The sequence below is a fragment of the Candidatus Rokuibacteriota bacterium genome (assembly GCA_030647435.1).
GTDB lineage: Bacteria > Methylomirabilota > Methylomirabilia > Rokubacteriales > CSP1-6 > AR37.
The window spans coordinates 1-55,661 of the sequence record JAUSJX010000022.1 but is presented as its reverse complement, the minus strand read 5'-3'; the positions used below and the strand labels follow the sequence as shown (position 1 = coordinate 55,661).

Annotated in this window: 56 protein-coding genes and 1 pseudogene (1 of these 57 running past the window's edge); 17 read left to right on the top strand and 40 right to left on the bottom strand. The window is 67.8% G+C overall.

Features of this window, described 5'->3' with window-relative positions; all coding sequences use genetic code 11:
* The 28 genes and pseudogenes from nrfD to Q7W02_04095 all read right to left on the bottom strand — a co-directional run.
* Window positions 1–238 carry the start of an NrfD/PsrC family molybdoenzyme membrane anchor subunit gene (gene nrfD, locus Q7W02_04230; protein ID MDO8475399.1) on the bottom strand. 578 nt of this gene lie to the left of the window's left edge, so only the first 238 of its 816 coding nucleotides appear in the window; its start codon is at window positions 236–238; its stop codon lies off the left edge, out of view.
* Complete coding sequence (locus Q7W02_04225) at window positions 231–1,016, bottom strand: 4Fe-4S dicluster domain-containing protein (protein MDO8475398.1); 786 nt, start codon at window positions 1,014–1,016, stop codon at window positions 231–233. The genes nrfD and Q7W02_04225 overlap by 8 nt, the downstream gene beginning before the upstream one ends.
* A gap of 2 nt (window positions 1,017–1,018) precedes the next feature.
* The gene (gene fdnG, locus Q7W02_04220; GenBank protein MDO8475397.1) at window positions 1,019–4,144 is read right to left on the bottom strand and encodes a formate dehydrogenase-N subunit alpha; all 3,126 of its coding nucleotides are present in this window, start codon (window positions 4,142–4,144) and stop codon (window positions 1,019–1,021) included.
* A gap of 176 nt (window positions 4,145–4,320) precedes the next feature.
* A complete protein-coding gene (locus Q7W02_04215; protein ID MDO8475396.1) occupies window positions 4,321–4,647 on the bottom strand; it encodes a hypothetical protein in 327 nt (108 codons plus the stop codon).
* Window positions 4,640–5,392: a tRNA pseudouridine(38-40) synthase TruA gene (gene truA, locus Q7W02_04210; GenBank protein MDO8475395.1), complete on the bottom strand. Its 753-nt coding sequence runs from the start codon at window positions 5,390–5,392 to the stop codon at window positions 4,640–4,642. The genes Q7W02_04215 and truA overlap by 8 nt, the downstream gene beginning before the upstream one ends.
* A 9-nt stretch (window positions 5,393–5,401) precedes the next feature.
* Complete coding sequence (locus Q7W02_04205) at window positions 5,402–6,406, bottom strand: aspartate-semialdehyde dehydrogenase (protein ID MDO8475394.1); 1,005 nt, start codon at window positions 6,404–6,406, stop codon at window positions 5,402–5,404.
* A gap of 21 nt (window positions 6,407–6,427) precedes the next feature.
* Window positions 6,428–7,516, bottom strand: a complete 1,089-nt coding sequence (gene leuB / locus Q7W02_04200; protein ID MDO8475393.1) for a 3-isopropylmalate dehydrogenase — start codon at window positions 7,514–7,516, stop codon at window positions 6,428–6,430.
* Window positions 7,517–7,625: 109 nt separating this feature from the next.
* The gene (locus tag Q7W02_04195) at window positions 7,626–9,188 is read right to left on the bottom strand and encodes a 2-isopropylmalate synthase (protein MDO8475392.1); all 1,563 of its coding nucleotides are present in this window, start codon (window positions 9,186–9,188) and stop codon (window positions 7,626–7,628) included.
* Window positions 9,189–9,192: 4 nt separating this feature from the next.
* A complete protein-coding gene (gene pssA / locus Q7W02_04190; GenBank protein MDO8475391.1) occupies window positions 9,193–10,005 on the bottom strand; it encodes a CDP-diacylglycerol--serine O-phosphatidyltransferase in 813 nt (270 codons plus the stop codon).
* Window positions 10,002–10,640: a phosphatidylserine decarboxylase family protein gene (locus tag Q7W02_04185; protein ID MDO8475390.1), complete on the bottom strand. Its 639-nt coding sequence runs from the start codon at window positions 10,638–10,640 to the stop codon at window positions 10,002–10,004. Before Q7W02_04185 ends, pssA begins: the two co-directional genes overlap by 4 nt.
* Before the next feature lie 5 nt (window positions 10,641–10,645).
* On the bottom strand, window positions 10,646–11,650 hold the full coding sequence (gene ilvC, locus Q7W02_04180) for a ketol-acid reductoisomerase (protein MDO8475389.1): 1,005 nt from the start codon (window positions 11,648–11,650) through the stop codon (window positions 10,646–10,648).
* A 125-nt stretch (window positions 11,651–11,775) separates the two neighbouring features.
* Window positions 11,776–12,246 (bottom strand): annotated as a pseudogene (gene ilvN, locus Q7W02_04175) (acetolactate synthase small subunit).
* Between the two features lie 20 nt (window positions 12,247–12,266).
* On the bottom strand, window positions 12,267–14,021 hold the full coding sequence (ilvB, locus tag Q7W02_04170) for a biosynthetic-type acetolactate synthase large subunit (GenBank protein ID MDO8475388.1): 1,755 nt from the start codon (window positions 14,019–14,021) through the stop codon (window positions 12,267–12,269).
* Window positions 14,022–14,048: 27 nt separating this feature from the next.
* Window positions 14,049–14,264: a hypothetical protein gene (locus Q7W02_04165; GenBank protein MDO8475387.1), complete on the bottom strand. Its 216-nt coding sequence runs from the start codon at window positions 14,262–14,264 to the stop codon at window positions 14,049–14,051.
* Window positions 14,261–16,999, bottom strand: coding sequence for a pyruvate, phosphate dikinase (ppdK, locus tag Q7W02_04160; GenBank protein ID MDO8475386.1), 2,739 nt, complete (start codon window positions 16,997–16,999; stop codon window positions 14,261–14,263). Before ppdK ends, Q7W02_04165 begins: the two co-directional genes overlap by 4 nt.
* 159 nt (window positions 17,000–17,158) lie before the next feature.
* Window positions 17,159–17,914, bottom strand: a complete 756-nt coding sequence (locus tag Q7W02_04155) for an FCD domain-containing protein (GenBank protein ID MDO8475385.1) — start codon at window positions 17,912–17,914, stop codon at window positions 17,159–17,161.
* 1 nt (window position 17,915) lies between these two features.
* The gene (locus Q7W02_04150) at window positions 17,916–18,626 is read right to left on the bottom strand and encodes a TerC family protein (GenBank protein ID MDO8475384.1); all 711 of its coding nucleotides are present in this window, start codon (window positions 18,624–18,626) and stop codon (window positions 17,916–17,918) included.
* 13 nt (window positions 18,627–18,639) lie between these two features.
* Complete coding sequence (locus Q7W02_04145) at window positions 18,640–20,160, bottom strand: tripartite tricarboxylate transporter permease (GenBank protein MDO8475383.1); 1,521 nt, start codon at window positions 20,158–20,160, stop codon at window positions 18,640–18,642.
* A gap of 3 nt (window positions 20,161–20,163) precedes the next feature.
* On the bottom strand, window positions 20,164–20,625 hold the full coding sequence (locus Q7W02_04140) for a tripartite tricarboxylate transporter TctB family protein (protein ID MDO8475382.1): 462 nt from the start codon (window positions 20,623–20,625) through the stop codon (window positions 20,164–20,166).
* Between the two features lie 11 nt (window positions 20,626–20,636).
* On the bottom strand, window positions 20,637–21,632 hold the full coding sequence (locus Q7W02_04135) for a tripartite tricarboxylate transporter substrate-binding protein (protein ID MDO8475381.1): 996 nt from the start codon (window positions 21,630–21,632) through the stop codon (window positions 20,637–20,639).
* 145 nt (window positions 21,633–21,777) lie between these two features.
* The gene (locus Q7W02_04130) at window positions 21,778–22,785 is read right to left on the bottom strand and encodes a thiamine pyrophosphate-dependent enzyme (GenBank protein MDO8475380.1); all 1,008 of its coding nucleotides are present in this window, start codon (window positions 22,783–22,785) and stop codon (window positions 21,778–21,780) included.
* Window positions 22,786–22,920: 135 nt separating this feature from the next.
* Entirely contained in the window at window positions 22,921–24,159 is a 1,239-nt protein-coding gene (locus Q7W02_04125) for a pyruvate ferredoxin oxidoreductase (protein MDO8475379.1), read from the bottom strand.
* Window positions 24,160–24,177: 18 nt separating this feature from the next.
* Complete coding sequence (locus Q7W02_04120; GenBank protein ID MDO8475378.1) at window positions 24,178–25,386, bottom strand: (4Fe-4S)-binding protein; 1,209 nt, start codon at window positions 25,384–25,386, stop codon at window positions 24,178–24,180.
* Window positions 25,387–25,529: 143 nt separating this feature from the next.
* Window positions 25,530–26,111, bottom strand: coding sequence for a pyridoxal 5'-phosphate synthase glutaminase subunit PdxT (gene pdxT, locus Q7W02_04115; protein ID MDO8475377.1), 582 nt, complete (start codon window positions 26,109–26,111; stop codon window positions 25,530–25,532).
* Window positions 26,112–26,164: 53 nt separating this feature from the next.
* Window positions 26,165–27,046, bottom strand: coding sequence for a pyridoxal 5'-phosphate synthase lyase subunit PdxS (pdxS, locus tag Q7W02_04110; GenBank protein MDO8475376.1), 882 nt, complete (start codon window positions 27,044–27,046; stop codon window positions 26,165–26,167).
* Between the two features lie 14 nt (window positions 27,047–27,060).
* Window positions 27,061–27,708 carry a GNAT family protein gene (locus Q7W02_04105; GenBank protein MDO8475375.1) on the bottom strand — a complete coding sequence of 216 codons (648 nt, stop codon included), beginning with the start codon at window positions 27,706–27,708 and terminating at the stop codon, window positions 27,061–27,063.
* Window positions 27,708–28,871 carry a PLP-dependent aspartate aminotransferase family protein gene (locus tag Q7W02_04100; GenBank protein ID MDO8475374.1) on the bottom strand — a complete coding sequence of 388 codons (1,164 nt, stop codon included), beginning with the start codon at window positions 28,869–28,871 and terminating at the stop codon, window positions 27,708–27,710. The genes Q7W02_04105 and Q7W02_04100 overlap by 1 nt, the downstream gene beginning before the upstream one ends.
* Before the next feature lie 13 nt (window positions 28,872–28,884).
* A complete protein-coding gene (locus tag Q7W02_04095) occupies window positions 28,885–30,417 on the bottom strand; it encodes a PLP-dependent aminotransferase family protein (GenBank protein MDO8475373.1) in 1,533 nt (510 codons plus the stop codon).
* Window positions 30,418–30,520: 103 nt separating this feature from the next.
* On the opposite strand from Q7W02_04095, the gene Q7W02_04090 reads away from it, so the two are divergent.
* From Q7W02_04090 to Q7W02_04080, 3 genes are read left to right on the top strand one after another with little or no spacing between them, the layout of a single operon-like run.
* A complete protein-coding gene (locus Q7W02_04090) occupies window positions 30,521–31,267 on the top strand; it encodes a hypothetical protein (GenBank protein ID MDO8475372.1) in 747 nt (248 codons plus the stop codon).
* A complete protein-coding gene (locus tag Q7W02_04085) occupies window positions 31,264–31,452 on the top strand; it encodes a hypothetical protein (GenBank protein MDO8475371.1) in 189 nt (62 codons plus the stop codon). Before Q7W02_04090 ends, Q7W02_04085 begins: the two co-directional genes overlap by 4 nt.
* Window positions 31,449–32,225 (top strand): class I SAM-dependent methyltransferase, encoded by a 777-nt coding sequence (locus tag Q7W02_04080; GenBank protein MDO8475370.1) that lies wholly within the window; start codon window positions 31,449–31,451, stop codon window positions 32,223–32,225. The genes Q7W02_04085 and Q7W02_04080 overlap by 4 nt, the downstream gene beginning before the upstream one ends.
* 88 nt (window positions 32,226–32,313) lie before the next feature.
* On the opposite strand, the gene Q7W02_04075 is transcribed toward Q7W02_04080, so the two are convergent.
* The 4 genes from Q7W02_04075 to Q7W02_04060 are packed head-to-tail and all read right to left on the bottom strand — an operon-like array spanning window position 32,314 to window position 34,507.
* Window positions 32,314–32,589, bottom strand: coding sequence for a Smr/MutS family protein (locus Q7W02_04075; protein ID MDO8475369.1), 276 nt, complete (start codon window positions 32,587–32,589; stop codon window positions 32,314–32,316).
* Window positions 32,590–32,601: 12 nt separating this feature from the next.
* Window positions 32,602–32,898: a hypothetical protein gene (locus Q7W02_04070; GenBank protein MDO8475368.1), complete on the bottom strand. Its 297-nt coding sequence runs from the start codon at window positions 32,896–32,898 to the stop codon at window positions 32,602–32,604.
* Window positions 32,895–34,313 (bottom strand): amidase, encoded by a 1,419-nt coding sequence (locus Q7W02_04065; protein MDO8475367.1) that lies wholly within the window; start codon window positions 34,311–34,313, stop codon window positions 32,895–32,897. The genes Q7W02_04070 and Q7W02_04065 overlap by 4 nt, the downstream gene beginning before the upstream one ends.
* A 17-nt stretch (window positions 34,314–34,330) precedes the next feature.
* Window positions 34,331–34,507: a hypothetical protein gene (locus Q7W02_04060; protein ID MDO8475366.1), complete on the bottom strand. Its 177-nt coding sequence runs from the start codon at window positions 34,505–34,507 to the stop codon at window positions 34,331–34,333.
* Between the two features lie 42 nt (window positions 34,508–34,549).
* Between Q7W02_04060 and Q7W02_04055 the strand changes: the two genes are divergently transcribed.
* A complete protein-coding gene (locus Q7W02_04055; protein ID MDO8475365.1) occupies window positions 34,550–34,969 on the top strand; it encodes a nuclear transport factor 2 family protein in 420 nt (139 codons plus the stop codon).
* 200 nt (window positions 34,970–35,169) lie between these two features.
* On the opposite strand, the gene Q7W02_04050 is transcribed toward Q7W02_04055, so the two are convergent.
* Window positions 35,170–36,453 (bottom strand): TRAP transporter large permease, encoded by a 1,284-nt coding sequence (locus Q7W02_04050; GenBank protein MDO8475364.1) that lies wholly within the window; start codon window positions 36,451–36,453, stop codon window positions 35,170–35,172.
* 1 nt (window position 36,454) lies between these two features.
* Window positions 36,455–37,015 (bottom strand): TRAP transporter small permease, encoded by a 561-nt coding sequence (locus Q7W02_04045; GenBank protein ID MDO8475363.1) that lies wholly within the window; start codon window positions 37,013–37,015, stop codon window positions 36,455–36,457.
* A gap of 167 nt (window positions 37,016–37,182) precedes the next feature.
* Between Q7W02_04045 and Q7W02_04040 the strand changes: the two genes are divergently transcribed.
* From Q7W02_04040 to Q7W02_04025, 4 genes are read left to right on the top strand one after another with little or no spacing between them, the layout of a single operon-like run.
* Window positions 37,183–38,190 carry a TRAP transporter substrate-binding protein gene (locus Q7W02_04040; protein ID MDO8475362.1) on the top strand — a complete coding sequence of 336 codons (1,008 nt, stop codon included), beginning with the start codon at window positions 37,183–37,185 and terminating at the stop codon, window positions 38,188–38,190.
* Between the two features lie 35 nt (window positions 38,191–38,225).
* Entirely contained in the window at window positions 38,226–39,836 is a 1,611-nt protein-coding gene (locus tag Q7W02_04035) for an ABC transporter substrate-binding protein (GenBank protein ID MDO8475361.1), read from the top strand.
* Window positions 39,833–40,777 carry an ABC transporter permease gene (locus Q7W02_04030; GenBank protein ID MDO8475360.1) on the top strand — a complete coding sequence of 315 codons (945 nt, stop codon included), beginning with the start codon at window positions 39,833–39,835 and terminating at the stop codon, window positions 40,775–40,777. Before Q7W02_04035 ends, Q7W02_04030 begins: the two co-directional genes overlap by 4 nt.
* The gene (locus tag Q7W02_04025) at window positions 40,746–41,789 is read left to right on the top strand and encodes an ABC transporter permease (protein ID MDO8475359.1); all 1,044 of its coding nucleotides are present in this window, start codon (window positions 40,746–40,748) and stop codon (window positions 41,787–41,789) included. Before Q7W02_04030 ends, Q7W02_04025 begins: the two co-directional genes overlap by 32 nt.
* On the opposite strand, the gene Q7W02_04020 is transcribed toward Q7W02_04025, so the two are convergent.
* Genes Q7W02_04020 through Q7W02_04010 form a run of 3 tightly spaced genes read right to left on the bottom strand, consistent with a single transcriptional unit; the run spans window position 41,773 to window position 45,326 of the window.
* Window positions 41,773–43,503 (bottom strand): ABC transporter substrate-binding protein, encoded by a 1,731-nt coding sequence (locus tag Q7W02_04020; GenBank protein MDO8475358.1) that lies wholly within the window; start codon window positions 43,501–43,503, stop codon window positions 41,773–41,775. The genes Q7W02_04025 and Q7W02_04020 overlap by 17 nt on opposite strands.
* Before the next feature lie 13 nt (window positions 43,504–43,516).
* The gene (locus tag Q7W02_04015; GenBank protein ID MDO8475357.1) at window positions 43,517–44,431 is read right to left on the bottom strand and encodes an ABC transporter permease; all 915 of its coding nucleotides are present in this window, start codon (window positions 44,429–44,431) and stop codon (window positions 43,517–43,519) included.
* Window positions 44,400–45,326, bottom strand: coding sequence for an ABC transporter permease (locus Q7W02_04010; protein MDO8475356.1), 927 nt, complete (start codon window positions 45,324–45,326; stop codon window positions 44,400–44,402). Before Q7W02_04010 ends, Q7W02_04015 begins: the two co-directional genes overlap by 32 nt.
* Before the next feature lie 110 nt (window positions 45,327–45,436).
* Here Q7W02_04010 and Q7W02_04005 point away from each other — a divergent pair, with 110 nt between their 5' ends.
* From Q7W02_04005 to Q7W02_03985, 5 genes are read left to right on the top strand one after another with little or no spacing between them, the layout of a single operon-like run.
* Complete coding sequence (locus Q7W02_04005; GenBank protein ID MDO8475355.1) at window positions 45,437–47,290, top strand: ASKHA domain-containing protein; 1,854 nt, start codon at window positions 45,437–45,439, stop codon at window positions 47,288–47,290.
* A gap of 12 nt (window positions 47,291–47,302) precedes the next feature.
* Entirely contained in the window at window positions 47,303–48,310 is a 1,008-nt protein-coding gene (locus Q7W02_04000) for a uroporphyrinogen decarboxylase family protein (protein MDO8475354.1), read from the top strand.
* Window position 48,311: 1 nt separating this feature from the next.
* Window positions 48,312–48,893 (top strand): M23 family metallopeptidase, encoded by a 582-nt coding sequence (locus Q7W02_03995; GenBank protein ID MDO8475353.1) that lies wholly within the window; start codon window positions 48,312–48,314, stop codon window positions 48,891–48,893.
* A gap of 3 nt (window positions 48,894–48,896) precedes the next feature.
* Window positions 48,897–49,586: a class I SAM-dependent methyltransferase gene (locus Q7W02_03990; protein ID MDO8475352.1), complete on the top strand. Its 690-nt coding sequence runs from the start codon at window positions 48,897–48,899 to the stop codon at window positions 49,584–49,586.
* On the top strand, window positions 49,583–49,735 hold the full coding sequence (locus Q7W02_03985) for a hypothetical protein (protein ID MDO8475351.1): 153 nt from the start codon (window positions 49,583–49,585) through the stop codon (window positions 49,733–49,735). Before Q7W02_03990 ends, Q7W02_03985 begins: the two co-directional genes overlap by 4 nt.
* A gap of 180 nt (window positions 49,736–49,915) precedes the next feature.
* Here the strand turns inward: Q7W02_03985 and Q7W02_03980 are convergent, their stop codons facing one another.
* Entirely contained in the window at window positions 49,916–50,995 is a 1,080-nt protein-coding gene (locus Q7W02_03980) for a DUF933 domain-containing protein (GenBank protein ID MDO8475350.1), read from the bottom strand.
* A 28-nt stretch (window positions 50,996–51,023) separates the two neighbouring features.
* Between Q7W02_03980 and Q7W02_03975 the strand changes: the two genes are divergently transcribed.
* From Q7W02_03975 to Q7W02_03960, 4 genes are all read left to right on the top strand, one after another.
* Entirely contained in the window at window positions 51,024–51,908 is an 885-nt protein-coding gene (locus tag Q7W02_03975; GenBank protein ID MDO8475349.1) for a DMT family transporter, read from the top strand.
* A gap of 77 nt (window positions 51,909–51,985) precedes the next feature.
* Window positions 51,986–53,311, top strand: a complete 1,326-nt coding sequence (locus tag Q7W02_03970) for a hypothetical protein (GenBank protein ID MDO8475348.1) — start codon at window positions 51,986–51,988, stop codon at window positions 53,309–53,311.
* 9 nt (window positions 53,312–53,320) lie between these two features.
* Complete coding sequence (queF, locus tag Q7W02_03965) at window positions 53,321–53,686, top strand: preQ(1) synthase (GenBank protein ID MDO8475347.1); 366 nt, start codon at window positions 53,321–53,323, stop codon at window positions 53,684–53,686.
* 67 nt (window positions 53,687–53,753) lie between these two features.
* Window positions 53,754–54,464, top strand: a complete 711-nt coding sequence (locus tag Q7W02_03960) for a DUF2071 domain-containing protein (protein ID MDO8475346.1) — start codon at window positions 53,754–53,756, stop codon at window positions 54,462–54,464.
* Here Q7W02_03960 and Q7W02_03955 read toward each other — a convergent pair.
* Both Q7W02_03955 and Q7W02_03950 read right to left on the bottom strand, forming a co-directional pair.
* On the bottom strand, window positions 54,461–54,736 hold the full coding sequence (locus tag Q7W02_03955) for a hypothetical protein (GenBank protein MDO8475345.1): 276 nt from the start codon (window positions 54,734–54,736) through the stop codon (window positions 54,461–54,463). The two genes, Q7W02_03960 and Q7W02_03955, sit on opposite strands and share 4 nt — an antisense overlap.
* A 21-nt stretch (window positions 54,737–54,757) precedes the next feature.
* A partial coding sequence (locus tag Q7W02_03950; protein ID MDO8475344.1) for a DMT family transporter occupies window positions 54,758–55,661 on the bottom strand: 904 nt, incomplete at its 5' end.

Here is a 55,661-nt window from a genome sequence, read left to right as displayed (position 1 = left end):
ACCTGAAGTTCATGACCATCTTGAGAAAGCGGCTCGGCGTGCCGAGGTCGAGGATCAGCAGGACGCCGCACAGGCCGATCAGCAGCAGGGCCAGCACGTAGCCGATGCGGAATACGCTCTTGTCCCTGGGGCTGCCGAAGTTGTCGGCGATCGCGGCCGTGAAGTAGGCGCCGCCGGCGATGCCGCCAAGGAAGAAGTACCAGACGATCAGGAGATGCCAGTCGGGCGCCTTAAGCATCGCCGCCTCCTTTGGTGCTGCCACCGCGCTCGCGGAAGGCCAGAACCGCCCCCACGCCGACCAGCAGCGCCGAGCCCACCGAAAGCAGGGAATCGACCAGCACGTTGCGCTGGGGCAGAAGCGGCTTCTCGGGAAGGGCGTACGTGGACGGCTTGTCGAGCAGCAGGAAGAAGGCGTTGAGCCCTCCCAGCGGCCCGTTGCTGTCGGCGCCGTAGAGCTGCGCCTGCTTGTAGCCCATCTCCTTGAGCGCCGCGACGCGCTTGCCGGCCTTGGTCACCAGCTCGTCCCGGAAGCCGAACTGGATGGACTCCGTGGGGCACGTCTTGGCGCAGGCGGGCCCGAGGCCGTTGTGGATGCGGTCGTTGCAGAAGGTGCACTTGTTGGCCCGCCCCGTGTCGTGGTTGAAGGAGACCACGCCGAAGGGGCAGGAGCTGACGCAGTAGCGGCAGCCGTTGCAGACATCCTGGTTGATGTTGACGGTGCCGTGCTCGGTCCGGTAGATGGCCCCGGTCGGGCACGCGTCCAGGCAGCCGGCCTGAGCGCAGTGCTTGCACACGTCCGACATGAGGAGCCAGGAGAGCTCGCCGTTCGCCTGCGGCTTCTCGATAAACCGCACCAGGCGGTAGGTCTTGTCGGTGAACGTGGAATGGTTCTGGTAGGAGCCCGTCCACTCCGGCTGCTCGCTCGGCAGCTCGTTCCATTGCTTGCAGGCGACCTGGCAGGCGCGACAGCCGATGCACAGCGACGTGTCCGTGAACATCGCCAGCGTGCGGGCCATGGCTACACCTCCCCCTTCTTCACGTTGCACATGAAGGCTTTCGTCTCCTGGATGTACACCGTCGGGTCGGCCACCGTCGCCGAGAGGTCGTTGGTGATGTCGCCCTTGCTGCCCGGAAGCGAATCCACGCCTTTCCACCCCCAGTGCCACGGCACGCCGATCTGGTGCACGGTCTTGCCGTCGATCTTGAAGGGCTTGAGGCGGTGCGTGACCATGGCCTTGACGACGATCTTCCCGCGCGGCGTCGACACGGTGACCTTGTCGCCGTTGGCGATACCGATCTCCTTCGCCAGCTCCAGGCTGATCTCGGCGAAGTGGGACTCGAACATCTCCGCCAGCATCGGCAGGTACCGCGACATGACGCCGGAGAGGTGGTGCTCCGTCAGCCGGTACGTCGTGATGACGTACGGGTAGTCCTTCGAGCCGAGCGGGATCAGGTCGTTCTTGTGGTCCGGCAGACTCCAGATCTTGACGACAGGGTTGTTCTGCTGCTTCGAGAGCAGGTTCCGCGTCGGCGACTCGATCGGCTCGTAGTGCTCGGGGAACGGCCCGTCGTTGAGCGGGCCGAAGAAGGCGCCGACCAGGTCGGCGCGCATGATGAACGGCTTGTCCCCGCCCTTGGCGTCGGGCGCCAGGAAGGCGTTGAAATCCGGCACGTCGAGCCCGACCCACTTGCCCTTCTTGTCCGGGGTCTGGCCCGGCGCCTCGGGGTCCCACCAGATGAGCTTCTTCTTCTCGCTCCAGGGCTTGCCGGCGAGGTCGGCCGAGGCGCGGTTGTAGAGGATCCGCCGATTGGCCGGCCACGCGAAGCCCCAGCCGTGGCCCAGGTAGTCTTTCTCGTCGGCGGGCTTTCGCGAGTTGGCCTTGTTGATGAGCTTGCCGTCCGGACCCTCGACCGTGACGCCGGTGTAGATCCAACAGCCGCCGGCCGTCTTGCCGTCGTCCGTCATGTGGGCGAAGGTGTTGAGCGCCTGGTCCTTCTTGTAGACAACCTTGCCGTCCTTGTCCTTCATCTCCTCGGTGGCGTACCCGTTGATCTCCTTGAGGACCAGCTCCATGTTCGGCTCTTTCGGATTGTCGCCGTACTGGAAGTTGGCCGCCAGGAAACCCTTGTCCCTATCCTTCTTGGAGCCCGCGTACATCTTTTGCAGCCGCTTGGCCAGCGACACGAAGAACTCGGCGTCCGACGTGACATCGCCAGGTGGATTGACCGCCTTCTCGTGCCACTGGATCAGCCTCATCGTGTTCGTCAGCGACCCGTCCTTCTCTGCGGCAGGCGCGGCCGGCAGGAAGAACATCTCGGTCTTCACGTCCTTGGGGTTTGTGCCCGGCGTCTTCCACACGTCCGCCGTCTCCGTGACGAAGATATCCTTGACCACCATCCAGTCGAGCTTCTGCATGGCAGCCCGCGCGAGCTTCGCATTGGGCCCGCCCACCGCCGGGTTCTGCCCGTCGGCGAGGAAGCCCTTGATCTTGCCCTTGTACATGTCCACGAAGATGTGCTGGTGGCTGTAGGCGTCGGCCGAGGCGCGCTTGGGCAGCCACTGGTAGCCGAACTCGTTCTCCTTGGTGGCGGCGTCGCCGTAGAAGGCCTTCAGCAGGCTCACGAAGAACTTGGGCTTGTTGACCCAGAAGCCGCCCTTGGGCGTCTCCTTCTCAAGGTAGGTCTTGAGGTCGGGATGCACGTCGCGCAGCGGCATCGCCATGTACCCGGGCAGCTCATGGTAGAGCAGCTCGAGGTCGGTGGCGCCCTGGACGTTGGCGTGGCCGCGCAGCGCGACGACGCCGCCGCCCGGCCGCCCGATGTTGCCGAGCAGGAGCTGCAGCATGCAGAGAGAGCGGATGTTCTGCACGCCGTTGGTGTGCTGGGTCAGGTTCAACGCGTACGTAATGGCGCCGGTCTTCTCACGCCCGGAGGTGCCGCAGTAGAGCTGGGCGACCTCGACGAACTTGGCCTTGGGGATGCCGCAGATCCGCTCGACCATCTCGGGCGTGTAGCGACTGTAGTGGCGCTTGAGGAGCTGGAAGACGGAGTTCGGGTCCTTGAGCGTGAGATCACGCTTGGGGTTGCCCTCGCCGTCCAGCTGGTACTTCCAGGACGACTTGTTGTACGTCTCAGCGACGTGCGGGTCCGTGCCGCCCTTGCCGGTGTGCTCGAAACCTTCGAAGAGCCCGCCGAGGTCGGTCGGCGTCTTGAAAGCGGGGTCGATGAGGAAGGAGGCGTTCGTGTAGTAGACGACGTAGTCCTTGAAGTACAGGTTGTTCTGGATCGCGTAGCTCATCAACCCGCCGAAGAACGCGATGTTCGTGCCGGAGCGCAGCGGAACGTGGATGTCCGACACGGCGCTCGTGCGGGTGAAGCGCGGGTCGACGTGGATGACCTTGGCGCCGCGCTCCTTGGCCTTCATCACCCACTGGAAACCGACCGGGTGGTTCTCGGCCATGTTGTTCGTGCACATGATGACATCCGCGTTCTGGATGTCGATCAGGTTCGTGGTCATCGCCCCCCGCCCGAACGTGGTCCCCAGAGCTGGGACCGTGGCGGAGTGTCAGACTCTGGCCTGGTGTTCGTGGTAGACGATGCCGAAGGCGCGGTTGAGTTTGCTGAGGAGATAGCACTCCTCGTTGTCGATGCAGGCCGAGCCGAGCGAAGCGATGGCGTCGAGCCGATTGACGACCACGGTCTTACCGTCCTTGTCCTTCTCGCTCTCGATGAAGTACTTCTCGCGCGTGTCGTAGTAGCGCTTGGCGATCTGCTCGTACATCCACTCCAGGGGCTTCTCCTCCCACTTGTCCGAGCCCGGCGCGCGGTACATCGGCTTTGTCGGCCTCAGGGGGTTATTGGAGAGCTGAATGGTCGCAGCGCCCTTTGGGCAGAGGCGGCCGAGAGTGTGCGGCGTGTCCGGATGTCCCTCGATATCGATGATCTTGTCGCCCTTGGAATAGATCAGCTGGATACACCCAACCGCGCAGTAAGGACAGACGCCCGAATGGACCTTGGCTTCCTTGAGCTTGAGCGCGGTGGCCGCCGCCGCCACCGGCTTGAGGTCCAGCGTCGCCGTGCCCAGCGCCGCGCCGGCGCCGGCCGATCCCGCATACTTGAAGAAGTCCCTGCGTGAGAGGCTCATGGCCGCGTCTCCTTCTTTGGAGCGTTCAATATTTCGAACGTGTGACAAGGTCCATGATCCACGTCAACTTCTCATCGAATCTGAGCGGGCGAGCGACGGTGCTGCGGAACTGCGCGGATTATCGTGCGGGAACGTCTGGGTGTCAAGCTTCGAGACAGCGATCGTAACGCCTCGCGTCAGGCCTCCCCGCCGCTTCCCCCGCCGTGACCCAAGTGGGCCCTATCCTTTAAATAAAGCTCGTAGCGCTGCTCGACCACGGCGAGCGCGTCGGCCTGCCGGCCCGCCTCGAGCGCCTCGACGATGGCCCGCTGGTGGCGGACCTCCATGATGGCTCCGCCCAGCACTGGGTCGTAGTAGCGTCCGAGCTCTCGAAGGATTCTACGCACTTCAGCCAGGTCCGCGAGATTCTCCTTGAGCCGCTCGATCAGCACGAGCGCGTGGTCTTCCCGCTTGCGGGCCTTGAAGCCCCGGTCGCGGACAGGCTCGCCGGACGCCTCATCCACGACAGGCCTCCCCGTACAGCACCCTCACCAGCATGAGCCCCTGGGGCGGGGCGGTGGGGCCCGACCGGGTGCGATCGCGTCCCGCCAGGAGGCCGGCCATCCAGGAAGCCGGCTGGGCCCCCCGCCCGACCTCGACGAGACTGCCCACGATGTTGCGCACCATGTGATGAAGGAAGCTGTCGGCGGAGAGGACAATTGCGATGCGGTCGCCACGCTCGACCAGGCGCGCCGAGCGCACCGTGCAGGTGGGGGTGCGCCCGCGGCCGGGCGCGGCGCAAAAGGCGGAAAAATCGTGCTTGCCCCTGAGCGCGCCAAGCGCGCTCCGCATCGCCCCAACGTCGAGAGCGAAGCGCGGGTGCCAGGCGTAGCGACGTCCCAATGGGTGGGCGACCCGGCCGCGGTCGATCACGTAGAGGTAGCGCTTCCCCAGGGCCGAGCGCCTGGCGTCGAATCCAGCCGGCACCTCGGATGCCTGGAGCACTCGAATCGAGTCTGGCAGGAGGGCGTTCAGACCCCGGGCGAGCCTGGCCGGATCGAGAGAGGACGCAGTCGCGAGGCTCGCGACCTGGCGGAGGGCGTGGACGCCCGCGTCGGTGCGGCTCGCCCCCGTCAGCTTCACCGGCTCGCCCAGGATTCGCGCGCAGGCATCGCGCACACGGCCTTGCACCGTCGGGCAGTCGGGCTGAACCTGCCAGCCCGCGAAGTCCGTACCGTCGTAGGCCAGCGTCAGGCGCAGGGTGCGCAAGTCGCGCCCTCAGCGGATCAGCAGCTCGGCGACCTGGACCCCGGTCAACGCGGCGCCCTTGCGCAGCTGGTCGCCTACCACCCAGAAGTTGATCGCATTGGGCAGCGAGAGATCCTGGCGGACGCGGCCGACGTAGCAGTCATCCTGCCCCTCCACAGAGATGGGCATCGGGTAGCGGTTCTGGGCGGGATCGTCCCACAGCGTGAGGCCCGGAAACGCGGCGAAGAGCTCACGCGCCCGGTCGGGGCCCACGGCCCTCTCGGTCTCGGCGTTGACCGCCACGGAGTGCGCGGTGAAAACCGGCACGCGCACGGTCGTGGGCGAGATGCGCAGGTCCGGCAGCTCGAGAACTTTCCGGATCTCGTTGACCAGCTTCATTTCCTCCCCCGTGTAGCCGCCCTCGACGAACTTGTCGATGTGGGGGATGACGTTGAACGCGATCTGGTGCGGGAAATACTTCGGCGTCATAGCCTCGCCGCGGGCCCAGGCGAGCGTCTGCTCCCGAAGCTCCTCGACCCCCTTGACACCGGCGCCCGAGACGGCCTGGTAGCTCGTGGCGATCACGCGCGTGAGGCGCCCGGCGTCGTGGAGCGGCTTGAGCGGCATGACGGTGACGATGGTCGTGCAGTTGGGACACGCGACGATGCCCTGGTGTCCCTGGAGGGCGTGGGCATTGATCTCCGGCACGACGAGCGGGACGTTGGGATCCATCCGATATGCGCTCGACTTGTCCACGACGACCGCGCCTGCCTTGACCGCCTGCGGCGCGTACTCCCTGGCCTGGGCTGAGCCGGCCGAGAAAAAGGCGACCTCGACGCCCTTGAAGGCCTCGGGCCCCACCTTCTCGACGCGGATCGTCTCGCCCTTGAAGGTGACGGTCTTGCCCACCGAGCGCTCGGAGGCGAAAGCGCGGAGCGCCTTCACGGGGAACTTGCGCTCCTCGAGGATCCTGAGCGTCGTCTGCCCGACCGCTCCCGTCACGCCAACGATCGCGACCGTCACGCCGGATGCCATGTCTCTAGCGTCTCCTGCCCGTCAAGAGTAGGACTTCTCGACTTCCGTGGAGATCAGGTCGCCCATCTCCTTCGTGCCGCAAATCTTCGCCCCGGCCCCGACGATGTCGCGGGTGCGGTGCCCCTGCTCGAGCACCCGCAGGACGGCCGCGTCGATCCGGTCCGCGTCGGCGCCCTTGTCGAGCGAGTAGCGCAGCAGCATGGCCGTCGAGAGGATGGCCGCGATGGGGTTGGCGACCCCCTGCCCCGCGATGTCGGGCGCGGTGCCGTGCACCGGCTCGTAGAGGCCGACGCGCCCGCCCAGGCTCGCCGAGGGCAGCATGCCCATGGAGCCCGCCAGGATCGCCGCCTCGTCCGACAGGATGTCGCCGAAGGTATTCTCGGTCACGATGGTGTCGAAGTGCGTCGGCTTCTGGACCAGCGCCATGGCGCAGTTGTCCACGAGCACGTGCTCGAGCTCCACCTGTGGATAGTCCTTCGATACGCGGGTCACGACCTCGCGCCAGAGCTGGGACACGACCAGGACGTTGGCCTTGTCCACCGACGCCAGGCGCTTCTTCCGCTTCATGGCGACGTCGAAGGCCGCCCGCGCCACGCGCTCGATCTCGCGGGAGGTGTAGGCCATCGTGTTGATCGCCCGCGCGCCGCCGTCGGCAAACTCCTCCCGGCCGCGCGGCTCGCCGAAGTAGAGACCGCCCGTCAGCTCGCGGATCACCATGATGTCCGTGCCCTCGACGACGGAGCGCTTGAGCGGCGAGGCGTCCACCAGCATGGGGAAGCACCTCGCGGGCCGGAGGTTCGCGAAGAGGTCGAGCTCCTTGCGCAACCCCAGGAGCCCCCGCTCGGGACGCTTTTCCTGCGGCAGGTCGTCCCACTTGGGTCCGCCGACCGCGCCGAAGAGGATGGCGTCGCTCCGCTCGCAGAGGGCCAGCGTGGACGGCGGCAGGGGGTCGCCGGTGGCGTCGATGGCCGAGCCGCCGACGAGCGCCGTCTCGAACTCGAACGAGGCGCCGGTCGCCCGGCCCACCACCTCGAGCACCTTGCGGGCCTCGGGCATGACTTCTTGCCCGATGCCGTCGCCGCCCAGGAGCGCGATCTTGTGTGTCGCCATCAGGGAGCCCTCAGGCCTTTCTTGCGAGCGACGTGCTTCATCAGCCCTCCTGCGGCCAGGATCTTCTCGGTGATCGTCATTGCAATGGAGTCTTCACTTTCTCCGTCGGCTACGGGCCGACTTCCTTGACCTTCTGTCCGCCCGCGGACTGCACCAGGCGGTTGAGCGCGTTGACGTATGCCCGCGCGCTCGCCTCGATCACGTCCGTCGAGCTGCCCTTGCCCGGCACCACGGTGCCGTCGAAGTCCACCCGGACCGACACCTCGCCGAGCGCGTCCTTGCCCGAGGTGACGGATCGGAGCTGGTAGTCCTGCAGCCTGCCCTTGAGCCCCGTGATCGCGTCGATGGCGTTGAGCACGGCGTCCACGGGGCCGTCGCCGACGCCCGAGTCCTGGAAGACCTCCGTGTCTTTCTTGAGCCGCACGGTCGCCGACGGGATGATGCCCGTGCCGCTGATCGTGTGCAGGTAGTCGAGCGCGTACGTCTCCGGCACCTGGGCGATCTCGTCCTTGACGATCGAGATCAGGTCCTCGTCGAAGATCTCCTTCTTCTTGTCGGCGAGGTCCTTGAACCGCTTGAACGCCTTGCCGAGCTCGGCGTCGTCCAGCTCGAACCCGAGCTCCTTCAGGCGCGACGACAGCGCGGCCCGGCCCGAGTGCTTGCCCATGACGAGCTTGTTGGCGGCCCGGCCGATGTCCTCGGGCCGCATGATCTCGTACGTGAGCTTCTCCTTCAGCACACCGTCCTGGTGGATGCCCGCCTCGTGCGCGAAGGCGTTCTCGCCGACGATGGCCTTGTTGGGCTGGACACGCACGCCGGTGATCGACGACAGCAGGCGCGAGGACTTGAAGATCTCCTCCGTCCGCACCTGGGTGTCGGTCTCGAAGAAGTCCCGGCGGGTCTTGAGCGCCATCACGATCTCTTCGAGGGAGGCGTTGCCGGCGCGCTCCCCGATGCCGTTGACGGTGCACTCGATCTGCCGCGCCCCCGCCCGGATCGCCGCCAGCGAGTTGGCGACGGCCTGCCCCAGGTCGTTGTGGCAGTGCACGGAGAGCACGGCCTTGGCGCTGTTCCTGACCCGCTCCCGGATCTTCATGATCCGGTTGAACCACTCCTCGGGGATCGCGTAGCCGACCGTGTCCGGGATGTTGATCGTCCCGGCTCCGGCATCGATGACCGCCTCCAGGACCTCGCACATGTAGTCGAAGTCCGTGCGGGAGGCGTCCTCGGGCGAGAACTCGACGTCCTCGCAGTACCCGCGCGCGTGCTTGACGGCCTCCACCGCGGCCTTCAGCACCTCCGCGCGGCTCTTCCTGAGCTTGTACTTGAGGTGGATGTCGGAGGTCGCCACGAACGTGTGGATGCGCGACCGGCGCGCGTACTTGACCGCTTCCCACGCCCGGTCGATGTCGCCCAGGCCCACGCGGCTGAGACCGCAGATGATAGGCGAACCTTCCAGCGAGCCCACCTGCTTGGCGACCGCGCGCACCGCCTCGAAATCCTCGTCCGAGGAGATGGGGAAGCCGGCCTCGATGACGTCCACGTTGAGCCGCGCGAGCTGCCGCGCCATCTCGAGCTTCTCCTGCGTGTTCATCGAAAACCCGGGCGCCTGCTCGCCGTCCCGGAGCGTCGTGTCGAAGATCATGATGCGATCCATGGCCTGTCTCCTCACCGCGCTAGTGCGCGTCCCTGGTTCCCTTCTCGCTGGCCAGTGCCCGATCCAAGAAGCGGCGCGCCCACACGGGGCGCGTAGGACCGCTCAGCAGATACAGCGAGAAGAGGATGAACAGGAACCACTGCGGGTGTGTCGCGACGATGAGCACCCCCAGGACCACGAGCACGAGCACCTGGGTGGGCTTGCGGCGCGCGAAGTCCACCTCCTTGAAGCTGTAGTAGCGGAACGTTGAGACCATGAGGAGCGCGACCACGACGGTCCCCACGCTGATGGCCGCCGCCTGCCAGCGCGTGATCTCGACGCCCTCGAGCAGGAGCGCGGTCGAGGCGACGACGCCGGCCGCGGCCGGCGTCGGCAATCCCACGAAGTAGCGGCGGTCCGTGACGCCCTGGTGGACGTTGAAGCGGGCGAGCCGAAGGGCGCCGCAGATCACGAAGAGGAAGGCGCCGAGCCAGGCGACGCGGCCGGCCTGCGAGAGGGCCAGCGCGTAGAGCATGAAGGCCGGGGCGACGCAGAACGACACCACGTCGGCCAGCGAGTCGAACTCCACGCCGAACTGGGTCGTGGTCCGGGTCAGCCGCGCGACTTTACCGTCGAGGATGTCCAGCACCATGCCGACGAAGACGGCCACCGCCGCCTCGACGAAGCGGGCCTGGGCGGAAAGCACGATGGCGAGGAAGCCGCAGAAGAGGTTGCCGGTCGTGAGCAGGCTCGGGAGCAGGAAGATGCCGCGGCGCGGATGCTCGCGCAGCTCCTGCCAGCGCCGGCGGCGCGGATGCCGCGCCCCGTCTCCGCTCTGATGTCGGCGTCTCACCTCAGCACCCCCATGATCGTCTCGCCACCCCTGACTCTGTCACCCACCCGCACTCTGATCTCAGTACCCTGCGGTACCACCAGGTCCGTCCGCGAGCCGAACCGGATCAGCCCGTAGCGCTCGCCTGCCTGGAGCTTGTCCCCCTGCCTCGCCCGGCACACGATGCGCCGCGCGAGCACACCCGCGATCTGCTTCACCCCGACCCGCGCGGCCTCGCCCTGGAGCGCGAGCGTGCAGCGCTCGTTCAGCTCCGAGGCCTCGTCACGGTACGCGGCCAGGAAGCGCCCGGCCGCGTGCTGGACACCCTCGACCAGGGCCGCTACCGGCGACCGGTTGATGTGCACGTCGAGCGGCGACAGGAATATGGAAACCCGCACCGCCCGCCCCACCCACGGATCGTCGATCTCCACGACCCGCATCACGCGGCCATCCGCCGGGGCCAGGACCGCGCCTGGGACAGCCGGCGCGGTCCGATCGGGGTCGCGGAAGAAGCCCAGGCAGCACAGCGTCACCGCCCCCAGGGCGGCAGCCGCCGGCCACCAGCCCATCCAACCCAGAATACACGCCGCCGCCGCGGGTGGGAAGATAAAGGGCCACCCCTCGGCGGCGACGGGAATGCGCACGCGCTCCCCCACCGCCGCTACATCCGCGGCGGCTTGATCCAGGACATCATCTTGCGCAGCCGCGCCCCGACTTCCTCGATCTGGTGCTCGGCCTCGCGCTTCCTCATCGCGAGGAACCCGGCGCGGTGGGCCTGGTTCTCCAGGATCCACTCGCGCGCGAACTGGCCGGACTGGATCTCGCCCAGGATGCGCTTCATCTCCGCCTTGGTCTCCGGACTGACGACGCGCGGACCGCGCGTGTAGTCGCCGTACTCGGCCGTGTCGGAGACGGAATACCGCATGTAGGCGAGGCCGCCCTGGTAGAAGAGGTCCACGATCAGCTTCATCTCGTGCATGCACTCGAAGTACGCGACTTCCGGCTGGTAGCCCGCCTCACACAGCGTCTCGAAGGCGGCTGTGATCAGGTGCGAGACGCCGCCGCACAGCGTCGTCTGCTCGCCGAAGAGATCCGTCTCCGTCTCTTCCTTGAACGTGGTCTCAATGACGCCCGCGCGCGTGCAGCCGACGCCCTTGCCGTAGGCCAGCGCGACGTCCCGCGCCTTTCCCGAGACGTCCTGGTACACCGCAACGAGGGCCGGCACGCCCGGGCCCTGGGTGAAGAGGTCGCGCATGACGTGGCCGGGAGCCTTCGGCGCGATCATCGAGACGTCCACGTCGGGCGAGGGCACAACCTGGTTGAAGTGGATGTTGAACCCGTGGGCGAACATGAGCGTCTTGCCCTTGCCGAGCACACCCTTGATCGACTCCTCGTAGACCTGCCGCTGGGTCTGGTCCGGAAGCAGGATCATGATGATGTCGGCCGCGGCGGCGGCGTCGTTGACCGTCATCACCTTGAGCCCATCCTTCTCGGCCTTCGCCCAGCTCTTCGAGCCCTTGTACAACCCCACGACGACGTCCTGCCCCGAGTCCTTCAGGTTCAGCGCGTGCGCGTGCCCCTGGCTGCCGTAACCGATAATGGCGATCTTCCTGCCCTTGATCAGCCCGAGGTCAGCGTCCTGGTCGTAGAAAATCTTCGCCGGCATGACGTGTGCTCTCCTCTGAGTTGTTAGTCCGCGAACCCGACCACGCGCGGGTCCTGGTTGGCCGGGCGCGCCGGGGCGGCCTTGCCGAGCTTCTCCTCCACGCGCCGCAGCCGCGCCTTCGGGCTCCGCGCGATGGCGACCTTGCCCGTGCGCACGACCTCTTGAATGCCGAAGGGCCGGAGCAGCTCGAGGATGGCCTCGATCTTGGACTCCTCGCCCGTGACCTCGAGGGTGTAGCTCGCGGCGGTGACGTCGACGACCTTCGCGCGGAAGATGTCCGCGATCCGGAGGATCTCGGCTCGGGCGGCGGGCTCCGCGTTCACGCGGATCAGCAGCATCTCCCGCTCCACGTGGGTCTCCTCGCTCAGGTCGATCACCTTGATGACGTCGATGAGCTTGTGCAGCTGCTTCATGACCTGCTCGATGACGAAGGCGTCGCCGCTGACGACGAGCGTCATGCGCGAGACGGACGGGTCGAGCGTCTCCCCCACCGACAGGCTCTCGATGTTGTAGCCGCGGGCCGAGAAGAGCCCGGCAACGCGCGAGAGCACGCCGAACTTGTTCTCGACCAGGACCGCGATCGTGTGCTTCGTGATCTCAGGCGCGTCGGCCACGGCTAGAACCCCGTCTGCGACTTGGCCGCGCGGTCGCGGGCTTCGCGGCTCGGCGGCGCCAGGATCATGTCGATGTTGGCGCCGCCCGCGGGCACCATCGGGAAGACGCATTCGTCCTTGTTCACCCAGATGTCCAGCACGACGGGGCCCGGCGTCGAGATCATCTTCTCGAGGGCGGGCACCACTTCGGAGGGCTTGGTGGCGCGGATGCCCGTGCAGCCGTACGCCTCGGCGAGCTTGACGAAATCGGGGCTCGTCCCGAGGTCGATGGCGCAGAAGCGCTCCTTGTAGATGATCCGCTGCCACTGTCGCACCATCCCATGGCCGCCGTTGTTGACGATGACGGTCTTGACGGGCAGGCGCTCTTCGAAGCAGGTCGCCAGCTCCTGGCTGTTCATCGCGAAGGAGCCATCGCCGTCGATGTTGATCACGAGCTTGCCGGGGTTGCCCGCCTGGACGCCCATGGCGGTCGGCAGGCCGTAGCCCATCGTGCCCAGGCCCCCGGACGTGCACCACATGCGTGGGTGCTTGAAACGGTAGTACTGCGCCGCCCACATTTGGTGCTGGCCGACGCCCGTGACTATCAGGGCCTCGCCGTTGGTCAGGTTGGAGATCTCCTCGATCACGTACTGCGGCTTGATGATCTCGTCGCTCCACTCGTAGCGGAGCGGTTCCGCGCGCTTCCACTCCGCGATCTGGTCGGCCCACTGGCGCCGCGCTTCCTTGACGGCGCCCTGCGGGTACGTCTTCATCTCCTCGCGAACCGCCTCCACGAGCTTGGCGAGCACTCGCTTGCAATCCCCCACGATCGGGATGCCCACCTGGATGTTCTTCGAGATCGACGACGGATCGATGTCGATGTGAATGATCTCGGCATTGGGAGCGAAGGCGTCCACGCGTCCGGTGACGCGGTCGTCGAAGCGCGCGCCCACCGCGACGAGGCAGTCCGAATGGTGGACGGCCATGTTGGCGTAGTACGTCCCGTGCATGCCCAGCATGTCGAGCGACAGGGGATGGGCCATCGGAAAGGCGCCCAGGCCCATGAGGGTCTGGGTCACCGGCACCTGCGTCAGCTCGGCCAGCTCGTAGAGCTCCGGCGAAGCGTCCGACGAGATGACGCCGCCTCCCACGTAGAGCACGGGGCGCTTGGCCCGCACGAGGGCGCGCGCGGCCTTCTTGATCTGCCCCGGGTGGCCGTCGTAGGTCGGGTTGTAGGAACGCAGGTGCACGCTCTCCGGGTACTCGAAGGGCCACTCCTTGACCAGGATGTCCTTGGGCAGGTCCACGTGCACCGGGCCCGGGCGGCCGGTGGAGGCGATGTGGAAGGCCTCCTTGATGATCCCGGCAAGGTCCTTGACGTCCTTGACCAGAAAATTGTGCTTGGTCGCGGAGCGAGTGATGCCGACGTTGTCGGCCTCCTGGAAGGCGTCGTTGCCGATCAGGTGCGTCGGCACCTGCCCCGTGAAGGCGACGAGCGGGATCGAGTCCATGAGGGCGTCCTGCAGCGCCGTCACCAGGTTCGTCGCCGCGGGGCCCGAGGTGACCAGGCACACGCCGGTCCGGCCGGTGGTGCGGGAGTAGCCTTCTGCCGCGTGCCCGGCGGCCGCTTCCTGGCGGACCAGGATGTGGCGGATCCCTTCGAAGTCGTACAGGACATCGTAGATCGGCAGCACGGCGCCGCCGGGCAGGCCGAAGATGAGGTCCACGCCCTCGCGCTTCAAACACTCGAGCAGAATGCGCGCACCTGAAAGCTTCACTGCCCTTCCCTCCATCGGTGCATCTGGTTAGAGGAGCCCCGCCGACGCCAGGCTCTCCTTGATCTCTTCGATGCCGTCGCCGTCCGGCGTGCCGAGCGGCGCCCGACACGGGCCGCCGTAGACGTAACCGCTGAGCGGCGTCTCGTTCCACTTGGCGAGGTTCGACTTCAGGCGCTCGACCGCGATCTCGTCGCCGCGGAAGGGCGTGGGCACAGGGACGTAGACGCCGTGGAAATCCCTCACCGCGCCGCCCTCCGGGCCTTCGAGGCCTTCTCCTTGATCCGCGCCTGGGCCGACGCGAGCCACGCGATCGGCACCATGTACGGAGAGCAGGAGACGTAGTCCATGCCCACGCGATGACAGAACTCGACCGAAGACGGCTCGCCACCGTGTTCGCCACAAATGCCCACCTTGAGCTTGGGCTTCGTCTTGCGGCCTCGCCGGATCCCGATCTCGATCATCTCCCCGACACCTTCCTGGTCGAGCACCGCGAAGGGATCATCCGGGAGCAGTTTCTTCTCGAGATAGAAAGGCAGGAACTTGCCGATGTCGTCCCGGCTGTAACCGAATGTCATCTGCGTCAGGTCGTTGGTGCCGAACGAGAAGAAGTCCGCGTGCTCGGCGAGCTTGTCGGCGATCAGGGCGGCGCGCGGCACTTCGATCATCGTGCCGACGGTGTAGGCGACCTTCGCGCCCATCTCGGCCACGGTCTTGTCGGCCATGCGCACGGTCATGTCGCGCGTGACCTTCATCTCGGGGACGGTGCCCGTGAGGGGGATCATGATCTCGGGCTCCACCCGCACGCCCCGCCTCGCCACCTCGCACGCCGCCTCCATGATCGCCCGCACCTGCATCTCGTAGATCTCGGGAAAGGTGATGCCGAGCCGGCAGCCGCGGTGGCCGAGCATGGGGTTGGCTTCCTGGAGGGCCTCGATCCGCGCCTTGACCGCGCCCAGCCCGTCGCGGCGCGCCGGGTTGATGCCGAGCGCGTCGAGCCGCGTGTACTCCTCGAGCACTTCCTTGTACTTGGGCAGGAACTCGTGGAGCGGCGGATCCAGCAGCCGGATCGTCACCGGGTAGCCATCCATCGCCGTGAAGATCCCGATGAAGTCTTCACGCTGGAATGGGAGGAGTCTGTCGACGGCCTTGCGCCGGGCCTGCTCGTCGGGGGCCATGATCATCTCGCGGACGATCGGGATGCGGTCGTCCTTGAAGAACATGTGCTCGGTGCGGACGAGACCGATGCCTTCCGCCTCGAACTCCTCCCGCGCCTTGGCGGCATCGTTCGGCGTATCGGCGTTGGCACGCACCCGTGTCGTGCTCGCCTTCCGGGCCCAGGCCAGGAGCTGCCGGAACTCCGCCGAGAGCTTCGGGTCCACGAGCGGCAGGGCTCCCATGACCACTTCGCCCGTGGCGCCGTTCAGCGTGACGACCTGCCCTTCGCGCACCACCGCTCGGCCGGCACGGAAGAGCCGGTTCTCCTCGTCCACAATCACATCGCCCGCGCCCACCACGCAGCTCTTGCCCCAGCCGCGGGCCACGACGGCCGCGTGAGAAGTCAGGCCGCCCCGGGAGGTCAGGACCCCCTGAGCCGCGTGCATCCCCGCCACGTCCTCCGGCGAGGTCTCCTGCCGGACCAGGATGACGTGCTCCTCGCGGAGCGCCATCTCGACAGCCTTCTCGGGGTCGAACACGACCTTGCCCACCGCCGCCGCGGGCGTGGCGGCCAGTCCACGAGCGATGGCCGTGTACGTGGCCTTCGGGTCGACCGTCTTGACCAGGAGCTGGTTGAGCGAGGCCGGCTCGACGCGCAGCAGGGCCGTGTCCCGGTCGATCAGGCGCTCCCGCACCATCTCGACGGCGATGCGCACGGCCGCGCCCGCGGTGCGCTTGCCGGAACGCGTCTGGAGGATGAAGAGCCGCCCTTCCTGGACGGTGAACTCGATGTCCTGCATGTCGCGGTAGTGGCGCTCGAGGCGGTCCTTGATGGTCACGAGCTCGTCGTAGACCGCCGGCATGCTCTCCTTGAGGGCGGCGATGGGCTGCGGGGTGCGGATGCCCGCGACGACGTCCTCGCCCTGGGCGTTGATGAGGAACTCGCCGAAGAAGCGGCGCTCCCCGCTCGACGGGTCGCGCGTGAAGCAGACGCCCGTGCCGGAGCTCTCCCCGAGGTTGCCGAAGACCATGGCCATCACCGTGACCGCGGTGCCCCAGTCGTCCGGCAGCCGGTGGATGCGCCGGTAGTCCACGGCCTTCTTCGCGAACCACGAGTCGAAGACGGCGTTGACCGCAAGCTTGAGCTGCTCGGGCGGATCCTGAGGGAAGGGCTTGCCCGTACGCGCCTGGACGAGGCTTTTGAACTCGGCCACGAGGGCCTTGAGGGGCTCGGGCTGGAGATCCGCGTCGCTCTTCGCGCGCGCGACGGCCTTCGCGCGGTCGAGCAGCTCATCGAAGGCGCGGCGCTCGATGCCGAGCACGACGTCGCCGAAGATGGTGATGAACCTCCGGTAGCAGTCCCACGCGAAGCGCTCGTTCTTGGTCCAGCGCGCGAGGCCGATCACCGTCCGGTCATTGAGCCCGAGGTTCAGGACGGTATCCATCATGCCGGGCATCGACGCGCGCGCGCCCGAGCGCACCGACACGAGGAGCGGCTTGGCCGGGTCCCCGAGCCGAAGCTCGACCGCGGCCTCGAGGCGCGCCATCCCGCCCTCGACCTGCTCCCAGAGCCCCGCCGGATGCTTGCGGCTCCCGGAGCTGTACGCGGCCCAGGCTTCCGTCGTGATCGTGAAGCCGGGAGGCACCGACACCCCCAGGTTGGTCATCTCCGCCAGCTCGCACCCCTTTCCGCCCAAGAGGTGGCGGAGGGCGCTCGAGCCGTCCGCCTTGCCGTTGGCGAAGGAGTACACGTACTTGGGCCGGCGAGCGGCAGGGCTCGGGGCCTTTGTCCGTGCTCTCCGGCGTGACGTGGCGCGCGCCATACAGAGACCCCCTCGGTCGGGCCGGACATTCTGCAGAGAAACAATGGCTGCAGAGAAACAAAGGCAGGCCCAGAAGAGGCCTGCGTTATCCAAGAATGTTACTCCGAGGGGCAGCTAGGTGTCAATGAATATTCATCCGCAACAGGCACTTACGAGGCTCTAGCGGGGTCTCTCTCTCTGCCGTGGTTTCGCCTTGGAAGCCCGGCGGTCGGGTCGGCGCCCGCCCGGCAAGCCCTCGACGAGCTTCGCCACCGCCGTCAGATGGTCGAGCATCGCCCGCCGCGCCCCGGCCTCGTCGCGGCGGCGGATAGCGCCGAGGATCCGCCTGTGGTCCTGGTGGGAGCGTCTCGGCCGGCCGGGAGTGTGCAGGCTCTCCTCCCGGCTCTGCGCGAGGAGATCCACGAGCGCGTTGACGATGCGAACGATCGCCCGGTTGTGGGCGGCGGCGGCAATGGCCGCGTGGAGCGCCGAGTCCTGGGCCATGCCTGTACGCCCGCGCGCGACCTCGCGCGCCTGCTCGGCGAGGATGCGCTCCATCTCGGCGAGCTCGTCCCGGGTCGCGCGCCGCGCCGCTAGAGCCGCGATCGCGGGCTCGAGGAGGCGGCGCGCCTCGAAGAGCTCTGCCACCGCCTCGCGGTAAGGCAGGATGACAAGCGCCAGGGGCTCGATGAGGGCCTCGACCGAGACGTCACGGACGAAGGCGCCTTCCCCCGCCCTGATGTCGATCAAGCCGCGGCTCTGCAGCGACCGCAGCGCCTCGCGCACCGAGGTGCGGCTGACACGGAAGCGCTCGGCCAGGTCCCGCTCCGGCGGCAGCCTGTCGCCGGACTTGAGACGGCCGTCGGCGATCAAGGCCCTGACCTGGCGGACGATGTCCTCGTAGATCCGGACGGACTTGACGGGCTCGAGGTCCACGCTACCTTCCCGCGACTTTGCCGTGCGCCGCCGCAGCGCGCCGCCGGGTGGTGATCCAGCCGATGAGCATGATGCCCCCCGCGAGGCCGAGCCGCACCGCCCATTCGACAAGACCGGGAACCTCACCGAGCCGGCTCACGACGAAGTGGTCGTGGAGGATCATCTTGCCCGCCACCTCGCCCAGGATGCCCCCGGCGATCAGGATGATCCACGGGTAGCGGTTCATCAGGGTGGCCAGCACCCCGCTGCCCCAGACGACGATGGGGATCGAGAGCCCGATCCCGAAGATCACGAGGCGGAGGTCACCCTCGGCAGCGCCTGCCACCCCGATGACGTTGTCGAGGCTCATGACCACATCGGCCACGATGATGATCCAGATGGCCTCGAGCAGCGTGGTGCCGGCCTTCGCGCTCCCGTCGCCCGCCTCCTCGCTCTGTCGCACCAGCTTGATGGCGATCCAGATCAGCAGGAGGCCGCCCACCACCTGGAGGAGCGGGATGCTGAGCAGGTAGCTGATGATCGTGATGAAGAGGAGCCGGAGCGCCACCGCCCCCACCGTTCCCCAGATCCGGCCCACGAACTGCTGGCGCCTGGGCAGCGTACGCACGGCGAGCGCGATGACCAGCGCATTGTCCCCGGCCAATGCCAGGTCGATGAGGACGATCTTGGAGACGCCGATCCAGAACGATGGGTCGGAGACGGAGGCGGTCACAGCCAAGTGCCGATCAGGTCTCCCGGGGCGATACGTCCGGCACCGACACGCCCCGGAGACGGCGCCACCACGGCGTGATGACGGGCAGCGCGAAGAAGAACAGCGCGACAGCGGTGATGGCCCCCGAGATCGGCCGCACGAAGAAGATCAGGAGCGAGCCCTGCGATATGATGAGGCTCTGGCGCAAGGCGTTCTCAGCCAGGTCGCCCAGGACGAGGGCCAGCACCAGCGGCGCCAGAGGGTAGTCGAGCTTCTTGAAGGCATAGCCGATCACGCCGAAGATGAGCATATACCAGATGTCGAGCATGCGGCCATTGACCGAGTAGGCCCCGACAGCGCAGATGGAGATGATCAGCGGCGTGAGGATGGCGAAGGGCACGCGCAGGATGGCGGCGAAGGCCGGCACGAAGGCCAGCACCATGATGACGCCGATGACGTTGCCCGTGTACATGCTGGCGATGAGACCCCACACGAACTCCGGCTTCTCCTTGAAGAGCATGGGCCCTGGCTGGAGCCCCCAGATGATGAGCCCGCCCAGCATGACCGCCGCCGTCGGCGAGCCCGGGATGCCGAGCGTGATCATGGGCAGGAGCGAGGCGCCGCCGGCCGCGTGCGCGGCCGTCTCCGGCGCCACGACGCCTTCGATCTCGCCCTTGCCGAAGCGCTCCGGGTGCCGCGAGAAGCGCTTCGCGAAGGCGTAGCTCATGAACGAGGCGGGCGTCGCCCCGCCCGGTTTAAAGCCCATCCAGAAGCCGATGAAGCAGCTTCGCAGGAACGTCCGCCAGTAGCGCGGCAGGATGTGCCACGTGTCCCAGACGACGCGGGGGCTCATCTTCGCCGAGGCGCCCTTGAACGAGAGGCCCTCCTCCATGGTCAGCAGGATCTCGCCGATGCCGAAGAGGCCGATCACCGCCACGATGAAGTCGAACCCCTTCATGAGGTCGGTGAAGCCGAAGGTCAGTCGCAGCGCGCCCGTGACGATGTCGAGCCCGACCGAGGCCAGGATGAAGCCGATAAGGATCGAGACGAGCGACTTGAGCGGGCTGCCGCCGCCGAGGCCGATAAACGACGAGAAGGTCAGGAGCTGGATGGCGAAGAACTCGGGCGGGCCGAACTTGAGGGCCACCTCGGCCAGGATGGGCGCGAAGAGCGTGATCAGGATCACGGAGAAGAGCGCGCCGACGAAGGACGAAGTGAAGGCGGCCGTGAGCGCCGGCCCACCCTCGCCCCGCCGGGCCATCGGGAAACCGTCGAAGGTCGTGGCCACCGACCAGGGCTCACCCGGGATGTTGAAGAGGATGGACGTGATGGCGCCGCCGAAGAGCGCCCCCCAGTAGATGCTCGTCAAGAGGATGATGGCCGAGGTCGGCGGCATGGAGAAGGTCAGCGGCAGCAGGATGGCGACGCCGTTGGCGCCGCCGAGCCCCGGCAGCACGCCGATGATGGTGCCGAGCGCGACGCCGATGACGGCCAAGAGGAGGTTGTGCGGCTGGAGCGCGACCTGGAAGCCCAGCAGCAGGTTCTCGAAACCCATGGGCTAGTAGCCGAGCCAGGTCTCGAGCGGCCCCTTGGGCATGGGGACCAGAAACCATGTCTCGAACAAGAGGAACGTGGAGACCGAGAAGCCCACGCTCACCGCCACCACGGCCAGCCACGAGTTCCGCCCGATCCAGCGCATGTAGAAGCCCATGTAGAGCGCCGAGGCGACGTAGAGGCCGACGAACTGCATCAGCAGCACCGCGGCAGTGGCCGGCCACAACACCTTGAGCACCGGGCCGAGTGCCCCGCGCGCCACGAAGGGTGCCCTGTCGGCGCGCCTCAGGGCCTGCACGACGATACCGAGGCAGCAGGCGAGAAGGACCACGGCCAGCCAAAAGGGGAAGAACCCGCTCTTGGGTCCGTCGGTCCCCCACCCGACGCCGAGGCGGAGGGCGTCGCGGACCACCAGGGCTCCTACCGCCATCAGCAGGGCAGCGGTCGTGAGGTCGGCCGCGCGCATGAGCAGGGGGGCTACTTCTTGAGCAGCCCGCCCTGGACCATCAAGTCCTTGTGCTGCGCCTCGGCGGCCTCAAGCCACTTCACGTAGTCGGGACCGGTGAGCCAGGAGGGCTTGAGCGCGCCCTGGTTGAGGTAGTCCTTGAACTCGGGGGTCTCGTAGACCTTCTTGAGGAAGCCCTGATACCACTCCACGGCGTCCTTGGGCATGTCGGGGGCGCCGAAGATGCCACGGAGCATCAGGTACTGAATGTCCACGCCGAGCGCCTCCTTGACGGTCGGGATCTCCTTCCACTCGGCGATGGGAATGCGGGCGGCGTCGAACACGGCCAGCGGACGCACCCGTCCCGCCTTCCAGTGGCTGGCGCACTCGATGGGGTTATTCACCGTGGAGTCCACGTGCTTGCCGACCAGGTTGACACACACCTCGCCGCCGCCCTTGAACGGCACATAGGTGAACTTCACCCCGAGCGCCTGCTCCATCTGGATGGTGATGATCTGGTCCTCCTGGGCCGTGCCGGTGCCGGCCATCTTCATGCGGTTGTCGCCGCCCGAACGCTCCTTGACCGCGCCCAGATACTCCTTGGCGGTCTTGTACGGCGTCTCGGCGTTGACCCAGAGGATGAATTCGTCAAGGGCCATGCGGGTGATCGGCGTCAAGTCCTTCCAGTTGAACGGCACGCCGGTGTGGAGCGGCGTCGTGAAGAGGTTGGAGAGCGTGATGATGATGGTGTGGGCATCGCCCTTCTTGCCCTTGACGTGCAGGAATCCTTCGGCGCCGGCGCCGCCCGACTTGTTCACCACAATGAGCGGCCTGGGCGAGAGCTTGTGCTTCTCGGCAAGGCCGGCGATGAGGCGGGCCATCTGGTCCGCGCCGCCGCCTGTCCCGGCGGGGACGACGAACTCGATGGGCTTGGTGGGCTCCCAGGCTGCTTGGGCGACGCAGGGCGCTCCAGCAATAAGGACAGATGCGAGAACCAGGCCGGTGAACGGTCGCCATTGACGTGTCATGTTCTAGCCTCCTCGCAAAGCGGTCGGTTTGGAGGACGGGGCGAAGGCTGTTCGAGGCGCGCGTGGCGCCGGGACGGCGGGTGAGAGGTGTGGGGGCGAACCGCGGCTCGGGGCCTCGGCCCGCCCCCCGGTGCGACACAGTCTACTACCGCGGGCGGCCTTCCTTCCAGAAAGGGATCACGCCCGGGATTTCCCACTTGTTCCACATCTCGTCCACCTTGGCCTGGAAGTACTCGATGTCTTCCTCGAGGAAGTGGGCGAACCGGCCCTGCTTGAGGAGATATTCCCGCACCGGCTTGCGCGGCCGTCCCTCGGCGATGGCCTTGGACTTGCCGTAGTGGCGGACCACGCCGTCCTCGACCTCGTAGAGCGGGAAGACGCCGGTCTCGACGGCCAGCTCGCCGAGCTCGTGGGAGAGCATGGGGTCGTAGTCCCAGCCCTTCGGGCACGGGTCGAGGGAGTGGATGAAGGTCGGCCCGCCGATGGAGAGGGCCTTCCTGACCTTGTTCATCATCTCGACGGCGTACGAGGCGTCCACCGTGGCGACGTAGCGGCACTCGGGGTGGCCGGCCGCCAGCATACCCGCCATGTTCTTCTTCCATCGGGTGTGCATCAGCCGCTTGACCGAGCCGGGCGGGCTGAACGTGGTGTTGGCGCCGTACGGCGTAGAGCCCGAGGCCTGGATGTCCGTGTTGGCGTAGGACTCGTTGTCGTACATCAGGATGAGCGAGTTGTACTCCTTGTGGGTCAGGGTCGCGGAGATCGCCCCCAGGCCCATGTCCGCCCCGCCGCCGTCGCCGCAGAAGGCGATGACGTTGATGGGCTCGGCCTTCATCTTGCCCTTCTTCATGAGCGCCTTGAGCCCTGCGGCCGTGCCGAGCGCCGCCGAGCCCGAGGAACCGAGCTGCGTGTGCATCCACGGCACCACCCACGGAGTCGTGTAGTACGTCGTGTTGGCGACATACATGCAACCCGTCGCGCCAAGGACGATGGTCCGCGGCCCCGCCGCCTTGACCATGAGCTTCATCACCAGCGCCGACTCGCACCCCTGGCAGGTGCGGTGGCCCGACGTAAAGTACTCTTCGAGGGTAACCTTCTTAACCCCCCGGAAAGGCTCGAGGATCTGCGTCGCGTTCGTGAACGTTTCGGTCATGGTCTCTCTCTCCTTATTCACTCGCCTCGGACGGCGGGGCCCCAGCCCCGCGACGTCCTGCAGCTCGGCCTTCCCTCTTCGCTCGCCTCGGACGGCGGGGCCCCAGCCCCGCGACGTCCTGCAGCTCGCAGTACGCTATTCTCTCACGCCCAACCACTGCGTCTTCAGGGGAGATTTGCCGGACTTCGCCGCCTCGAAGCAGAGGTCGGTGACCTTGTAGACGTCTTCGAGCGTCACCTCGCGGCCGCCCAGGCCGCAGATGAAGGACAGGAGCGGCGGCCGCTTCTCGGCGTTGTACATCGCCGCCCGGATCTCGTTGGCGACCACGCCCGAGCCGAAAGGCGAGCCGAAGGAGTAGTCGCGATCGATGACGCCGATGGCCTTGGCCGGCTGGAGCGCGGCGACCAGCTTCTCTGTCGGGAAGGGCCGGAACCAGCGCGGCCGGATGAGACCCACCTTCATCCCCTTGGCCCGCATGTTGCGGATGCCCACCTTGAACGGCAGGGAGATCGTGCCCATGCCCATCAGGATGACGTCGGCGTCCTCGGTCATGTACTCCTCGAACCACGGGTTCTCGGGACCGCGGCCGAAGATGCGGCGGAAATCCGCGTAGGCCTCCTCGATCACCGTGTAGGCGCGGTTCATCGCCTCGTTGTTCTGGCGCCGGATCTCGATGACCCAGTCCTCGTTGGCCTGGGGCGCAACCGTGATCGGGTTGTCCGGGTGCAGCTGCAAGTCGCCGCGGTTGTAGGGCGGCAGGAACTTGTCCACCTTGGCCCTGGTCGGCACCTGCACGATCGTCTGCGAGTGGGTCAGAAAGGCGCCGTCGGCCGAGATGGCGCACGGCAGGAAGACCCGCCGGTCCTCGGCGATGCGGTAGGCGAGGAGCGTCGTGTCGAGCATCTCCTGCGCCGTGTCGACCCAGATCAGCATCCAGCCCAGGTCGCGCACCGAGAGCGCGTCGTTGTGCTCGACGCCGAAGGCGCCCGGGTCGTCGAGCGCCCGGTTCCCGACCATGGCGACCATGGGGACGCGAAGCGGCGGCGTCACCGTCAGGCACTCCATGGCGTACATCCAGCCCACGCCCGAGGAGCCGCAGAAGACGCGCGCGCCCACGGTCGACGCGTGCTTGACTATTTCGAACTGGCTGTGCTCGCCCTCGGCCACGATGTACTCGGCCACAAGCTGGCCGTTGGCGATCTTCTTCGCGATGGCCTGCATGACGGTGTCATAGGGACGGATCGGGTAGGCCGTCACCACGTCGAGATCTGCCAGTGTCAGGGCCTCGGCACAGGCTTCGCTGCCCGAGATGAGCATCTCGCGGTCATCGGACGCCGCCTTGCCCGCCGCTGGTGTCTTCGTCTCCACTGCCATTGGGATGTCCTCCCCGCCTCAGCGCTGCTTGCCCGCGGCGTTCTCGCCCGGGATGCCCGCCGTGATGTCGATGCCGCCCTGGTCCAGGTCCTGCTTGATCTCCTGGTCATATTGCCCGCGGAAGCGGAAGCCGTGTGAGCGCGTGATGTGCTCCTTCGAGTGGATCTTGTTGGTCATCCAGGTCTGGTACGCGCCCTTGTCCTTGCGCCACATCTCCCACTGGCTGGCGTTGTCCTCGAAAGCCGCCTCGCTGACCATGGTGACGCATTCCTTGGCGGGACAGACCGCCTCGCAGACCCCGCAGCCGCAGCAGGACTCCATGTTGGCGTCATAGAGACCCTCGGGCGTCACGTCGAAGCAGGAGTCGGGGCACTGGATCCAGCAGAGCGTGCACTTCACGCACTTGTCGAAGTCGATGACCGGGCGCATGGTGCGCGTCGCGAACTTCTTGAAGTAGGGGTTGCGCTCGGGGACGTAGCCCTTGCCGTCCTCCATGGGCTTGCCGACCGGGATGGCCGGGATCGTGACACCCTCGCGCATCTCCCACCACTTGGGCTTCTCGAAGGAGAACGGCGTCTCCCGGTTGCCCTCGGTGCTCTTGACCGGGCGCGTCTCGAGCCGGTCATGGGCCTTGCGGGCGGAAGCCGCCTTCAGCTCGGAGCCCCACTCGGCCTCCTGGATCGCGGCGCAGACGGCGTCGAGCGAGAGGAAGCCCGGCTGGAGCTTGGCGAGCGCGCCCAGGATCCGCGCCTCCGTATGGTCCTCTTTGTAGACCCACAGGCCGGAGAAGGACGCCTTGGCGGGGATCAGCGCCAGATTGTAGGGCGCCTCCTTCTTGTGGATGTCCTTGAGAAGGTCGGCCGGGCTCTGAAGCGAGGTCATCAACACGGTGCCGTTCGGCACCGTCAGGCGGTTGATCGGCTGGAGCCCGTACCACGCCCACGACTCGACGCCTTTCGACAGCGTGTCGTCCACACAGATGGTGACGTCGACCTCCTTGGGCTCGTAGCGCGCCATGTTCTGCTCGAGCTCTTCCTGCGTGTCCGCGACGATGGCGAAGTCCTTGGCGGGAATGCCATTGCGCTGGGGGCTGTCGCCGTAGCGGCCGAAGGCGATGCCCCACCGGCCGGCCTTGCGCGACGAGAGAACGATGCCGCGGCAGATCCGCGCGGCGAGGTTCTTCTGGAAGATACCGCGGTAGACAACCTCACACGTGAAGTGCGCCATCGCTCCTCCTAGGGCTCGATCTGGGAGCTCGATCTGGGCCGGGCCTGCCGCCCGGTGCCGGCGAAGTGTTGGTCCGGTGGTTGGACCAGACTATGCCCTCTGTCGCGGGACGCTGTCAATGATGAAGTGCTAGTGCGTCCGGACTAGCCCGCGGCCTGCCGGACCATCGAAGCGAAGTAGCGGTGTACCGTCTGGTCGTCCGTCAGCTCTGGATGAAAGGCCGCGACCAGCACCGTGCCCTGGCGTGCCATGACGCACTCGCCCTGATGCATCACCAGCGGCGTGACGGCCGGCCCCATCCGCCGGATACGGGGCGCCCGGATGAAGACCATCTTGATCGGCTGAGGCCCCTGCCCCAGGTCGGCCTCCCCCTCCGTCTCGAAGCTCTCCTTCTGCCGGCCGTAGGCGTTGCGCTCGGCCGTGATGTCGATGAGCCCGAGCGACGGCTGCGTCGGGCTCTCGACCTCGCGCGCGAGGAGAATCAGCCCCGCGCAGGTGCCGAAGATGGGCTTGCCCGCGGCGTGGAACTTCCCGAGCGCCGGGACGAAGTCCCATTCCTCGAGAAGCTTGAGCAGCGTGGTGCTCTCGCCCCCGGGCATGATGAGCCCGTCCACCTGCTCGAGCTGGCGCGGCAGCCTCACCTCGACCGACTCGTGGCCGATCCGGGCGAGCGCCTTCCGGTGCAGGTCGAAGTCGCCCTGGAGGGCGAGGACCCCGATGGTCATGCGCGCGCCCCGGTGTTGGGGATGCCCATCATCCGATTACCAGTCGCGGGCGCCTACCAGCCGCGGGTCTGGAACAGGTCAGACTCCTTGAGCTTGGAGGTCTCGATGCCGGGCATGGCGTCGCCCAGGTCTTCGGAGACCTTGGCCAGGATATCGGCGTCCTTGAAGTGGGTGGTCGCCTGCACGGTGGCCTTGGCGCGCGCCGCCGGATCGGCCGACTTGAAGATGCCGGAGCCGACGAAGACGCCCTCGGCGCCCAGCTGCATCATGAGTGCCGCATCTGCCGGCGTGGCGATGCCACCCGCGGAGAAGTTCGGCACCGGCAGCTTGCCGTGCTCGGCAACCCAGCGCAGCAGCTCGTAGGGCGCGCCGAGGTTCTTGGCCTCGGTCATCAGCTCCTCCGGCCCGAGCGCCTTGAGCCGCTTGATCCCGGAGATGACAGCACGCATATGGCGGACGGCCTCGACGATGTTACCCGAGCCGGCCTCGCCCTTGGTGCGGATCATGGCCGCGCCTTCGCCGATGCGCCTGAGCGCCTCGCCCAGGTCACGGCAGCCGCAGACGAAGGGCACCTTGAAGGCGAACTTGTCCACGTGGAAGTGCTCGTCGGCGGGGGTCAGCACCTCGGACTCGTCGATGAAGTCCACGCCCAACGACTCGAGAATCTGCGCCTCGACGAAGTGGCCGATGCGGCACTTGGCCATGACCGGGATGGACACCGTCTGCTGGATCTCCTTGATCTTCTTCACGGGTGACATGCGCGCCACGCCCCCATCCTTGCGGATGTCCGACGGCACGCGCTCGAGCGCCATCACCGCCACGGCGCCCGCATCCTCCGCAATCTTGGCCTGCTCGGCGTTGGTCACGTCCATGATCACGCCGCCCTTGAGCATCTCCGCCAGCCCGACCTTGAGCCTCATCGTTCCGAGTTCCATGCGAGTGTCTCCTTTCACTGGTTCAGTCGTGATTGCAGCTGCTGCTTCACCATCGGCCACTCGTGATCGAGAATCGAGAACGCCGCCGTGTCGCGGATCGCCCCGTTCGAGCCGGGCCGCTGCGCCCGGATTACGCCGTCGAAGCGCGCGCCCAGCCTCAGAATCGCGCGACGTGAGCCCTCGTTGCGCGCGTCGGTCATGAGGCTCACCCGGTGTACCCGCCACGCCTCGAAGGCGTGGGCGAGCATCAGCAGCTTCGCCTCGGTGTTGACCGGCGTCCGCTGGACGTCGGCCGCCAGCCAGGTCCAGCCGATCTCAGCCACATCGGGCACGTCCCGGCCGCGCTGGTTCGCATTCCCCGACGGCCACGGCCAGAACTCGATATTGCCGAAGCGCGTGCTGCCGACCACCCGGCCCGTCGCCTTCGCGACGGTCGCGAACGGCAGTGCCCGGCCCGCCTCCTGATCGCGCAGCGCCGCCTCGATGTAGCCCACCATGGACGGCTCGTCGGCCGGCACCGTGGTGAATCCGTAGGTCTCGCGCGGGCCGCTCGCTGCGGCGAGCAGGTCCCGGGCATGATCGACGGCCAACGGTTCGAGCCGCACGTGCCGGCCCTCGAGCACCACGGGCCGCACCCGGGTCACGCGCTCGGTCGCCGGCATCAGGCGAGGGCCTCTGTCGCGTCGCTGATCAGGTCCTCGACCTTCTCAAGACCAACGGAAATCCGGATGAGCCCGGCGCCGATGCCCATCTCCACCTTCGTCTCATCGGACACGCGTCGGTGGGACGTCCGCGCGGGGTACGTCCAGGTGGTCGCCACGTCGGCAAAGCTCGGGGCGAACTCCATCAGTCGGGAGCGCCGCATGAATCGCTCGACAGCCAGCGCCCCGCCCTTTAGGTCCACGGACAGAATGGCCCCGGCCGGGCCGGGCATGAGGCGTTTGGCGAGCGCGCGCTGCGGGTGCGAGTCGAGCCCGGGATAGTACACGCGCTTCACGGCCGGGCGGGTCTCGAGGAAGCGGGCCAGCGCGAGCGCATTGGCCGACTGCCGTTCGACCCGCACGCTCAACGTCCGGACCCCGCGAGTCGCAAGCCACGCGTCGAAGGGCCCGAGGTTCGTGCCCGAGCGAATCATCGCAGCGCGGACGCGATCCATAGTCGCCTTGCGTCCCAGCACCATGCCGCCGGTGACATCACCGTGCCCCGAAATGAACTTGGTCAGGCTGTGCATGACGATGGTCGCCCCGTGCTCGAGTGGGCGCATCACCGCGGGCGAGGCCAGCGAGGAGTCCACGATCAGCTCGATTCTCCGCTCCGCGAGGTGCGGCGCCACGGCCTCGAGGTCGACCAGGCGCAAGAGCGGGTTCGAGAGCGACTCGACGAAGACCGCGCGGGTATTCGGCCGGAGGGCCGCCAGCAGGGCCGCGGGTAGGGTGGCGTCGACGAAGACGGTCTCGATGCCGAGCCGGCGCCCTTCGTCATCCAGGAACGCCGTGGTCGAGCCATAGAGATCGCGCGCCGCCACGATGTGATCGCCCGCCGCGAAGAGCCCGAAGAGCAGCGCCGTCGTTGCGCCCATGCCCGAGGCGCAGGCGCAGGCCGCCTCTGCGCCCTCGAGCGCCGCCACGAGATCCTCGAGCATGGTGTGGTTGGCCGTCCCGTAGCGGCCGTAGACGAAGCCGGGCTTCTTGCCCTCCCAGACCGACTCGACCGTGTCCATGTCCTCGAAGACGTAGACATTGGTCTGGTAGATCGGCGGCGTGAGCGGCCGGCTGGCGGACGGAACGTCGCGGCCTCCGCGGGCTGCCAGGGTTTCGAAATCCACGCGCGTTCCTCCTCTAGACCAGCGGCACGGCGGGCCCGCGCTCGCGGGTCCCGCGCTCCGGCCGACGCTGCGCCTCGCGAATGCTGTCGGCCAGCCGACGCACGCCTTCCTCGATCTGCCCGAAGGGCACCGCAGAGAAGGACAGTCGCAGCGCCCGCTCGCCGCCGCCGTCGCTGAAGAAGGCATTGCCCGGCGTGAAGGCGACCCCGCGTTCGAGGGCGCGCGGCAGAAGCGCTCCGGCATCGAGCCCCTCGGGCAGCTCGAGCAGCAGCGAGAAGCCGCCCTGCGTTTCGGTCCAGCTCACGCCCTCAGGCATGCGGCGGCCAAGGGCGGCCAGGAGCGCATTGCGCCGCCGCGCGTACTCGCGCAGCGCGCGCGCCTGGTGACGGTCGAGGAGCCGCTGGCGGCAGAAGTGGTAGACGGCGGCCTGAATGAGCGGGCTCGTGTGGATGTCGGCCAGCTGCTTGGCCATCTCGAGCCGCTCGATCAGCTCGGGCGACGCCACGATCCAGCCCAGTCGGAGACCTGGGAAGAGAACCTTGGAGAAAGTGCCGAGGTAGATCACCTGCCCCGAGGCATCCGCCGCCTTGAGCGGCACCGGCGGCCGCTCGCCGTAGAAGAGCGTGCCGTCGAAGGCATCCTCGACGATGGGCAGGCGGTGGCGCGCGGCCACGTCCAGCAGCCGGCGCCGGGCCGCCGCGGGCATGTGGAGCCCCGTCGGGTTGTGCGCGCTCGGCTGGCAGTAGAGGAGCTTGGGCGCCTGCCGTTCGAGCAGCCTCTCCAGGTGGTCCACCGACAGCCCGCCGCCCGCCATCGGCACCGGCAGGAGCTGCGCGCCGAACGCGCGGAAGACCTGCATCGCCCGCGGGTACGACGGCTGCTCGATGGCCACAAAGTCGCCGGGGTCGAGCAGGGTGCGAGCGACGAGATCGAAGCCCTGCTGCGTGCCGTTGACGATCAGGATATCCTCGGGGCGCGCCTCGAGCCCGAAGCGGAGGAGATAGCCCGAGAGGTACTGGCGGAGCGGCGGGTAGCCGGATGACGGGTAGTACTGGAGGAGCTCGCGCCCCTCCTCGCGGATGACGCGGTTGAGGACGCGGCGGAACGCGTCGGTCGGGAAGAGGGCGCTGTCCGGCATGCCGCCGGCGAACGAGATCACGCCCGAGGCCGTCCGGGCCGTCTGGCTGTAGGCGCCGCGGCGGCGCGCGTCCGCCGCGACGATCAGTGCGGCCTTGGAGAGGTGACCCGTCCACTCGAAGCGCGGCACGTGCGCCGCGGCCTGGGCCGGGGCGGGCGCCTGCTCGGCGACGAAGGTGCCCTGGCCGACATGAGCGCGTGCCCAGCCGCCCGCGATCAGGTCTTCGTAGGCCTGCGCCACCGTGGTGCGATTCACGCCGAGGTCACGCGCAAGGTCGCGGGTCGCGGGCAGCTTCACGGCCGGCGCGAGCAGTCGCTGGGTAATCAGCCGCTCCAGGTGCAGCTGGATCTGGCGCGCCAGCGGCAGCCGTCCCTTGCGGTCCTTGGATCGGTCGAGCGGTATTCTCATGGCCCTCTCGTGCCAGCCATTATCCAGACATTTGGTACGATGTAAAGCGCCAATTGGATGGGTCTGGAATCATCCAATTAGAGGCCCCTTTCTGCGTGGTATCATGCGCGTCCTAGCCATGGCGCGCCTGGTCGTCCTCGAGTCGATGTGGAATCCCAAGGGCAAGCTCCTCAACGAGGAGCCGTCGGTGCTGCCCTACCTCAAGGCCATTCGGCAGTCGTTGGCCTGGGAGGGCATCCGTATCAACCTCGTCTACCGCCGCTTCTACTCGCACTACGACCTGGGCCTGCTGCTCAAGGAGGTGCGCCGCCACCGCAAGCGCCAAGTCTGCTACATCTCGTCGCACGGAGAGCAGCGCAAGCTGACCGGGCTCGGCGACAAGGTCATCCGCCTCGAGAGCCTGATCGGGTACTGCCGGCCCAGCCGGACAACGGGCTACATCGTCGGCGCCTGCGACTTCGTCTCCCCTGACACGGCGCGGAAGTTCCTCGATGCCACGGGCGCGCGCTTTTTGGCGGGCTACCAAAAGGAGATCCCGTGGACGGAGTCCATGCTGGTGGACAGCCTCTTCCTGTCGTACCTTCTCGGCGGTAGCATGAAATGGGTGCGCACCAAGCACGGCGAGCGGGTGCCGCCGTTGAGACAGACGGAGACCTTCGAGATCACGCACACGGAGAGGCCGCAGAAGGTCGCCGGCATGCTCTACCGCGACTTCCCGCTGGCTCACGACATCACCTTCTCGTGCTTCACCCTCGACCGGCAGCGGGGAAGGAAGCCGCGGCTGGTCAGCTCGTTCGAGACGTACCGGCAGAGCGTCGACCGGGCGCGCCGACAGGTGCGCGACCTGTGAGCGGGCGGAGTGAAGCGCCGATCAAGCAGGCCGTCGCGTGGATCGAGGAGCGGCTGCGGGAGCAGCCGGCCGCCGACCGCGTGAAGCTGGTGGACGAGGCCGGCCGGCGCTTCGACCTGACGCCCCTCGATTCGGACTTCCTCTTCCGCCACGTCGCCGAACGCCCGAAGGGCCCCGCCGCGTGAGCGACAGCCAGAAGGCGCAGGTCCAGGCGGAGTTCGGCCAGAGCGCCCAGGACTACGTCACGAGCGCCGGCCACGCGGGAGGCGAGGACCTCGAGCGCCTCGTCGCGTGGGGGCGCCGGCGCGGAGCCCTACGCGTGCTCGACGTCGCGACGGGCGGCGGCCACACTGCGCTCGCCTTCGCCGGCTTCACGCCCTCCGTGGTCGCGATTGACCTGACGCCGCCAATGCTCGAGGCCGCGCGCGGCTTCGTCCGGGGCAAGGGCGCGGTCAATGTCCGTTTCCTGGCGTCGGACGTCGAGGCCCTGCCCTTCCGGGATGCCTCGTTCGGCGTCGTGACGTGCCGCATCGCCGCGCACCACTTCCCCGCCATCCTGCCCGCCCTCAGAGAAGTCGCCCGCGTGCTCAGGCCCGGCGGCTCCTTCCTCCTCCAGGACATCCTGGGTCACGACGACCGGGAGCTGGCCGCCTTCATTCTCGAGGTCGAGAAGCGGCGGGACCCTTCGCACGTGCGTTCACTGCCCCAGCGGGAGTGGGCGGCCTTCCTCAAGGCGGCGGGAATGACGGTGATCGACGAGGGCATGGTCAGCAAGGTGCGCAAGTGGGAGGAGTGGACGGAGCGGATGAGAATGAGCCCGGAAGCCAAGGCCGACCTCGAGCGTTTCGTGCTTGCGGCGCCGGCGCGCTGCCGGGAGGCTTTCCGCTTCAGGATCGAGTGGGGCCGCATCGAGTCCTTCACGGACCGGATGATCCTGCTCCGCGCGGACAGGGATTGAGGAGCCGAAACGTGGCCCTTCGAACTGAGCGGCGAAGCCGTGAGGTGAGGCCCGAGTGGATCAGCGGTGAGACGATCAGCCGAGTAGCCTAGGGCTTCAACACCACGACGGTCGCTCCCCAGCCGCCGCGCTCGGGCGGCGCATCGAAGAAGCGCTCCACCAGGGGATGCCCCGCAAGCAGCCCCTGGACGCTCGCCCGCTGGAAGCCGATGCCGCGGCCGTGAATGAGCCGGACCTCGCTGAAGCCCCGCGCCGCAGCCTCCTTTAAGTACTCCTCAACGACCGGCCGGACATCCTTCGGCGCGAAGGAGTGGAGATCGAGCGAGTCCTCGATCGGCAGGCTGACCGGCTCGGATGGGTCCATCGCACCGGGCGCTCAGCGCGGAATGGGATTGACGATAGGATCGGGGACGACGAGGCTGGGCTTGCTCCTCTGCTGCTCGCGGGCCTGCGCGGCCATGCAGTTGAGGAACTGGTACTGCTCTGTCTCTCGGCCGGTGACGATCACCCGGCCGTCGGTGTCGATGCGCTGGAGCACGATGGTCGCGAACGTGTCGCACCGCTTCCAGCGCTGGTAGGCGAGGTCCTGCTCGAAGGTCTGCGCCCCTGTCATGCAGCCGGCCGCGGCCATAGCCGGAGCGAGAGCGATCGCGATCCGCCGGGCACCGATCATGCGGCGACCGTAGGGCGCCGGGTGTGCCAGTCCGTGAGCCGCTGGTAGGCGTCTGCGACGCGGAGCACCGTCGCCTCGTCGAAGGGACGGCCGATGATCTGAAGCCCCATCGGCAGGCCCTCGGCAGTGAAGCCGCAGGGCACCGACGCGGCCGGGTGGCCGGTGAGGTTGAAGGGGCGGGTGAAGCGGATCAGGCTGGCCCGCACCGGCAGGCTCTGGTCCCCGATGCGGACCTCGCTCTGCCCGACGGCGGTCGCTTCGATCGGCGTCGTCGGAGCCAGCAGGACGTCGAGCTTCGCCAGCGCGGCATCCACCTCGTTCTTGAGGAGCGTGCGCAGCCGCTGGCCCTTGACGTACTCGGCGCCTGTGACGAACGCGCCCACGCGCAGCCTCTCGCGGACGTCCGCGCCGTACTCGGCCGCGCGCGTCTTCAGCCACTCCTCGTGGTAGGCGTAGGCCTCGGGGGCGAGGACCGCGTGCGACGCCGCCGGAGCGAGGTTGACCGTCTTGAGGTTGACGTCCTCGATGGACGCGCCCTGCCCCGCGAGCGCCTTGGCCGCGGCTAGGACGGCGGCCTGCTGGGCGGGGGCCGCGCCTTCGAGGAAGAAGGAGCGCAGGATACCCACGCGGAGCCCTTTGAGCTGGCCCGTGAGCGCGGCCGCGTAGTCGGGCACGGGCAAGACGCTTGTCGTGGGATCACGCGGGTCGTAGCCCGCCATGGGCGCCAGCATGAGGGCGCAGTCCGCCGCGCTCCGGCACATCGGCCCGACGTGGTCCATGGACCACGCGAGCGGCAGCACGCCCGCGCGACTCACGCGGCCGTAGGTCGGCTTGATGCCGGAGAGCCCGCAGAGCGAGGCCGGGATGCGGATCGAGCCGCCGGTGTCTGAGCCGAGGGCGCCGGGGCAGATGCCGGCCGCCACCGAGGCGCCCGAGCCCGACGAGGACCCGCCGCAGATGCGGTGGGTCTTGGCGTCCCACGGATTCCACGGCGTGCCGTAGTGCGGGTTGAGCCCCTCGGGACCGAACGCGAACTCGTGCATGTTGAGCTTGCCGAGCACGATGGCCCCGGCTCCCACGAGGCGCGCGACCACGCTCGCGTCCTCCTCGGGCACCCAGTCCGCGAGGATCTTCGAGCCTCCAGTAGTCCTGACACCCTTGGTGCAGTACAGGTCCTTGAGGCCCACGGGCACGCCGTGAAGCGGCCCCAGCGTCCCGCCCGATGTCACGGCGGCCTCCGCGGCCTTGGCCGCGGCCAACGCAGCGTCCCCCAGGATGGTGATGTACGACTTGAGCTTGCCGTCCAGCGCCGCGATGCGGTCGAGATGCGCCTGCACGACCTCGACGGGCGAGACTTTCTTCGAGGCGATCATACGAGCCAGCTCGGTCATGGAGGTCCAGCAGAGGTCGCTCACGGAGATCCTCTCTTCGCTCAGAAGATGCGGAACTGCGAGGCCGGCTCGGTCTCGAGCGGGATGTCGCGGATGGCGGCAAGCCCGTTCCGCCCCGCTTCAACGAGCGGGAGCAGGGCGGCCAGCTCCGCGTCGGAGAGCTCCAGGCCCTGCGCCTTTGCCAGCGTGCGAAGCGCGTCTACCGTCAGCTTTTCCATGGCAGCTTTTCCATGGACGCAGGATAGCGCATAATCCGGCCCATGCCCACACCCGATCAGGGCGTGCTCACCTGGCTGCGGGAGTTCGAGGCGGCATGCCGCGCGAGGGACTTCGACACCGGCCGCCTCATGTTCGCCCAAGACGCGGTCGCCTTCGGCACCTGGGCCATGGCCGTCCACGGGCTCGACAACATCGAGCGGGAGCAGTGGCGCAATGTCTGGCCGCGGATCCGCGGCTTCACCTTCGAGCCGGAGCCGGAGGTCCGCGCGGACAGCGACACCGCGTGGATCGCCGCCGGCTGGCGATCCGAGGCCACGGGCCCGGACGGCAAGCCCTTCACCCGCCCCGGCCGCGCCACCTTCATCCTGGCGCGCCGCGACGGCCGCTGGCTCTGCGTGCACAGCCACGTCTCTCTCCACCCCACGCAGTCCGAGTCTGCCCACGGCAGGCTCGGCGCCTAGCCTGCTTTATTCACGAACGCGTGTTGCGCGTCCTACCCACCCCCTCACCCTGCCCCCTCCCCCTCGGGGGCGAGGGGATCGAAATGGCTCCCTCTCCCTCGGAGAGGGAGAGGGTAGGGTGAGGGTGGCGATGTCTTCACGAATAATCCGCGCTAGGCGCGCGCGCGCACGAGAGGCGATCCGGCGGGGCGGGGGCCGGCTCAGCGGACGGCGCCGGCCTGGCGGGGCAGGAACAGCGTGATCTCGGGGAACAGGATGAGGAGCAGCAGGCCGAAGAACAGCGCCAAGAGGTAGGGCCAGTACGCCCGGAAGTGCTGCCCGACGGAGATGTTCGCAAAGCGCAGCGCCATGAGGAGCCCGACACCGATGGGCGGCAGGAACAGCCCGATGCCCACCGCGGCGGTGAGCACGATGTTGAAGTGCACCGGGTGGATGCCGATCTCCTTGGCGAGCGGGAACACCACCGGCACGAGGACGACGGCCGCCGGCAGCCCCTCGAGCACCATGCCGAACATGATCACGATGACGCTCACGGCCACGAGGAAGAGCCACGGCGTCCCGTGCAGGGGGCCGAGCAGCTCCCCCAGCATCCGCGGCACGCCCAGCATGCCCATGAGGAACTGGTAGATGCTCGCGACAGCCAGGAGAAAGATCACGGCCGCCGTGAGCAGCGCGCTCTCGTGGACGATCGTCAGCATCTCCCGCCAGGTCACGTTCTTGTAGTAGAAAAGCGCCGCCGCCATGGCGTACGCGGCGACGAGGGCGCCCGCCTCCGTGGCCGTGAACACCCCGAAGAAGAACCCCAGCACGATGACGATGGGGACCACCAGCGGCACGAGCGACGCCTTGCCGGCCTTCACGAAGCGCGGCCACGTCGGGCGCTCGTCCTTGGGCCAGCCGAGCCGGTGCGCCTGGACGAAGATCACCGACATCAGGCAGGCCGCCGTCACCGCCGCCGGGATGAAGCCGCCGAGGAAGATTCCGACGACGGAGGTGTCGGTGATCTGGGCGAGCACGATCATGAAGATGGCAGGCGGCACCAGGATGCCCATCGCCGTGGCCGACGCCACCAGGGACACGGCATGCTCCGGCTTGTAGCCCGCGCGCAGCATCGGCGGCGTCATCATGGAACCGATGGCCGAGACGTCGGCGATGGTCGAGCCCGAGATGCCCGAGAAGAAGTACTCGGCGAGCACCACCGACATGCCGAGCCCGCCCCGCACCCAGCCCACCAGCACCCGCGCGAGATCCACGAGCGCGTAGGACATCCCGCAGCGCTCCATGAGGTTGCCGGCGAAGACGAACGTCGGGATGGCGAGGAGGACCCAGTGCTGGGTGCCGGCCACCAGGCTCGACGGAAGCTTCTGCAGCGAGAAGTTGCCGATCAGGAGCCCCAGGAAGCCCGAGAGGCCCAGCGCGAAGACGATGGGCATGGACAGGGCCGCCAGGACGATGAACGAGATGCCGACGGCGCCGAAGAGCATGCTAGTGGATCTCCGACCCTGAAACGGGCGACCCTGAAACGGGCGACCCTGGAACCGGGAGGCCGGGCCACCGCCCACGCCAGCCGTCGGCGATGGACGCCGCGCTGTAGATCACGATCAGCACGCCGCCGACCACCGACGAGAGGTACAGCCAGCGCAGGTTGAGGTTCAGCGCCGGCGAGAACGACTGGCTGTTGAGCTCGGCCACCTGCCAACCGAAGATCGCCACCAGCGCGCCGAACCCCGCGATGAGGAGGTAGTGCGCCGTGAGCACCGCTCGGCGCGCCCCGGCCGGGAGGCGATCGGTGATCATCTGCACCGAGAAGTGGACGCCGCGCCGGACGCCGATCGCCGCGCCGACGAAGGACATCCAGGCGAGGCAGAGCTCACCGATCTCCTCGACCCAGAAGAACCGGATGCTCGGAAGGTCGAAGACGGCGGACACCTGGGTCATCACGTAACGGAGGAAGACGCCGGCCAGCATGTCCGCGATGGCGACCAGCATCAGGACGGTCACGAAGACGGGCGGAACAGCGGCGATCCAGCGCGCAGCCAATATCATGACGCGGGATCGTAGACCGCGCCGCAGCCCCCCGTCAAGGCGCGATCGGCGCCGGCGCGAGAACGGGCTTGACTTCAGGGGGCGAAATGAGCGCTATAGAGGCGACCAGGCCGGCGGCAGGGCCGGCCGCGCACGCGCTGACGCGTCGTTACACGAGAGGGGGCCCCATGCGAGCACTGTTCCGCGGTTTCGCTGCCATCACGCTCGTCACTACAGTGGCTGTCGCCGGCTACGTCACGTCCGTCTCCAGCCAGACCAAGCCGGGGGCGAGGAAGCTGGACCTCGCCTACCTGCTCGCCCCGCCAGAGTCGGGCGCAGTCGGGCTCAAGTTCATGGCCGAGGAGGTCACGCGGCGCTCCAACGGCTCGATCAACATGGTGTTCCACGGCGGGACGCTCCTGAACAAGGAGCTCGAGATCATGGACGCCGTCAAGTCGGGCAACGTCGCGATCGGAAGCCCCATCGGCGCCGCCTCCACCGTGTTCCCCGAGATGGGTGTCTTCCTGACGCCCTACCTCGTCCGCGACTACAAGCACGCCTACTCGATGTTCAACGGCCAGATCGGCAAGGACCTCGACGAAACCTTCCAGAAGAAGTACAAGGTCAAGATCCTGTTCTTCTTCGACTACGGCTTCCGCCACTTCTGGAACAACAAGCGGCCCATCAACAGCCCGGCCGACCTCAAGGGCCTGAAGATGCGCGTGCAGCAGGGGCGCGTCTTCGCCGACACCGTGAACGGCCTCGGCGCCAGCGCCGTCCCCATGCCGTTCGGCGAGGTCATCCCCGCCGCCCAGCAGGGGGTCATTGACGGCGCGGACCTGCCGATCGTCAACATCAACGCTCTGAAGATCTACGAGGTGTCGAAGTACGCCTCGATGACCTACCACAACTACGGGCCGACCTTGCTGGTGATGAACCTCGACATCTGGAAGAGCCTCCCCCCGGACCAGCAGAAGCTCATCATGGACGTGGGGATGGAGGCGCAGAAGAAGATCCGCGAGGCCACCGAGAGCGTGGACAACTACGCCAAGGCGAAGGAGATCCTCGAGGCCAAGGGCATGAAGGTCAACCAGGCCGACGTCGCCTCGTTCCGGAAGCTCGCTGAGGAGAAGATCTGGCCCCAGTACAAGCAGCAGTACGCCGAGTTCTGGGACAAGATCGTCAACACGAAGTAGCGCCAAAAACGAGCCAAAAACGAGGAGGATCGGCCATGGCGCGACGCGCCGCTTTCCCTGGGTTCCTGGTGCTGCTCGCCGTCCTCGTCGCCGCTGGGCCCGCGCTTGCCCAGCAGCCCAAGCAGGGCGGCGTCCTGCGCATCGCCGAGCGGGAGGCTCCGGGGCTCGACCCGCACATCTCGATCAGCTTCCTGACCCACTCGTATGTCAGCCTCACGTACAGCCAGCTCGTGCGCTTCCCCAACGGGCCGGAGCAGAAGTCCCCGACTGACTTCTCTATCATGCCGGACCTCGCCGAGAAGTGGGCTGTGTCCAAGGACGGGAAGATCTACACCTTCAGCCTCCGCAAAGGCGTGCGCTTTCACAACAAGCCCCCGGTCAACGGCCGGGAGCTCACTGCCGAGGACGTCAAGTACTCGCTCGAGCGCTTCATGGCCAAGTCCGGCTTCCGTGACCGCTTCGAACCCGTGCAGGCAATCGACGCCGTGGACCGCTACACCGTCCGGATCACCCTCAAGGAGCCGTACGCGCCGTTCCTGAATCACCTGGCCAACCCGAGCTTCTGCGCGATCCTGCCGCGCGAGGCTGAGGAAAAGTTCAAGGACTTCAACCACCCCGACGCGGTCATCGGCACAGGCCCCTTCGTGCTCAAGTCATACGAGAAGGGCGTCAAGGTGGTCTTCCAGCGGAACCCGAGCTACTTCATGAAGGGGCTCCCCTATCTCGACGGCGCCGTCATCGAGATCACGCCCGACGCCGCGGCCCGCCTCGCCGTGCTGCGCGCCGGCAAGGCCGAGCTGCCCCATATCTGGGGCTGGATCAGCCCGGAGGAATCCCGCGCGCTCAAGCAGACCAACCCCGAGATGAGCGTGACCCCGTATCAGGTGATAGGCCAGGGCTTCATCTACATGCGCACCGACCGGCCGCCGTTCAACGACGTCCGGGTCCGCCGCGCTGTCGCCCTCGCCCTCGACCGGAAGGGATGGAACGACGCGCTCCTCTTCGGCGAGGGGTGCGTCGACGCGGGCCCGGTGCCCTGCGCGCTCAAGGACTGGAAGCTCGACGCGTCGAAAATCGACCCGGCCAAGGCGAAGTACCTGGTCGGCCACGACCCCGCGGAGGCCAAGCGTCTCCTCGCTGAGGCCGGCCTCGCGAAGGGCTTCACGATGCCCATCTTCCACTGGCCGGGTTATGTCGTGCCCTGGCGGAGCTACTACGACCTGGCCGCCGAGAATCTCGGCAAGGTCGGGATCACCGTCGAGTTGAAGCCCGAGGAATACGGCAAGTACATCTCCACGACCGCGCTTGGCAAGTACGAGGGCGCGGCCATGGGCCCCTCGACGCCTTTCACCGAGGTGGACGACTTCCTGTTCGGACGCTTCTATCCCGAGTTGCCAACCAATCAGAGCCACGTCGCCGACGCCGAGCTGACCAAGATGCTGATCGCCCAGCGGCGGGAGATGGATCCGAAGAAGCGCAAGCAGATCGTGGACGACATCCAGCGCTATCTCGCCGACAAGGCGTACTACGTCTACGTCCCGCAGTGGCCACAGTACGTGGCGCACCCGCCCTACGTGAAGGGCTTCAAGCATCACGACGGCTACGGCCTCGGCATGCGGCTCCTGTACACGTGGCTGGATAAGTGAAGCGGTACATCCTCCGCAGGGTCGCCCTCGCGATCCCGACGCTCTTCCTCGTGAGCGTCATCGTGTTCGCCCTGATGCGGTTCATGCCCGGGGACGTGGCGACGCGAATGGTCGAGGGGCACGCCTACGCGCCGACCCTCCAGGCGCTCCGGCACGACCTCGGCCTCGACCGGCCGGTCCACGTCCAATACATCGAGTGGATCAAGGGCATCGCGCTCCACGGGGATTTCGGCCGGTCGTACTGGACGCGCCAGCCCATCCTCGAGGAATTCGTCCGGCGCTTTCCGGTCACGCTCGAGCTGGCGGCGCTGACCATCCTTGTCTCGGTGGTGCTGGGGGTCGCCATCGGCATCGTCTCGGCCGTGCGACAGGACACCGCGTCGGACTACGTGGGCCGCGTCCTGGCGATCCTAGCGCTCTCGGTCCCGTACTTCGGCTTAGCAGTGCTCGTCGTCGTCCTCCCCTCCATCTACTTCAAGTGGACGCCGGTCTGGACGTACGTCGCCTTCTCAGCCGATCCGCTCGCGAACCTCAAGATCATGCTGGTCCCGGCGCTCGTGTTCGGGGTGACGCGCGCGGGACCGATCATGCGGATCATGCGCTCGGCGCTCCTCGACGTGCTCCGCCAGGACTACATCCGTACCGCGTGGTCGAAGGGGCTCGGAGAGCGGACCATCGTGCTGCGCCATGCCCTCAAGAACGCGATGATCCCGGTGATCAGCCTCATCGGCCTGCAGGCGCCGCTGTACATCGGCGGCTCGGTGATCATCGAATCGATCTTCCGGCTTCCCGGGGTCGGGCTCTTCTTCTTCGAGGCCCTCACCCGGCTCGACTACCCCGTCGTCCAGTCCGTCAACCTGATCATCGCCGCGATGGTCGTCGGGCTGAATCTCCTGATCGACCTCTCGTATGCGTTCCTGGACCCGCGCATCCGCTACTAGCCGCGAGCCGGCGCTGGCCGGGGCGCGCGTCGCCGGCGGCGCCGTCGCGCTCCCGGCGCGGCGCCTGCAGGGCACGCGGCCGTGGTGGGCCGACGTCTGGATCCAGATGCTCAAGCGGAAGCCGCTCGGCACGATCGGGAGCGTCATCGTGGTCGTCATGCTCGCCGCAGCGGTGCTGGCGGAATGGATCGCGCCGTACGGCTTCGCCCAGACGAGTCTCCGCGAGCGCTTCATCTCCATGAACGGCGCGCACTGGCTCGGCACCGATGAGATCGGCCGCGATCTCCTCACGCGCCTCATCTACGGCGCGCGGATCTCCCTCTACGTGGGCTTCGGCGCCGTCGCCCTCGGCAGCGTCCTCGCGACGGCGATCGGCATGCTGTCCGCTTATTTCGGCGGCCGGCTCGATCTCCTGCTCCAGCGCGGCGTGGACGCGTGGATGGCCTTCCCGGGCCTCCTCCTGCTGATGTCCATCATGTCGATGCTGGGCCCGAGCGTCTGGAACATCACCATCGTGCTCGGCGTCGCGTTCGGCATACAAAACTCGCGGATCGTCCGAGGCGTGGCGCTCGTGGTCAAGGAGCATACGTTCGTGGAGAGCGCGCGGGCGCTCGGCGCCGGCCACCTCCGGACGACGATGACGCACATCCTGCCCAACGTGATGCCGACCCTCATCGTGGTCGCTACGACGGGCCTCTCGACGGTCATTTTGACCGAGGCGAGTCTCTCGTTCCTCGGGCTCGGCGTGCCACCGCCCTACCCGACCTGGGGCGGGATGCTGTCGCTCGCGGGTCTCGACCACATGTACCGGGCGCCGTGGCTCGCGATCTGGCCGGCCGTGGCGCTGTCGCTCGCGGTCTTCGGCTTCAATATGCTGGGGGACGCGCTTCGCGACCTGCTGGACCCGCGTCTCATGGGGGGTTTGGTACCCGCCGGCGGCCGAGGCGTATCGACAGCGCCTCGGCCGCCGTGCCTCTTACTTCCGGCGCACCCGGCTAGCCCTTCTCCGTGATGTAGATGTGCTGGAGCATGTCGACGTAGATGTTGCCGTCCACGACGAACTCGCCCTTCTTGTTCTTCTCGATGCCCTTGACCCACGGCTTGGCCGCCGCGTAGCGGACGACCCACGCGACGGGGACGTAGCCCACGTCGGTCTGCATGATCTCCTCGGCCTTGGCGTAGTGCGCCATGCGCTTGGCCGCGTCGCGGGTGTCGCGTCCGGCTTCGAGCTCCTTGTCGAAGGCTTCGTTGACCCAGGCCTGGCGCCTGCCCGTGGTCTTCTTGCCGTAGAAGGTGTCGAAGTACTCGTTGTGCGGGTCCGGGTAGTCCATGAACCAACGGATCCAGACGAACTGGAGGTCCTGTTTCCACAGGCGCTCGCGGAACACGCGCGGCTCGAGCACGTCGAGCTCCGTCTTCATGTTGAGGTTCTCGAGGAGGACGGCCTGCACGGCCTCGGCGAGCGACTTGGCGCCGAGCGCCTCGTCACGCATCGAGAGCGTGATCTTCGGCCAGTTCTTGCCGCCCTCGAAGGGCGTGCCCTTGAGCATGTCAATGGCGGCCTTCTTGTCGAAGCGCTGGATGGCCTTGATCGCCGGAGTGTCGACGGCGCCGGGGAAGCCGGGCGGGATCATGGACCACGCCGGCACCGCCAGCCCCTGCGCAACCTTGACGACGTTGTCGCGGTCGATGGCGTGGGCCACGGCGCGACGCACCTTGAGGTTGTCGAAGGGCGGCTTCGTCACCTGCGGCACGAGATACCAGGTGCCGGGGAACGGGTAGCGGAACACGTCTTTGGACGCGCGGGGATCCGACTGAAGGCGCCTGAGGTCGCCCGCCTGGAGCAGCGTCAGGTCGAGCTCGTTGCCCTCATAGGGCAGCGCGCCCGAGGCGACCGGGATAATGGGCACGACCACACGGGTCAGGTGGACGTCCTTGGCGCCGAAGAAGTACGGGTTCTTGCGCATGACCATCTGCTTGTTGTGCTCCCAGGACTCGAGCACGAAGGGGCCGTTGCAGACGATGTTGGCGGCCTCCGTCCATTTGTCGCCGTGCTTTTCTACGGCACGCTGGTACGCCGGCAGCGCGGCAAGATAGGCCGCGAGGACCGGGAAGTAGCCGCGGGGTCCCTCAAGGGTGACTTCGAGCGTCCAGTCATCCTTGGCGCGGACCCCGACCTGGCTCGGGTCGGTGATCTGCTTCTTGTTGAACGCCTCGCCGTTCTTGATGTCGTAGAGGTACGCGGCGTAGGGCGCCTTGCTCTCGGGATTGAGCTGGCGCTTCCACGAGTACTCGAAGTCGCGCGCCGAGACGGGCGCGTTGTCCGACCAGCGCGAGTCCTTCCTGATCGTGAAGGTCCAGACCGAGCCGTCCTTGTTGCCCTCGACCTTGGTCGCCAAGTACGGTACCGCGAGAAAGTCCGCGTTGAAGACCATCAGGCCCGCGAAGAGCGCGGGTAGGCCCCCGCAGTAGAGGTCCTTGTTGTAGTCGTGGCTGGCGGGATCGTTCGCATAGTAGCCGCCTCCGCCGTAGCGGAAGACCTGCTCCTTCGCGAGCTTGTCGCCGGGCGCGGGCTTGGAGGGCTTGGCCGCCTCGGCCGTGGTGGCGAAACCGAGGCCGCCGAACGCGGCCATGGCGCCGACCGCCTTCAGGAAGTCGCGCCGGCCGAGGCCAATGGCCTGGAGGCGCTGCTCGAAGAGTGCCAATTGCTGGTCCGGAATGCGCATGGTGGAACCTCCCTTACTTCATCTTCGGGTCGAGGGCGTCACGGACGCCGTCGCCGAAGAAGGTGAAGGACAGCATCGTGACCGCGATGGCGATAGACGGAAAGACGCACAGGTACCAGTAAGAGCGGAGGAACTGCTGGTTCTCGCCGACCATCTGCCCCCAGGACGGCGTCGGCGGGTTGATGCCCACGCCGATGAAGGACAGCGCGGCTTCGGTGAAGATGGCCTCGGGGATGCCGAAGGTGACCGACACCACGATGGGCGTGAGCGCGCTCGGGAGGATGTGGCGCACCAGGACTCGCCAGCCGCGGGCCCCGAGGGCGCGGGCGCCCTCGACGAACTCCTTCTCCTTGAGCGCCAGCACCTGGGCGCGGGTTTGACGGGCAATTCCGACCCAGCCCGTCAGCCCCAGCGCGATGAAGATGTTCATGAGCCCCGCGCCCAGCATGGACATGACGAGAATCACGAAGAGGAGGCGCGGGAACGCGTACATCACGTCGATGAAGCGCGTCATCAGGATATCGGTCCGCCCGCCGACATAGCCCGCAATCGCGCCGAGCGGCACGCCGAGCAGCACGACGATCACCTGCGATCCCAGCCCGATGAGCATGGACACGCGCGCGCCGTAGATCATCCGCGAGAGCACGTCGCGGCCCAGCTGGTCCGTGCCCAACGGGAACTCGCGCGAGGGGAACTCGTAGATATTCCCGAAGTTGGCCTTCGTGTACGACTGGGGCGCCAGGACGTTCGCGAAGATCGCTACGAGGCAGAGCAGCACGACGGTGACGCCACCCGCGACGGCGAGTTTGTTGCGGAGGAGTCGTCGCCAGGCGTCCCGCCAGAGACCCGACGTCGCCGCGGACGGCGCGGCCGCCAGGAGGTCCGCAACGTCGAGGCTAGTACCTGATGCGGGGGTCGATGAAGCCATAGAGGAGGTCCACCGCGAGATTCATGAGGGTCAGGAATCCCCCGTAGAGCAGGATCACGGCCATGATCATCGGGTAGTCGCGGCCGGTCATGGAGAGCACGAAGAAGCGCCCCATGCCTGGGACGCGGAAGATGGACTCGACGAAGAAGGAGCCGGTGCCGATCGCAGCGAAGAGCGGGCCGAGGAGCGTCACCACCGGGATGCAGGCGTTCTTGAGCACGTGCTTGAGGATGACCGGGGCCTCGGCCAACCCCTTGGCGCGGGCCGTCCGGATGTAGTCGGAGCGGATGACCTCGACCATGCTCGAGCGCGTGAAGCGCGCGATGATGCCCATCGGGCCGAGCGCGAGCGTCACGGTGGGCAGAACCCAGTCCTTGGGTTCGTTCCAGCCGCCGGTTGGGAAGATCGGCAGTACGAAGGAGAACAGCACGATGAGAAAGACAGCCAGAACGAAGTTAGGCACGCTGACACCCAGGGTCGCCACCGTGACTGAGACATAGTCCCACGAGCGGTTCTGGTACACGGCGGCCAGCACGCCGAGCGTCACCCCGCCCGTGACGGCCAGCACCAGCGCCATGCTGCCGAGGAGCAGCGACACCGGAAAGGCGTCGATCAGGATCTCGCTCACCGTCCGCGTCTTGTAGACGAAGGACTGGCCGAAATCGCCCCGCAGCGCCTTGCCGACGAAGATGCCGAACTGCTCCCAGAGCGGCTTGTCGAGCCCGTAGGCCTCGGCGAGGTTCTTCTGCGCCTCGGGCGAGAGCGGGTTGGCGCCCTCGGCGACAGGGTCCAGCGGGCTGCCCGGCGTGGCGTGCATCACGAGGAACGTGACGAGCGCCATCGCGAGGAGGGTCGGGATCAGCCAGAGAAGCCGCTGGAGCGTGTAGTTGAGCACCGGGCCTCCCTGATCACCTGCGGGCCGGACGCGCCCAAGGGTTCATGGGGTGCGGTCACTATCGGCAAAGCCCTCGGGTAAGTCAAGCGGGAAGTGGTATCTTCAAACGCATGGCGACGGTGGCGCTCACCCTCCTGCCCGCCGGGCTCACCCTCCAAGCCAAATCCGGCGCGACCATACTCGCGTCAGCCCACGCCGCCGGGGTTGACATCGAAGCGACCTGCGGCGGGCGCGGCCGCTGTACTTCATGCCGCGTCAAGTTCGTTTCGGGCATCGTCCCGCCGCCTACCATCATGGACGAGGTGCAGCTGGGAGACGCGCTCGTCCGCGAGGGCTACCGCCTCTCCTGCCAGTGCCGGGTAAGCGATCCGATCACGGTGCGGGTCTCTCCGCCGGTGGACGACCAGAGCTTCCAGATCCTGGGCGGCGAGCGCCCTGCGGGCGCCCCGATGCCGGTCACGATCGACGCGGGCGTGACCAAGCGGCTGGTGCGCGTCACGCTGCCCACTGAGGAGCACCACCAGACGTCCGACCTCGAGGCCGTTCTCGCCGCCGTCGGCCGGACACCCGATGACTGCTCTCCGGAGGTCCTGAAGACGCTTCCGCAGGCGCTCCGCGAGCACGAGGGCGAGGTGACCGTCGCCTCCTTCGGCCGCCGCATCCTGTCCGTCGAGCCCGGCGACACGCATCTCCTGACCTTCGGCCTCGCCATCGACGTCGGCACCACGAGCGTGGTGACGACGCTGATGGAGCTCGCCTCGGGCGAGCAGCTCGCGTCGGTGTCGAGTCTCAACCCGCAGGCCATCTTCGGCGGAGACCTCATGTCGCGCATCGCCTTCGCACAGTTCGACCCGGGCAAGCTCCGCAAGCTCCAGACGCGCATCATCGGGCTCCTCAACCAGCACATCGAGCAGGTGTGCCGCGACTCCGGCGTGCTCGCGAAGTGGATATACAAGGTCGTCGTCGTCGGCAACACCTGCATGCACCACGTCCTCCTGGGGATAGACCCCTCGTACGTGGGGCTCGCTCCCTACGCCCCCGTCATGCGCCATCCGCTGACGCTCGCCGCGCGCGAGCTCTTCCTCAAGGTCAACCCGGAGGCGCGCGTCTGCCTCCTGCCCATCGTCGCGGGCTTCGTCGGCGCCGACGCCGTCGCCGTGGCGCTCGCCACGCGCATGGACGACTCGCCCGAGATCAGGATCGCGGTGGACATCGGCACCAACGGCGAGGTCCTGCTTGGATCGCGCGAGCACCTCTGGGCCTGCTCGGCGCCGGCGGGCCCCGCGCTCGAGGGCGCGCAGATCCGCCACGGCATGCGCGCGGCGCTGGGCGCCATCGACCGGGTCACGCTCGAGGGCGGCGACCTGAAGCTCCACACAATCGGCGAGGCCGCGGCGCAGGGCATCTGCGGCTCCGGCCTCATCGACGCCATCGCCGTCCTGCTGGACGCGGGCGTCATCGACTGGACGGGGCTCATCGATCTCGAGCATCTGGACCGCCTGCCCGCGCCGCTGCGCGCGCGCGTGATCAAGCGAGGCGACGAGCGGGCCGTGATCCTCGCCCGCCCGGGCGAGAGCGGAGCCACCCAGGAGATCGTCCTGACCCAGGACGACGTCCGCCAGGTGCAGCTCTGCAAGGGCGCCATCGCCTCGGGCGCGGCCATGCTCCAGAAGATCGCCGGCGTGCCCGACGACAAGGTCGCCGAGCTCATGCTGGCGGGCGGCTTCGGCAACTACCTCTCGATACGGAGCGCACTCAGGATCGGCCTCATCCCCGCCCTGCCCGAGTCGCGCATCCGCTACGTCGGCAATGCGGCCGTCTTGGGGGCACAGCTGGCGCTGCTCTCGGAGGCCGAGCGCGGCCGCGCCGAACAGATCGCCCGCAGCATCGAGCACATCTCCCTCGCTGCCCACCCGGACTTCCAGGACGTCTTCGTGGACTGCATGAACTTCCCCCGCAGCTGAGGCAAGGAGACCATGACCAAGCGCGAGAGGATCCTGGCGGCGATCAAGCGCGAGCCGACCGACCGGCCGCCGTATGCGTTCTGGCGCCACTTCCCCAACGTGGACCGCTCGCCGGCGGCGCTGGCCCAGACCACGCTCCGCTTCCACGAGCGCTACGGCTCGGACTTCCTCAAGGTCACGCCCGCCGGCGGCTATGCGGTCGAGGACTGGGGCTGCGTCGAGAGCGAGGAGCTGGCGCCGGACGGCCACCGCCCCTGCCTGCGCCATGCGGTGAACGCTCCCGAGGACTGGAAGAAGATCCGCCCCGTCGCCATGGAGTCCACGGGCTGGGCGTCCCACATCGAGTCCGTCATCCGCTGCGTGGTGGACCGCCGCGCGGACTGCTCGGTCGTCCCGACGGTGTTCAGCCCGCTGTCGCTGGCGCGCAAGCTCTCGGGCGACCGGCTCGACTACGACCTCAAGGAGAACACGCGCCTCGTCGAGGACGCGCTCGTCGCCATCACTGAGACGATCCTCGCCTTCATGGAGGCGTGTTTCCGGGAGGGCGCGGAAGGAATCTTCTACTCCATCCAGGCCGCGAGCCACGCCTTCCACACGGAAGAAGAGTACGCGCGCTTCGGCGAACCCTACGACCGCCGCATCCTCGAGGCCGTGCGCGAGCACTCGCGCCTCACCGTGCTCCACTGCCACGGCGAGCGGCTGATGTTCGACCGCTTGGCAGCGCTTCCGGCCGACGTGTGGAACTGGGACGACCGCCGCGCCGGGCCCACGCTCGCCGAGGGCAAGGCCCTGGTGCCGGGCGCGGTCCAGGGCGGGCTCAATCAGTGGAGCACGCTCAAGGACGGCACGGGCCCGGACGCCAAGGCCGAGGCGCAGGACGCGCTCGGCCAGACGGCCGGCATTGGCATCATCCTCGGCGCGGGCTGCGTCCTCTTGACCCAGCACTCGGACGCCAGCATGATCGAACTCGTGCAGTCCCTCGGGGGCAGCGTCAAGCTCATGGGGATCAAGCCTCAATAAGATGGCCTGGCGCGGCGCCGTCTCGGGACTTCTGCTGTCGGCGGTCCTCGTGGCCCCTCCGGCTTCAAGTCAGACCTCCGCCGGAACGGACGAGGTCGTCATCCTCTCGACCTACCGCTCGTACAACGGCGCCAACAACCGGCCGCGGCTCAGGCGCCATGCCGGTGTGGACTTCGGCGGCCAGCTGGGCGCGCCGGTCCTCGCCGCCGCCGACGGCGTCGTGAGCCGGGTCCTCAATTGGCCTCCCGGTTGCGGCAACGGTGTGGTCATCGAGCACCCGGGCTTCAAGCGCTGGACGGCCTACTGCCACATGCAGGGCCTCACGGTGGTCCAGGGCCAGCGGGTGAGCCGCGGCGAGCAGATCGGCCTGGTCGGCATGAGCGGCAACGCCGTGAACATCCCGCACGTGCACTTGGAGCTCTGCACGTCCGCCTGCGCCTCCCACGCCGACGGCGACCTCTCGGGCACCGCGGATCCTCTCGCGAGCGCCGACGGCTGCTTTGCTCCCGACAAGGCCTATCCACGCGACCATCTCGTCCTCACCTTTCCTGTCACGTGCCTCTTCTGGATCCGCGGGCAGTAGCGCATGGACCGTATCCTCGAGCCCGAGCTGATGACCGACGAGGCCCAGGCCGTCGCCTACGCGAGGGCCGACTTCGTCCAGGTCAACCAGGGCTTCGTGGATCGCTTCCGCGCGTGCTTCCCCAAGACCGTCGGCGGCGCCATGGTCGATCTCGGCTGCGGCCCGGGCGACATTCCCGTGCGCTTCGCCCGGGCCCTGCCCGACTTCACCATCACCGCGGTAGACGGCTCGGAGCCGATGATCGCGCTCGCGCGGCAGGCGGTGAAGGCGGCCGGCGTGGAGGCCCGCGTGCACCCGCGCTGCGCCCGGCTGCCCATGCTGCCGCTGCCGCTCCAGAGCTTCGACGCCGTCGTGTCGAACAGCCTCGTCCACCACATGCCCGACCCGTATCTCTTCTGGAACGAGCTCGTGCGGCTCGGCAAGCCGGGTGCGGCCGTGCTGATCATGGATCTTTTCCGCCCAGAGTCTCCCGGGCGGGCTCACGAGATCGTCGAGCAGTATTCCGGCACCGAAGCGCCGGTGCTCAAGGAGGACTTCTTCAACTCGCTCTGCGCGGCCTTCACGCTGCGCGAGATCCGCTACCAGGTCCGCTCGCGCGGCCTGGGAGGGCTCGTGTGCGAGCTCGCCAGCGACCGTCACTGGATCGTCTGGGGCCACCTTCCCAAGGGCGTACAGAAAGGACCACCGCCATGAGAGGTGCTATCGCAAGGAAGAGCACGGTGGAGGTCCTGGTGCTCGAAGGCCGGTGGCAGGTCGGGCCCCTGGTCTACGGCCCCGAGCGCGCGCTCACCGACGTCCGGATACTCGTGATCTCCCACGGGCCGCTAACTCCGGAACCGTAACTCCACCCCTCACCCTACCCTCTCCCCATGAGGGGAGAGGGACCCAGTGTGTGAACGTCGCCCCCGGAGAGGAAAAGGGATCCCTTGTGTTTCCCTCTCCCCCAAGGGGGAGAGGGTCGCAGTTCGAGCCGAGACGCTCGCTTCGAGCGGTGAGGCGAGGGCTGAGAGGGTGAGGGGGGATTATTTGGCGACGTTGAAGCGGAAGTGGCAGATCTCGCCGTCCTGGACGACGTAGTCCTTGCCCTCGAGGCGGAACTGCCCCTTCTCGCGCACCGCGGCCATGGAGCCCTCGGCGGCGACCAGCTCGTCGTAGCCCACGACCTCGGCGCGGATAAAACCGCGCGCGATGTCCGAGTGGATGGCGCCCGCGGCGTCCTGGCCGCGTGTCCCGCGCGGGACGGACCATGCTCGCACCTCGTCCTCGCCCACGGTGAAGAAGGAGATCAGTCCGAGGAGCGCATAGCAGTCGCGAAGCACCCGCCTGATCGCTGGCTCGCTCAGCCCGAGGTCCGCGAGAAAGGCCGCCTGCTCCTCCCCCGCCAGTTGCGCCACTTCGGCCTCGATGACGGCGGAGACCCAGCCGACGCCAGTGCCCGGGCGCCGGGCGATCTCTCCGAGCCCGAAGCTCTCGACGAGAGTCTTGCCGCGGTCGATCTCTTTCTCCGAAAGATTCAGGCAGTGGAGGATGGGCTTCTGCGAGAGGAACGTGAAGCCGCGGATCGCACGGGCGTCGTCGTCCGACAACTCAGCCGCACGGACCGGCGTCTCGGACTCGAGCGCGGGCTTGAGGCGCAGCAGGACCGCCTGCTCCTTGACGTCGGCGTCCGTGCGCTTCTTCTTGATGGAGGCCTCGAGCCGCTCCAGCCGGCGCTCCACCACCTCGAGGTCGGCCAGGATCAGCTCGGTCTCGAGATCCGCGATGTCGCCCTTGGGGTTGGGCGCCGCGCCGGCCGCGTCGGGAAAGGCCCGCACGACGTGCAACAGCGCGTCCGCGTTCCTGAACTCCTTGGCGTCCAATCCCTCGCGGTCGCCCTTGGTGATCCCGGCGAGGTCTACCACTTCGAACGACGCGAAGGTCGTCTTCTTCGGCTTGAAGAGCGCGGTCAGCGTGTCCACCCGCGGGTCGGGCACGCGCGCCACGCCCGCGTGCATCTCCGCGCGCGAGCCCCCGAACGACGAGGTCGCCAGCGACGCACCGGTCAGCAGGTTGAACAGCGAGGTCTTTCCGCTCTTGGGAAGCCCGACGAGGCCGATCTTCATTGAGGCTCATGCTACCATAGCCCGTCCCGTGCTCGAGCATCGCTCCCTCGACCCCAAAGGCGCCGCGCTGGCGCTGCTGCTCGCCGCCCTCTGGGGCGCCAATCCCGTTGCCATCAAGCTCGGCCTCTCCGACGTCGCGCCGCTCCAGATGGCGCTCCTGCGCTTCGTGGTCAGCGCCGTTGCGATCTCCGCCTACGCTCTGGCGAGCGGTCGTCCCGACGTCTTCGTGATCCGCCCCGGCGAGGCCAAACCGATCTGGTCGCTCGGCCTCCTCTTCGTGCTCCAGATCGCGCTCATGAACGTCGGCCTCGAGCGCACCACGGCGGCCCACGGCGTGATCGTGCTCAACTCCTACGCCATCCACACCGTGGTCTTCGCCCACTTCATGATTCCCGGCGACCGGCTGACCCCGCGCAAGCTCGCCGGAGTGCTCGTGGCCTACAGCGGCGTCATCATCCTCTTCGGGCGCAGCTTCACGACGTCGAGCAGCACGCTTCTGGGCGACCTCATCGTCGCGCTCTCCGCGCTGCTGCTGGGCGAGCGCATCGTCTACATCGCCAAGACGGTCCAGCGCGTCGATCCGGTGCGCCTCATGCTCTACCAGTCCGTCATCGGCAGTGTGGGCTTCTTTCTGATCAGCCTCGCCGCGGAGTCCGGACGGCCCACCCGCTGGACGACAACGCTCATCGTGTCGATCTTCTTCCAGGGTGTCATCATCGGCGGCTTCAACTTCGTCATGAACGCGCGGCTCTTGCAGATCTACCGGCCGAGCGCGCTCGCCACCGTGGCCCTGACCACGCCGATTTGGGGCGTGCTGATCGCCGCCGCGATCGGGGGGGAGGCGCTGGCGCCGGAGCTCGTCCTCTCCACACTGCTCGTGGTGGTCGGCATCGCGCTGACCATGCGCCGGTGAGGTATCATCGGCCAATGCGCCGAAGCGTGGGGCCAATGCGCCGAAGCGTGGGGCCAATGCGCAGACGCGTGGGGTCAATGCGCCGAATCGTGGGGCTCATGCGCCGCGCCCCGGCCCTCGCGCTCCTCGCCCTGGCCGCCGCCCTTGCCGCGGCGCCGGCGCTCCGCGCCCAGCAGCCGAGCCCGGCGCAGGCCGCGCTCGATGCCGTCGCCGCCCCGCTCTACCAGCAGTTGGCAGCGCTCAAGGGCATCGCCTCCCCCGGCCCGCCGCCGCCGGTCCTCCTCCGCTCGCGGGCGGAGAACCGCCGCTTCATCGAGCAGGAGATCGCCCGCCGCTACTCGCCCGCCCTGCTCGAGGCCGAGCGCAAGAGCATGGTCGCCTGGGGAATGATCCCGCCCGACTACGACCTCCGCCGTCTCTTCCTGGATCTCCTCGAAGAGCAGGTCTCCGCGTACTACGACCCGCGCGGCAAGGTCATGGTCGTCGGCGACTGGCTCCCGCCCGAGCAGCAGCGCGCGGCGCTCATGCACGAGCTGGTCCACGCGCTCCAGGACCGCGAGCTGCCGCTCGACAACTTCATCGCGCCCGACCCCGGCCACGGCGACCGGCTGCTCGCCCGCCAGGCGCTCATCGAAGGCGAGGCCGTGGCGCTCAGCTTCGACCTGATGCTGAAGCCCCAGGGCATGGACATCAGCGGGCTGTCCGATCTCTCCATGGCGCAGGGCCTGATCGTCTCGAGCGCCGGCGGGCCCGTCGTCAGCAAGGCGCCCAAGTTCCTGCGCGACCTCCTGCTCTTCCCCTACGTCGAGGGCCTCGGTTTCGTCTACCAGTTCAGGAAGCGCCATCCGTGGTCGGACACGAGCGCCGTCTACCGCGATCCGCCGCGCTCGACGACCCAGATCCTGCACCCGGAGAAATACCTCGACGCACGCGAGCATCCGCTCCCCGTCGTGATCCCGGACCTCTCGCGCCTCCTGCCCGGCGGCCGCCTCGTGGCGGACGACGACCTCGGCGAATTCGCCCTCAGCGCCGTGCTGGCGCTCCACCTGGGCGAGGTCGATGGGCGGCGCGCGGCGGCCGGCTGGCGCGGCGACCGCTACCGCATCTGGGAGGACGACGGGGGGCGCTTCGTGATCGCCTACCGCGTGGTCACGGCGGACGCCCAGATCGCGGCAGCGCTGGCGACCAATCTCCAGGCCTCGGTCGAGAAGCGACACCCCGAGCTCGCCGGGAAGGCCGCGGTCCGGGGGGGCGGGCTCGTGACCTGGGTTGACGGCGGACGGGTCTTCGCGGTGGAAGGCCGCGGGACGAGCGTCGTTCTGCTGGAGCAGGTGCCGGCGCAGGTTTTCGACCGCGCCCGGGACGCCGTCTGGCGCGCGCGGCCCGTGGGCGCGTCGCGGTAGAATAGGCGCATGCCGAGCCGGCCCGGGAAGCAGCTCGAGGTCGTCCCGAACCCGCATCCCGACCGCGACTACGAGGTCGCGCTCGAGATCCCCGAGTTCACCTGCCTCTGCCCCAAGACGGGCCAGCCGGACTTCGCCACCATCAGGATCACGTACGTCCCCGACCGGAACCTCGTCGAGCTCAAAAGCATCAAGCTCTACATCTGGTCATACCGAGACGAGGGAGCCTTCCACGAGGACGTGACCAACCGAATCCTGAACGACTTCGTGGCGGCGGCCGGGCCGCGCTGGATCGAGGTGGTCGGCGACTTCAGCGTGCGCGGCGGCATCAAGACCGTCGTGCGCGCCACCCACGGCAAGCGCCCCGAGATCTGAGCGGGCGCGGGGCTCCCCGTGAGCACCGTGACCCAGTGAGCACCGTCCCCCAGTGAGTACTGTTCCTATGAAGACCATCCGCCGCCCGCTCCTCACGGCGCGGTGGTCGAACCTCGCGATCCTGACGTACGAGGTGCCGCCGGCGCTGCTCGACCCTCACCTGCCTGCGGGGCTCGAGCTCGACAAGCGCGGCGGGTCGGCGTTCGCGAGCCTGGTCGCCTTCGATTTCCAGGACACTCGAGTGTGGGGCGTCGCGTGGCCCGGCCTGCGCAGGTTCCCCGAGATCAATCTTCGCTTCTACGTCAGGCAGGGTAATCGCCGCGGCGTCGTCTTCATCCGCGAGTTCGTGCCTCAGCCCCTTGTCTCATGGCTTGCGCGCGCGATCTACAACGAGCCCTACCTGGTCGCGCCGATCGAGAGCGGCGTCGCGGAAGAGGCGTCGGCGATCGTGACCATACGCCGCCTGCGCTGGCGCGGGCGCTCCCACGCCATCGAGGTCACCGGGAACAAGCCCGCTGTCCGGCCGGGAGAGGACAGCGAGGAGCACTTCTTCAAAGAGCACCAGTGGGGATTCGGGCGCGACAGGCGGGGCCGGACACTGGTCTACGAGGTCAGGCATCCGCTCTGGGACGTCTACCCGGTGCGCTCGTGGAGCCTCGACTTCGACTGGGCGGCGCTCTACGGCCCGAGCTGGGGCTTCCTGTCAGCCGAAAAGCCGGCGTCCGTCGTGTTGGCGGCGGGGTCGCCCGTGTCCGTCTACCCGCGCGGGCTCCTCTAGTTCTTCTTCTCCGGCTCGCCGGTCTTCTCGATCGTGACGGTGTCCCCGACCAAGATGAAGACGACCCGGCCGTCCTTGGCCTTGTAGGTCCACTTCTCGACGGGGCCGAGCTTGCCGATATCGTCGGGCTTGCCGAGCGCCTTCTCGAGATCGGCGCGTGTCTTCACGTCTCTTGCCTTGGTGACGAGGTCCGTTTTGCTCGGCGGTCCACAGCCCACGAGCACGAAGGCGAGCGCGACGCAGGTGACGAGGCTCCAGATCCGTCCAGTCATGGTGGCACCTCCACGGTTAGGCTAGGCCGCCAAAGACAATAGCACGACCCCGGCGAGCATGACGGCCGCGCCGGGGGCGATCTCGCGAACCTTCTGCTTCTCGTGGAAGAGCAGGACCCCGATACCCAGGGCGAAGAGGATTTCGACCTGCTTGACCGCCTCGACGTAGGACGACAGCGTCATCAGGTACGCGTGCCCCTGGCTGACCGTGGTCAGCGCCGCGAACAGGCCGAAGGAGACGAAGGCCATCCAGTGGCGGGGAACGGCGGCGAAGTATCTCCGGGAAGTCACGAGGACAATGGGCGTGACGAGGAGGCTCGCCGCGAGGTAGCCGCCCAGCGTGCCCATGTAGGGGTCCGAGAGCTGCATCGCCCACTTGATGGTGACGACTGACGGCGCGAAGAAGAGCGCGGCCAGGAGCGTGTAGCGCAGCCCGCGGTCGGTGAAGAGCACGGCCAGCGGCGCCCACCACGAGATGTGCGCCCGTTGGACGTTCAGGAGGTAGACGCCGCTCATGCTGATCAGGATGCCCGCGATGCCGAGGAGACTCGGCGTCTCCTTGAGCGTCACGTAGCCCAGGACGACCAGGACCAGGAGGCTCACCTTCCACAGCGCCGTCACCATCGAGATGGGCGAAAGCTTGAGCGCCTTCGACAGCGCCATCGTCGAGATGATCTGGCAGACCGCGAAGAGGAGGCAGGCCCAGGCGAAGCCGGGCTTGATCACCGGGGCGCCGTGCCAGAGGACGAAGAGCGCGGGGAACGGCAGGAGGAAGGTGAAGCGCCCCCACACCGCCATGTACTCGTCCAGCTCGTGGCCCAGGCGCTTCATCACCGTGTTCCGCAGCACCTGGCAGAGCGCGGCGGTGAGCGCCAGGGCTTCCCACATGCGGCCGAGTCTACACGAGCACCCCCGGATACTTGGC

What these genes read in the sequence shown, in the direction of transcription:
- Q7W02_04225 (MDO8475398.1), bottom strand. Translation starts at nt 1,016, where the DNA reads ATGGCCCGCACGCTGGCGATGTTCACGGACACGTCGCTGTGCATCGGC.
- Q7W02_04205 (MDO8475394.1), bottom strand. Translation starts at nt 6,406, where the DNA reads ATGGCATCCGGCGTGACGGTCGCGATCGTTGGCGTGACGGGAGCGGTC.
- leuB (MDO8475393.1), bottom strand. Translation starts at nt 7,516, where the DNA reads ATGGCGACACACAAGATCGCGCTCCTGGGCGGCGACGGCATCGGGCAA.
- ilvC (MDO8475389.1), bottom strand. Translation starts at nt 11,650, where the DNA reads ATGCCGGCGAAGATTTTCTACGACCAGGACGCTGACCTCGGGCTGATC.
- ppdK (MDO8475386.1), bottom strand. Translation starts at nt 16,999, where the DNA reads ATGGCGCGCGCCACGTCACGCCGGAGAGCACGGACAAAGGCCCCGAGC.
- Q7W02_04145 (MDO8475383.1), bottom strand. Translation starts at nt 20,160, where the DNA reads ATGGGTTTCGAGAACCTGCTGCTGGGCTTCCAGGTCGCGCTCCAGCCG.
- Q7W02_04140 (MDO8475382.1), bottom strand. Translation starts at nt 20,625, where the DNA reads ATGCGCGCGGCCGACCTCACGACCGCTGCCCTGCTGATGGCGGTAGGA.
- Q7W02_04135 (MDO8475381.1), bottom strand. Translation starts at nt 21,632, where the DNA reads ATGACACGTCAATGGCGACCGTTCACCGGCCTGGTTCTCGCATCTGTC.
- Q7W02_04130 (MDO8475380.1), bottom strand. Translation starts at nt 22,785, where the DNA reads ATGACCGAAACGTTCACGAACGCGACGCAGATCCTCGAGCCTTTCCGG.
- Q7W02_04125 (MDO8475379.1), bottom strand. Translation starts at nt 24,159, where the DNA reads ATGGCAGTGGAGACGAAGACACCAGCGGCGGGCAAGGCGGCGTCCGAT.
- Q7W02_04120 (MDO8475378.1), bottom strand. Translation starts at nt 25,386, where the DNA reads ATGGCGCACTTCACGTGTGAGGTTGTCTACCGCGGTATCTTCCAGAAG.
- pdxT (MDO8475377.1), bottom strand. Translation starts at nt 26,111, where the DNA reads ATGACCATCGGGGTCCTCGCCCTCCAGGGCGACTTCGACCTGCACCGG.
- pdxS (MDO8475376.1), bottom strand. Translation starts at nt 27,046, where the DNA reads ATGGAACTCGGAACGATGAGGCTCAAGGTCGGGCTGGCGGAGATGCTC.
- Q7W02_04105 (MDO8475375.1), bottom strand. Translation starts at nt 27,708, where the DNA reads ATGCCGGCGACCGAGCGCGTGACCCGGGTGCGGCCCGTGGTGCTCGAG.
- Q7W02_04095 (MDO8475373.1), bottom strand. Translation starts at nt 30,417, where the DNA reads ATGAGAATACCGCTCGACCGATCCAAGGACCGCAAGGGACGGCTGCCG.
- Q7W02_04090 (MDO8475372.1), top strand. Translation starts at nt 30,521, where the DNA reads ATGCGCGTCCTAGCCATGGCGCGCCTGGTCGTCCTCGAGTCGATGTGG.
- Q7W02_04075 (MDO8475369.1), bottom strand. Translation starts at nt 32,589, where the DNA reads ATGGACCCATCCGAGCCGGTCAGCCTGCCGATCGAGGACTCGCTCGAT.
- Q7W02_04070 (MDO8475368.1), bottom strand. Translation starts at nt 32,898, where the DNA reads ATGATCGGTGCCCGGCGGATCGCGATCGCTCTCGCTCCGGCTATGGCC.
- Q7W02_04060 (MDO8475366.1), bottom strand. Translation starts at nt 34,507, where the DNA reads ATGGAAAAGCTGACGGTAGACGCGCTTCGCACGCTGGCAAAGGCGCAG.
- Q7W02_04055 (MDO8475365.1), top strand. Translation starts at nt 34,550, where the DNA reads ATGCCCACACCCGATCAGGGCGTGCTCACCTGGCTGCGGGAGTTCGAG.
- Q7W02_04050 (MDO8475364.1), bottom strand. Translation starts at nt 36,453, where the DNA reads ATGCTCTTCGGCGCCGTCGGCATCTCGTTCATCGTCCTGGCGGCCCTG.
- Q7W02_04045 (MDO8475363.1), bottom strand. Translation starts at nt 37,015, where the DNA reads ATGATATTGGCTGCGCGCTGGATCGCCGCTGTTCCGCCCGTCTTCGTG.
- Q7W02_04040 (MDO8475362.1), top strand. Translation starts at nt 37,183, where the DNA reads ATGCGAGCACTGTTCCGCGGTTTCGCTGCCATCACGCTCGTCACTACA.
- Q7W02_04035 (MDO8475361.1), top strand. Translation starts at nt 38,226, where the DNA reads ATGGCGCGACGCGCCGCTTTCCCTGGGTTCCTGGTGCTGCTCGCCGTC.
- Q7W02_04025 (MDO8475359.1), top strand. Translation starts at nt 40,746, where the DNA reads ATGCGTTCCTGGACCCGCGCATCCGCTACTAGCCGCGAGCCGGCGCTG.
- Q7W02_04020 (MDO8475358.1), bottom strand. Translation starts at nt 43,503, where the DNA reads ATGCGCATTCCGGACCAGCAATTGGCACTCTTCGAGCAGCGCCTCCAG.
- Q7W02_04015 (MDO8475357.1), bottom strand. Translation starts at nt 44,431, where the DNA reads ATGGCTTCATCGACCCCCGCATCAGGTACTAGCCTCGACGTTGCGGAC.
- Q7W02_04005 (MDO8475355.1), top strand. Translation starts at nt 45,437, where the DNA reads ATGGCGACGGTGGCGCTCACCCTCCTGCCCGCCGGGCTCACCCTCCAA.
- Q7W02_04000 (MDO8475354.1), top strand. Translation starts at nt 47,303, where the DNA reads ATGACCAAGCGCGAGAGGATCCTGGCGGCGATCAAGCGCGAGCCGACC.
- Q7W02_03995 (MDO8475353.1), top strand. Translation starts at nt 48,312, where the DNA reads ATGGCCTGGCGCGGCGCCGTCTCGGGACTTCTGCTGTCGGCGGTCCTC.
- Q7W02_03990 (MDO8475352.1), top strand. Translation starts at nt 48,897, where the DNA reads ATGGACCGTATCCTCGAGCCCGAGCTGATGACCGACGAGGCCCAGGCC.
- Q7W02_03985 (MDO8475351.1), top strand. Translation starts at nt 49,583, where the DNA reads ATGAGAGGTGCTATCGCAAGGAAGAGCACGGTGGAGGTCCTGGTGCTC.
- Q7W02_03980 (MDO8475350.1), bottom strand. Translation starts at nt 50,995, where the DNA reads ATGAAGATCGGCCTCGTCGGGCTTCCCAAGAGCGGAAAGACCTCGCTG.
- Q7W02_03970 (MDO8475348.1), top strand. Translation starts at nt 51,986, where the DNA reads ATGCGCCGAATCGTGGGGCTCATGCGCCGCGCCCCGGCCCTCGCGCTC.
- queF (MDO8475347.1), top strand. Translation starts at nt 53,321, where the DNA reads ATGCCGAGCCGGCCCGGGAAGCAGCTCGAGGTCGTCCCGAACCCGCAT.
- Q7W02_03960 (MDO8475346.1), top strand. Translation starts at nt 53,754, where the DNA reads ATGAAGACCATCCGCCGCCCGCTCCTCACGGCGCGGTGGTCGAACCTC.
- Q7W02_03955 (MDO8475345.1), bottom strand. Translation starts at nt 54,736, where the DNA reads ATGACTGGACGGATCTGGAGCCTCGTCACCTGCGTCGCGCTCGCCTTC.